This window comes from Streptomyces sp. NPDC054834 (assembly GCF_053611185.1).
In genome coordinates this window covers 1-57,671 of sequence record NZ_JBSGZV010000052.1, presented here as the reverse complement: position 1 = coordinate 57,671, position 57,671 = coordinate 1, and the positions used below count along the sequence as shown (strand labels likewise).

49 protein-coding genes (1 of these 49 running past the window's edge) are annotated in these 57,671 nt (G+C 71.1%); 16 read left to right on the top strand and 33 right to left on the bottom strand.

Annotation, left to right across the window (positions count from 1 at the left end; translation table 11 throughout):
- The 6 genes in view from priA to hisD are tightly spaced (at most 4 nt apart) and all read right to left on the bottom strand, a layout consistent with a single transcriptional unit that may run on beyond the window.
- A protein-coding gene (priA, locus tag ACWGJM_RS41510; protein ID WP_453416932.1) for a bifunctional 1-(5-phosphoribosyl)-5-((5-phosphoribosylamino)methylideneamino)imidazole-4-carboxamide isomerase/phosphoribosylanthranilate isomerase PriA crosses the window boundary here: on the bottom strand, positions 1-602 show its 5' portion. It extends 124 nt beyond the left edge of the window; 602 of the gene's 726 nt are visible here — the first part of the coding sequence; it begins with the start codon at positions 600-602; the stop codon falls past the left edge of the window.
- A gap of 4 nt (positions 603-606) precedes the next feature.
- Entirely contained in the window at positions 607-1,248 is a 642-nt protein-coding gene (gene hisH, locus ACWGJM_RS41505; protein ID WP_453416931.1) for an imidazole glycerol phosphate synthase subunit HisH, read from the bottom strand.
- Positions 1,248-1,412 carry a hypothetical protein gene (locus ACWGJM_RS41500; protein ID WP_165955603.1) on the bottom strand — a complete coding sequence of 55 codons (165 nt, stop codon included), beginning with the start codon at positions 1,410-1,412 and terminating at the stop codon, positions 1,248-1,250. Before ACWGJM_RS41500 ends, hisH begins: the two co-directional genes overlap by 1 nt.
- Before the next feature lie 4 nt (positions 1,413-1,416).
- The gene (hisB, locus tag ACWGJM_RS41495; RefSeq protein ID WP_390734997.1) at positions 1,417-2,019 is read right to left on the bottom strand and encodes an imidazoleglycerol-phosphate dehydratase HisB; all 603 of its coding nucleotides are present in this window, start codon (positions 2,017-2,019) and stop codon (positions 1,417-1,419) included.
- Entirely contained in the window at positions 2,016-3,122 is a 1,107-nt protein-coding gene (locus tag ACWGJM_RS41490) for a histidinol-phosphate transaminase (protein ID WP_453416930.1), read from the bottom strand. Before ACWGJM_RS41490 ends, hisB begins: the two co-directional genes overlap by 4 nt.
- On the bottom strand, positions 3,119-4,444 hold the full coding sequence (gene hisD / locus ACWGJM_RS41485) for a histidinol dehydrogenase (RefSeq protein ID WP_453416929.1): 1,326 nt from the start codon (positions 4,442-4,444) through the stop codon (positions 3,119-3,121). Before hisD ends, ACWGJM_RS41490 begins: the two co-directional genes overlap by 4 nt.
- A gap of 177 nt (positions 4,445-4,621) precedes the next feature.
- On the opposite strand from hisD, the gene ACWGJM_RS41480 reads away from it, so the two are divergent.
- The 4 genes from ACWGJM_RS41480 (at position 4,622) to ybaK (ending at position 8,678) form a co-directional block, all read left to right on the top strand.
- Complete coding sequence (locus ACWGJM_RS41480; protein ID WP_453416928.1) at positions 4,622-6,199, top strand: oxidoreductase; 1,578 nt, start codon at positions 4,622-4,624, stop codon at positions 6,197-6,199.
- Between the two features lie 161 nt (positions 6,200-6,360).
- A complete protein-coding gene (locus tag ACWGJM_RS41475) occupies positions 6,361-7,410 on the top strand; it encodes a hypothetical protein (protein WP_453416927.1) in 1,050 nt (349 codons plus the stop codon).
- A 9-nt stretch (positions 7,411-7,419) separates the two neighbouring features.
- Positions 7,420-8,160: an LON peptidase substrate-binding domain-containing protein gene (locus ACWGJM_RS41470; RefSeq protein ID WP_453416926.1), complete on the top strand. Its 741-nt coding sequence runs from the start codon at positions 7,420-7,422 to the stop codon at positions 8,158-8,160.
- A gap of 14 nt (positions 8,161-8,174) precedes the next feature.
- Positions 8,175-8,678, top strand: coding sequence for a Cys-tRNA(Pro) deacylase (ybaK, locus tag ACWGJM_RS41465; protein ID WP_453416925.1), 504 nt, complete (start codon positions 8,175-8,177; stop codon positions 8,676-8,678).
- A gap of 225 nt (positions 8,679-8,903) precedes the next feature.
- Here ybaK and ACWGJM_RS41460 read toward each other — a convergent pair whose 3' ends face one another.
- The 4 genes from ACWGJM_RS41460 to ACWGJM_RS41445 form a co-directional block, all read right to left on the bottom strand.
- The gene (locus ACWGJM_RS41460; RefSeq protein ID WP_453416924.1) at positions 8,904-9,563 is read right to left on the bottom strand and encodes an AAA family ATPase; all 660 of its coding nucleotides are present in this window, start codon (positions 9,561-9,563) and stop codon (positions 8,904-8,906) included.
- Positions 9,564-9,597: 34 nt separating this feature from the next.
- Positions 9,598-10,419 (bottom strand): ABC transporter permease, encoded by an 822-nt coding sequence (locus ACWGJM_RS41455; RefSeq protein ID WP_453416943.1) that lies wholly within the window; start codon positions 10,417-10,419, stop codon positions 9,598-9,600.
- Between the two features lie 74 nt (positions 10,420-10,493).
- Positions 10,494-11,468, bottom strand: a complete 975-nt coding sequence (locus ACWGJM_RS41450) for an ABC transporter ATP-binding protein (RefSeq protein WP_453416942.1) — start codon at positions 11,466-11,468, stop codon at positions 10,494-10,496.
- A 106-nt stretch (positions 11,469-11,574) separates the two neighbouring features.
- Positions 11,575-12,795: an NYN domain-containing protein gene (locus ACWGJM_RS41445; RefSeq protein WP_453416923.1), complete on the bottom strand. Its 1,221-nt coding sequence runs from the start codon at positions 12,793-12,795 to the stop codon at positions 11,575-11,577.
- A 225-nt stretch (positions 12,796-13,020) separates the two neighbouring features.
- On the opposite strand from ACWGJM_RS41445, the gene ACWGJM_RS41440 reads away from it, so the two are divergent.
- Positions 13,021-13,200 carry a hypothetical protein gene (locus tag ACWGJM_RS41440; RefSeq protein WP_453416922.1) on the top strand — a complete coding sequence of 60 codons (180 nt, stop codon included), beginning with the start codon at positions 13,021-13,023 and terminating at the stop codon, positions 13,198-13,200.
- A gap of 128 nt (positions 13,201-13,328) precedes the next feature.
- Here the strand turns inward: ACWGJM_RS41440 and dnaE are convergent, their stop codons facing one another.
- Positions 13,329-16,868 carry a DNA polymerase III subunit alpha gene (gene dnaE / locus ACWGJM_RS41435; RefSeq protein WP_453416921.1) on the bottom strand — a complete coding sequence of 1,180 codons (3,540 nt, stop codon included), beginning with the start codon at positions 16,866-16,868 and terminating at the stop codon, positions 13,329-13,331.
- 193 nt (positions 16,869-17,061) lie between these two features.
- Here dnaE and ACWGJM_RS41430 point away from each other — a divergent pair, with 193 nt between their 5' ends.
- The 5 genes from ACWGJM_RS41430 to ACWGJM_RS41410 all read left to right on the top strand — a co-directional run bounded on the left by ACWGJM_RS41430 (position 17,062) and on the right by ACWGJM_RS41410 (position 22,302).
- Entirely contained in the window at positions 17,062-18,387 is a 1,326-nt protein-coding gene (locus ACWGJM_RS41430) for a DUF2252 domain-containing protein (protein ID WP_453416920.1), read from the top strand.
- A 67-nt stretch (positions 18,388-18,454) separates the two neighbouring features.
- Entirely contained in the window at positions 18,455-19,198 is a 744-nt protein-coding gene (locus ACWGJM_RS41425) for a hypothetical protein (protein ID WP_453416919.1), read from the top strand.
- 77 nt (positions 19,199-19,275) lie between these two features.
- The gene (locus tag ACWGJM_RS41420; protein WP_453416918.1) at positions 19,276-20,085 is read left to right on the top strand and encodes a thioredoxin domain-containing protein; all 810 of its coding nucleotides are present in this window, start codon (positions 19,276-19,278) and stop codon (positions 20,083-20,085) included.
- A gap of 92 nt (positions 20,086-20,177) precedes the next feature.
- Entirely contained in the window at positions 20,178-21,848 is a 1,671-nt protein-coding gene (locus ACWGJM_RS41415) for an alkaline phosphatase D family protein (protein WP_453416917.1), read from the top strand.
- Between the two features lie 103 nt (positions 21,849-21,951).
- Positions 21,952-22,302: a hypothetical protein gene (locus tag ACWGJM_RS41410; protein ID WP_453416916.1), complete on the top strand. Its 351-nt coding sequence runs from the start codon at positions 21,952-21,954 to the stop codon at positions 22,300-22,302.
- Between the two features lie 19 nt (positions 22,303-22,321).
- Here the strand turns inward: ACWGJM_RS41410 and ACWGJM_RS41405 are convergent, their stop codons facing one another.
- Positions 22,322-22,900 (bottom strand): dienelactone hydrolase family protein, encoded by a 579-nt coding sequence (locus ACWGJM_RS41405; protein WP_453416915.1) that lies wholly within the window; start codon positions 22,898-22,900, stop codon positions 22,322-22,324.
- Between the two features lie 117 nt (positions 22,901-23,017).
- On the opposite strand from ACWGJM_RS41405, the gene ACWGJM_RS41400 reads away from it, so the two are divergent.
- Positions 23,018-24,127, top strand: coding sequence for a mechanosensitive ion channel family protein (locus ACWGJM_RS41400; RefSeq protein WP_453416914.1), 1,110 nt, complete (start codon positions 23,018-23,020; stop codon positions 24,125-24,127).
- 136 nt (positions 24,128-24,263) lie between these two features.
- On the opposite strand, the gene ACWGJM_RS41395 is transcribed toward ACWGJM_RS41400, so the two are convergent.
- From ACWGJM_RS41395 to ACWGJM_RS41375, 5 genes are all read right to left on the bottom strand, one after another.
- Positions 24,264-25,850 (bottom strand): Na+/H+ antiporter, encoded by a 1,587-nt coding sequence (locus ACWGJM_RS41395; protein ID WP_453416913.1) that lies wholly within the window; start codon positions 25,848-25,850, stop codon positions 24,264-24,266.
- 88 nt (positions 25,851-25,938) lie between these two features.
- Complete coding sequence (locus tag ACWGJM_RS41390) at positions 25,939-26,409, bottom strand: GNAT family N-acetyltransferase (protein WP_453416912.1); 471 nt, start codon at positions 26,407-26,409, stop codon at positions 25,939-25,941.
- Positions 26,406-27,350, bottom strand: coding sequence for an RluA family pseudouridine synthase (locus tag ACWGJM_RS41385; RefSeq protein WP_453416911.1), 945 nt, complete (start codon positions 27,348-27,350; stop codon positions 26,406-26,408). Before ACWGJM_RS41385 ends, ACWGJM_RS41390 begins: the two co-directional genes overlap by 4 nt.
- A 112-nt stretch (positions 27,351-27,462) precedes the next feature.
- Positions 27,463-28,065, bottom strand: coding sequence for a signal peptidase II (gene lspA / locus ACWGJM_RS41380; RefSeq protein WP_453416910.1), 603 nt, complete (start codon positions 28,063-28,065; stop codon positions 27,463-27,465).
- Between the two features lie 82 nt (positions 28,066-28,147).
- Positions 28,148-29,302: a TraR/DksA family transcriptional regulator gene (locus ACWGJM_RS41375; RefSeq protein WP_453416909.1), complete on the bottom strand. Its 1,155-nt coding sequence runs from the start codon at positions 29,300-29,302 to the stop codon at positions 28,148-28,150.
- A 613-nt stretch (positions 29,303-29,915) separates the two neighbouring features.
- Between ACWGJM_RS41375 and ileS the strand changes: the two genes are divergently transcribed.
- The gene (ileS, locus tag ACWGJM_RS41370) at positions 29,916-33,068 is read left to right on the top strand and encodes an isoleucine--tRNA ligase (RefSeq protein ID WP_453416908.1); all 3,153 of its coding nucleotides are present in this window, start codon (positions 29,916-29,918) and stop codon (positions 33,066-33,068) included.
- Between the two features lie 183 nt (positions 33,069-33,251).
- On the opposite strand, the gene ACWGJM_RS41365 is transcribed toward ileS, so the two are convergent.
- The 16 genes from ACWGJM_RS41365 to rsmH form a co-directional block, all read right to left on the bottom strand.
- Positions 33,252-34,484, bottom strand: coding sequence for a DivIVA domain-containing protein (locus ACWGJM_RS41365; RefSeq protein ID WP_453416907.1), 1,233 nt, complete (start codon positions 34,482-34,484; stop codon positions 33,252-33,254).
- A gap of 53 nt (positions 34,485-34,537) precedes the next feature.
- Positions 34,538-34,828: a YggT family protein gene (locus ACWGJM_RS41360; RefSeq protein WP_132854348.1), complete on the bottom strand. Its 291-nt coding sequence runs from the start codon at positions 34,826-34,828 to the stop codon at positions 34,538-34,540.
- A 50-nt stretch (positions 34,829-34,878) separates the two neighbouring features.
- Positions 34,879-35,511 carry a cell division protein SepF gene (locus tag ACWGJM_RS41355; RefSeq protein ID WP_453416906.1) on the bottom strand — a complete coding sequence of 211 codons (633 nt, stop codon included), beginning with the start codon at positions 35,509-35,511 and terminating at the stop codon, positions 34,879-34,881.
- Between the two features lie 129 nt (positions 35,512-35,640).
- Positions 35,641-36,360, bottom strand: coding sequence for a YggS family pyridoxal phosphate-dependent enzyme (locus ACWGJM_RS41350; protein WP_453416905.1), 720 nt, complete (start codon positions 36,358-36,360; stop codon positions 35,641-35,643).
- Positions 36,361-36,366: 6 nt separating this feature from the next.
- Positions 36,367-37,185 carry a peptidoglycan editing factor PgeF gene (gene pgeF, locus ACWGJM_RS41345; RefSeq protein ID WP_453416904.1) on the bottom strand — a complete coding sequence of 273 codons (819 nt, stop codon included), beginning with the start codon at positions 37,183-37,185 and terminating at the stop codon, positions 36,367-36,369.
- Positions 37,186-37,195: 10 nt separating this feature from the next.
- Positions 37,196-38,410 (bottom strand): cell division protein FtsZ, encoded by a 1,215-nt coding sequence (ftsZ, locus tag ACWGJM_RS41340; protein ID WP_453416903.1) that lies wholly within the window; start codon positions 38,408-38,410, stop codon positions 37,196-37,198.
- A 278-nt stretch (positions 38,411-38,688) separates the two neighbouring features.
- Positions 38,689-39,492 carry a cell division protein FtsQ/DivIB gene (locus tag ACWGJM_RS41335; RefSeq protein ID WP_453416902.1) on the bottom strand — a complete coding sequence of 268 codons (804 nt, stop codon included), beginning with the start codon at positions 39,490-39,492 and terminating at the stop codon, positions 38,689-38,691.
- Positions 39,493-39,518: 26 nt separating this feature from the next.
- Entirely contained in the window at positions 39,519-40,607 is a 1,089-nt protein-coding gene (gene murG / locus ACWGJM_RS41330; protein ID WP_390735026.1) for an undecaprenyldiphospho-muramoylpentapeptide beta-N-acetylglucosaminyltransferase, read from the bottom strand.
- Positions 40,608-40,613: 6 nt separating this feature from the next.
- The gene (gene ftsW / locus ACWGJM_RS41325; protein WP_390735027.1) at positions 40,614-41,978 is read right to left on the bottom strand and encodes a putative lipid II flippase FtsW; all 1,365 of its coding nucleotides are present in this window, start codon (positions 41,976-41,978) and stop codon (positions 40,614-40,616) included.
- A 263-nt stretch (positions 41,979-42,241) separates the two neighbouring features.
- Complete coding sequence (gene murD / locus ACWGJM_RS41320) at positions 42,242-43,666, bottom strand: UDP-N-acetylmuramoyl-L-alanine--D-glutamate ligase (protein WP_453416901.1); 1,425 nt, start codon at positions 43,664-43,666, stop codon at positions 42,242-42,244.
- On the bottom strand, positions 43,648-44,721 hold the full coding sequence (gene mraY, locus ACWGJM_RS41315) for a phospho-N-acetylmuramoyl-pentapeptide-transferase (protein ID WP_453416900.1): 1,074 nt from the start codon (positions 44,719-44,721) through the stop codon (positions 43,648-43,650). Before mraY ends, murD begins: the two co-directional genes overlap by 19 nt.
- Positions 44,718-46,133 (bottom strand): UDP-N-acetylmuramoyl-tripeptide--D-alanyl-D-alanine ligase, encoded by a 1,416-nt coding sequence (locus ACWGJM_RS41310; protein ID WP_453416899.1) that lies wholly within the window; start codon positions 46,131-46,133, stop codon positions 44,718-44,720. Before ACWGJM_RS41310 ends, mraY begins: the two co-directional genes overlap by 4 nt.
- 4 nt (positions 46,134-46,137) lie before the next feature.
- The gene (locus tag ACWGJM_RS41305) at positions 46,138-47,658 is read right to left on the bottom strand and encodes a UDP-N-acetylmuramoyl-L-alanyl-D-glutamate--2,6-diaminopimelate ligase (protein ID WP_453416898.1); all 1,521 of its coding nucleotides are present in this window, start codon (positions 47,656-47,658) and stop codon (positions 46,138-46,140) included.
- 204 nt (positions 47,659-47,862) lie between these two features.
- The gene (locus tag ACWGJM_RS41300; RefSeq protein ID WP_453416897.1) at positions 47,863-49,848 is read right to left on the bottom strand and encodes a peptidoglycan D,D-transpeptidase FtsI family protein; all 1,986 of its coding nucleotides are present in this window, start codon (positions 49,846-49,848) and stop codon (positions 47,863-47,865) included.
- Positions 49,849-49,853: 5 nt separating this feature from the next.
- Positions 49,854-50,402, bottom strand: coding sequence for a septum formation initiator family protein (locus ACWGJM_RS41295; RefSeq protein WP_453416896.1), 549 nt, complete (start codon positions 50,400-50,402; stop codon positions 49,854-49,856).
- A 42-nt stretch (positions 50,403-50,444) separates the two neighbouring features.
- Positions 50,445-51,401, bottom strand: coding sequence for a 16S rRNA (cytosine(1402)-N(4))-methyltransferase RsmH (gene rsmH / locus ACWGJM_RS41290; protein ID WP_453416895.1), 957 nt, complete (start codon positions 51,399-51,401; stop codon positions 50,445-50,447).
- A 331-nt stretch (positions 51,402-51,732) separates the two neighbouring features.
- On the opposite strand from rsmH, the gene ACWGJM_RS41285 reads away from it, so the two are divergent.
- The 4 genes from ACWGJM_RS41285 to ACWGJM_RS41270 all read left to right on the top strand — a co-directional run bounded on the left by ACWGJM_RS41285 (position 51,733) and on the right by ACWGJM_RS41270 (position 57,387).
- Positions 51,733-52,344: a beta-class carbonic anhydrase gene (locus tag ACWGJM_RS41285; RefSeq protein ID WP_453416894.1), complete on the top strand. Its 612-nt coding sequence runs from the start codon at positions 51,733-51,735 to the stop codon at positions 52,342-52,344.
- Between the two features lie 240 nt (positions 52,345-52,584).
- Positions 52,585-53,622 carry an AAA family ATPase gene (locus tag ACWGJM_RS41280; RefSeq protein ID WP_453416893.1) on the top strand — a complete coding sequence of 346 codons (1,038 nt, stop codon included), beginning with the start codon at positions 52,585-52,587 and terminating at the stop codon, positions 53,620-53,622.
- Positions 53,622-54,980: a DUF58 domain-containing protein gene (locus tag ACWGJM_RS41275; RefSeq protein ID WP_453416892.1), complete on the top strand. Its 1,359-nt coding sequence runs from the start codon at positions 53,622-53,624 to the stop codon at positions 54,978-54,980. The genes ACWGJM_RS41280 and ACWGJM_RS41275 overlap by 1 nt, the downstream gene beginning before the upstream one ends.
- A 22-nt stretch (positions 54,981-55,002) precedes the next feature.
- A complete protein-coding gene (locus ACWGJM_RS41270) occupies positions 55,003-57,387 on the top strand; it encodes a transglutaminase TgpA family protein (RefSeq protein WP_453416891.1) in 2,385 nt (794 codons plus the stop codon).
- The last annotated feature ends 284 nt before the right edge of the window (positions 57,388-57,671 follow it).

Below are 57,671 nucleotides of genomic sequence, written 5' to 3'. Positions count from 1 at the left end.
GACGACACGCCACCGGAGGCCACGACCGGCCGATCGGTCGCGGCGCACACGTTCTTCAGCAGTTCCAGGTTGGGGCCCTGAAGCGTGCCGTCCTTGGCGATGTCGGTGACGACGTACCGCGCGCAGCCCTCCTTGTTCAGCCGCTCCAGCGTCTCGTAGAGGTCACCGCCGTCGCGGGTCCAGCCGCGGCCCCGGAGCGTGGTGCCGCGTACGTCGAGACCGACCGCGATCTTGTCGCCGTGCTCCGCGATGACCTTGGCGACCCACTCGGGGGTCTCCAGCGCGGCGGTGCCGAGGTTCACCCGGGTGCAGCCGGTGGCGAGGGCGGCGGCCAGTGAGGCGTCGTCGCGGATGCCGCCGGAGAGCTCCACATTGATGTCCATGGCCCGGGCGACCTCGGCGATCAGCGCCCGGTTGTCGCCGGTGCCGAACGCGGCGTCGAGGTCGACCAGGTGCAGCCACTCGGCGCCGGACCGCTGCCAGGCCAGGGCGGCCTCCAGGGGGGAGCCGTAGGAGGTCTCCGTGCCGGACTCGCCGTGCACGAGGCGGACGGCCTGGCCGTCGCGGACGTCGACGGCGGGGAGGAGTTCGAGCTTGGCCATGTCTCTAGAGGGTTCCGATCCAGTTGGTGAGGAGCTGGGCTCCGGCGTCGCCGGACTTCTCGGGGTGGAACTGCGTGGCCCACAGAGCGCCGTTCTCGACCGCGGCCACGAAGGGCTTGCCGTGCGTCGCCCAGGTGACCTTGGGCGGGTGCAGCGCCGGGTTGTGGGTCTCCAGGCTCCAGCCGTGGACGGCGTAGGAGTGCACGAAGTAGAAGCGCGCGTCCGCGTCCAGGTCCGCGAACAGCTCGGAGCCGGCCGGGGCCGCCACGGTGTTCCAGCCCATGTGGGGCACGACATCGGCCTGGAGCGGCTCGACCGAGCCCGGCCACTCGTCGAGGCCCTCGGTCTCGACGCCGTGCTCGATGCCGCGCGCGAACAGGATCTGCATGCCGACGCAGATGCCCATCACCGGCCGCCCGCCGGACAGCCGGCGGTCGACGACCCAGTCGCCGCGGGCCTCGCGCAGGCCCTTCATGCAGGCGGCGAAGGCACCGACGCCCGGCACGAGCAGGCCCTCCGCGTTCATCGCCTTGTCGAAGTCGCGTGTTATCTCGACTTCGGCTCCCGCGCGCGCGAGGGCGCGTTCGGCGGAGCGGACGTTGCCGAAGCCGTAGTCGAAGACCACGACCTTCTTCGGCGCGCTCATCAGTTCCACACCTCCAGCCGCATGACGCCCGCGACCAGGCACATCGCCGCGGCGATCGAGAGCAGCACGATCAGGCTCCTCGGCATCTGCTGCTTGACGAACGAGTAGATCCCGCCGACCAGGAAGAGGCCGACGACGATCAGGACGGTGGACAGACCGTTCATGGGTTTACAGCGCACCCTTCGTGGACGGAAGGATGCCCGCCGCGCGCGGGTCCCGCTCGCTGGCGTAGCGCAGCGCCCGGGCCAGCGCCTTGAACTGGCACTCCACGATGTGGTGCGCGTTGCGCCCGTAGGGCACGTGCACGTGCAGCGCGATCTGGGCCTGGGCGACGAAGGACTCCAGGATGTGCCGGGTCATCGTAGTGTCGTACTCGCCGATCATCGGCGCCATGTTCTCGGGCTCGGTGTGCACGAGGTAGGGGCGGCCGGAGAGGTCGACGGTGACCTGGGCGAGGGACTCGTCCAGCGGGACCGTGCAGTTGCCGAAGCGGTAGATGCCCACCTTGTCGCCGAGGGCCTGCTTGAAGGCGGCGCCCAGCGCGAGGGCGGTGTCCTCGATGGTGTGGTGGGAGTCGATGTGCAGGTCGCCGTCGGTCTTCACGGTCAGGTCGAACAGACCGTGCCGGCCGAGCTGGTCGAGCATGTGGTCGTAGAAGCCGACGCCGGTGGCGATGTCGGTCTTCCCGGTGCCGTCGAGGTCTATCTCGACGAGGACCGAGGTCTCCTTCGTCGTGCGCTCGATCCTTCCGACGCGCGCCTCGCGAGTCATGCGCTCTCCTTCATCAAGTCACGGACCGCGTCGAGGAACGCGTCGTTCTCGGCCGGGGTTCCGGCGGTGACCCGCAGCCACCCCGGTACGCCGTTGTCACGGACCAGGACTCCCCGGTCGAGGATCTGCTGCCAGGTCGTGTGGGCGTTCTCGAACCGCCCGAACTGCACGAAGTTCGCGTCGGAGTCGGTGACCTCGTAGCCGATGGACCTGAGCTCGCTCACCAGCCGGTCCCGCTCGGACTTCAGCTGCTCGACGTACTTCAGCAGCGTGCCGGTGTGCTCCAGGGCGGCCAGGGCGGTCGCCTGGGTGACCGCCGACAGGTGGTACGGCAGCCGGACGAGCTGGACGGCGTCCACGACGGCGGGGTGCGCGGCGAGGTAGCCGAGGCGGAGACCGGCGGCCCCGAACGCCTTCGACATGGTCCGGGAGACGACGAGATTCGGCCGACCTTCGAGCAGCGGCAGCAGCGAGGCGCCGTGGCTGAACTCGATGTACGCCTCGTCCACGACGACCATGGACGGCTTGGCCGCCTGCGCGGCCTCGTACAGCGCGAGCACCGTCTCGGGCGGCACCGCGTTGCCCGTGGGGTTGTTGGGGGTGGTGATGAAGACGACGTCGGGCCGGTGTTCGGCGATGGCCCGCTCGGCGGCCGGCAGGTCGACGGTGAAGTCCTCGTTGCGGGGACCGGAGATCCAGCCGGTGCCCGTGCCGCGCGCGATGAGCGCGTGCATCGAGTACGACGGCTCGAAGCCGATCGCCGTGCGGCCGGGCCCGCCGAAGGTCTGGAGCAGCTGCTGGATGACCTCGTTGGAGCCGTTGGCGGCCCAGACGTTGGCCAGGGATACCTCGTGACCGGAGGTGTCGGTCAGGTACTTCGCGAGCTGTGTGCGCAGCTCGACCGCGTCCCGGTCCGGGTAGCGGTTGAGGTTCCGGGCGGCCTCGCGCACCCGCTCGGTGATCCGCTCGACCAGCGGCTCGGGCAGCGGGTAGGGGTTCTCGTTCGTGTTCAGCCGTACGGGGACGTCCAGCTGGGGCGCGCCGTAGGGGGACTTGCCACGCAGCTCTTCCCGTACGGGAAGATCGTCGATTCGGATGTTCACTTGCTCGTCGGTACCTTCCAGCCGAACCTCGCCTTGATCGCCCCGCCGTGCGCGGGCAGGTCCTCCGCCTCCGCCAGCGTCACCACGTGGTGCGCGACCTCGGCCAGCGCCTCGCGCGTGTAGTCGACGATGTGGATGCCGCGCAGGAAGGACTGCACGGACAGGCCGGAGGAGTGGCAGGCGCAGCCGCCGGTGGGCAGGACGTGGTTGGAGCCTGCCGCGTAGTCGCCCAGGGAGACCGGCGCCCAGGGGCCGATGAAGATCGCGCCCGCGTTCTTCACCCGGTCGGCGACGGCGGCGGCGTCGGCCGTCTGGATCTCCAGGTGCTCGGCGCCGTACGCGTCGACCACCCTGAGACCCTCGTCGAGGCCGTCGACCAGCACGATCGCGGACTGCCTGCCCTTGAGGGCCGGGACGATCCGGTCGTCGATGTGCTTGGTCGCGGCGACCTGCGGTTCGAGTTCCTTCTCCACCGCGTCGGCCAGTTCGGTGGAGTCGGTGACCAGCACGGCCGCCGCGAGCGGGTCGTGCTCGGCCTGGCTGATCAGGTCGGCGGCGACGTGCACCGGGTCGGCGGTGGAGTCCGCGAGGACCGCGATCTCGGTGGGACCGGCCTCGGTGTCGATGCCGATCTTGCCGGTGAAGAAGCGCTTGGCGGCGGCGACCCAGATGTTGCCGGGGCCGGTGACCATGTTGGCGGGGGCGCAGGACTCGGTGCCGTACGCGAACATCGCCACGGCGGTGGCGCCGCCCGCCGCGTACACCTCGTCCACGCCGAGCAGCGCGCAGGCGGCGAGGATCGTCGGGTGCGGCAGGCCGCCGAATTCGGCCTGCGGCGGGGACGCCAGGGCGATCGAGCCGACGCCGGCCTCCTGCGCGGGCACCGCGTTCATGATCACGGAGGACGGGTAGACCGACCGGCCGCCGGGCGCGTACAGCCCGACACGCTCGACCGGCACCCACTTTTCGGTCACCGTGCCGCCGGGCACGACCTGGGTCGTGTGGGACGTGCGGCGCTGGGCGCGGTGCACGAGGCGGGCCCGCCGGATGGACTCCTCCAGGGCGGCGCGCACGGCAGGGTCGAGCTGTTCCAGCGCGTCGGCGAGCGCCTGTGCCGGGACCCGTACGGATTCCAGCCGGACCCCGTCGAACCTCTCGGCGAAGTCGATCAGCGCCGCGTCGCCCCGATGATGCACGGCTTCGCAGATCGGACGCACCTTCTCGAGGGCGGCCTGAACGTCGAAGTCGGCTCGGGGCAGCAGGTCACGCAGAGCGGGTCCCTCGGGAAGGGCGTCGCCGCGCAGATCGATTCGCGAGATCACAGGTCCAATTCTCTCAGACCGGCGTCGGCTGTCGTCCGCGCGTATCAATGGCTGATACAGAACGTGGCCGGAACGCGGAAGATCCCCTTCGCCACTAGCGTTCGGGGCCTCACTCAGCGGGCATGAACGGCTGTACGAGCGGGCGACCCACGAGTAGATGAGGAGGAAGGAAGAGCAGTGACCGAGGGGGCCGGCCTGGACGCCGGGGACCTGCCGGACGACCTGACCGCCGCCGAGGCCGGGATGTGGCAGGCCTTCCGCAACGGCAGCGCGTACGACCTGAGCAGCGGGGACGCCGTGGTGGACGACCCGCACGGCGGGCATCCCTGGGGGCCCGAGCGGACCGTACGGGCCCGCATCGTGTGCTGGCTGCTCCTGGACGGTCCGCCCGCACTGGCCGGCCGCGTGTCGTCGCTGAAGCTGTCCGGCGTGCGGATCAGCGGGACCCTGGACCTGGCGGGCGGCACGGTGGTGCCGTACGTGGAACTGAAGGGCTGCCGCTTCGACCGGGAGGTCCTGGTGCCCGAGGCCCGGTTCACGACCCTGCGCCTGGTGGACTGCGCGGTCCCGCGCCTGGAGGCCGCCCGGGTGCACACCGAGGGCGATCTGCATCTGCCGCGCTGCCGCTTCCACAACGGCGTCCGGCTCACCGACGCGCACATCGGCACCGATCTGCTGCTCAACCAGTCGGTCGTGTACCGGGACCGCACCGGCCGCTCGATCGCCGCCGACGGCATGACCGTCGGCCAGGACCTCCAGGCGGAGCTCCTGGAGTCGCACGGCGAGCTGAGCCTGCGCAGCGCCAAGGTCGGCGTGTCGCTGAGCCTGCGCGGCGCCAAGCTGGCCAACCCCTACTCCCGGCTGGCCCTGAACGCGCCCCAGCTGACCGTCGAGCGCACTCTCTACATGACCCCGGCCGGCGTGGGCAGCCCGCTGCTCAGCGGCACCACTCCCGCGCGCGGGACGCGGGTCCAGCGCTTCGAGTGCCAGGGCGGGGTGCGCCTGGACGACGGGCGGTTCGGGGACGCGGTCGACCTCGAGCGGGCCCGGTTCGCCTTCACCGACGACCAGGAACTGTCGCTGCGCCGGGTGCAGACGCCCGAGCTGCGTTTCCTCGGGGAGCGGCCGCAGCGCGGCAAGGTGGTGCTGTCGGGGGTGCGGGTGGTCACCCTCGTGGACCGGGCGGCCAGCTGGCCGGGGCCGGGCAGTCTGCACATGGGCGGCTTCACGTACGAGAGCCTGGTGCCGCAGGGCCCGTTCCCGCTGACCGAACGCCTGGACTGGGTGGCGGCGGCGACCGCCGAGTACAACCCCGAGCCGTACGAGCGCCTGGCCGCCGTGCTGCGCGGGGCCGGGGAGGACGAGGACGCGCGCGAGGTGCTGCTCGCCAAGCAGCGCCGCCGCCGCGAGACCCTGCCGCTGGCCGCCAAGCTCTGGGGGTACGCGCAGGACTGGACGGTCGCCTACGGGTACCGGCCCGGCCGGGCCGCCGTGTGGATGGCGGTGCTGTGGGCGGCGGGCACGCTCGCCTTCGCGCACGCCAGCCATCCGCCGATGAACTCCGGCGGCCACCCGGCCTGGAGCCCGGCGCTGTTCGCCCTGGACCTGCTGCTGCCGGTCATCGACCTGGGCCAGGCGGGCCAGTGGCAGCTGCGCGGCGGCTGGCAGTGGCTGGCGGCGGCGATGGTGCTGCTGGGCTGGGTCCTGGCGACGACGGTGGCGGCGGGAGCGACGCGGCTGCTGCGGCGGAGCTGACCGGATCCGGGGCCCTTCCCGGCCCGGAGCCTCCGGCGGCTTGGCAGGTACCGATCAGTAGTTGAACTCTAATCAACTTTTACCGGTCCTTGACCGGGCGGCGTACAACTTTCCTCGGCCTTGCCGTAGGGGCTGGCGCGTCGTCGACCTGCGGTCTTTCAATGGTCGACACCATGGCTCTGCTGCCCCCGTTCATCCGCCCCACCCGGATGAAAAGGACCCCCTCGCGTCCGGCCGGACCGCCGGTCGATGACGAGGTGCTGCTCGACGCGCCCGACGACCGCCTCGGCCCCGCCCTCGTCGCGGCCGGGAGCGGCGAGTACCGCGCCGCCGCCGAGCTGCTGGCCGCCACGCGAGCGGCCGCCGAGTGGGAGAACCGCGACCGGTACACGCGGCGCCTGGCCGGCTTCGCCCGTTCGCGCTCCGAGTGGTTCGAGGAGTGGCGCAAGGCCGCCCCCGACGACCCCGACGGACTGCTGGTGGCGGCCCAGCTGGCGGTGGACCGGGCCTGGCCCTCGCCGGCCCGCAGCGAGCTGCTGCGCGAGCTGAGCCCGCTGATCACGGCCGCCGCCCGGGGCGACGACCGGGACCCGGTGCCGTGGCGGCTCGCGCTGGACCACGCGCGCGGGTCCCGGGCCGGCCACCGGTACTTCGAGGAGCTGTGGGAGGCGGCGGTCCGGCGCGCCCCGCACCACTACGGCTGCCATGTGGCGGCCCTGCGCTATCTGGCCGCCTCGTGGCACGGCTCGCACCGCGAGTGCTTCGACTTCGCCGACCTGGCCGCGCAGGACGCCCCGGCGGACTCGCTCGTCCAGGCGCTGCCCGCGCGGGCGGCCCTCGGCTACCTGACCGACGGCTGCGGACCCGAGGTGCCGCGGGAGCGGCTGGACGCGGCGGCCGACCGGGCGATCGCGCTCTCCGGCCGGTTCCCGGCGGCCGACCCCTGGCCCGCCGAGATCCGCAACAAGCTCACCTACGTGCTCCTGCGGCTGGGCCGCCGGGAGGACGCCCGTACCCAGCTCCGGCTGATCGGCCCGTACGCCACCTCCTTCCCCTGGGACCGGGCCTCCGACGACCCGCTCGGCCACTTCCTGCGGCTGCGCGAGGAACTCCGGACGGCGGCCCCCCGCACCGGCCGGACCGGGTCGGCCCCGGCCCCGCTGCGACCGCGGAGTGAGCTCCGCGGACACGTCCGTGCCGGTGACCATTAGGGTGGCGCCGTGACCACCGTCCGTCTCCCCCTCTTCCCGCTGAACTCGGTACTGTTCCCGGGCCTGGTGCTCCCCCTCAACGTCTTCGAGGAGCGGTACCGCGCCATGATGCGCGAGCTGCTGAAGACGCCCGAGGAAGAGCCGCGCCGCTTCGCCGTAGTGGCGATCCGCGACGGCCACGAAGTGGCGCCGAGCGCCCCGGGCATGCCGGACCCGACCGCCCTGCCCGAACGCGGACCCGCCGCGGGCTTCGGCGCCGACCCCACCCGGGCGTTCCACGCCGTGGGCTGCGTGGCGGACGCCGCGACCGTCCGGGAGCGGGCCGACGGCACCTTCGAGGTGCTGGCGACCGGTACCACCCGGGTACGGCTGCTGTCCGTGGACGCGTCGGGTCCGTTCCTGACCGCCGAGCTGGAGGAGCTGGCGGAGGACCCGGGCGACGAGGCGGGTGCGCTGGCCGAGGGCGTGCTGCGGGCGTTCCGCCAGTACCAGAAGCGGCTGGCGGGCGCGCGGGAGCGCTCGCTGTCCACGGGTGCGGACCTGCCGGACGAGCCGGCCGTCGTCTCCTACCTGGTCGCGGCGGCGATGATGCTCGACACCCCGACGAAGCAGCGTCTGCTCCAGGCCCCGGACACCGCGTCCCGCCTGCGCGACGAGCTGAAACTCCTTCGCGCGGAGACGGCCATCATCCGTAATCTGCCGTCACTGCCGGCGGCGGACCTGACGCGCGGCCCGACGAGTCTGAACTGAGGCCCGGACCCTCCATGGCTAAGAAGTCGAAGAAACAGCAGCAGCCGGGCGGCACCCCCGCGACGGTGGCCCTGACGGCGGCGGGCGTGGACTACACGGTCCACGCCTACGACCACGACCCGTCCCACCCCTCCTACGGCGAGGAGGCCGCCGAGGCGATGGGCGTCTCCCCGGAGCGTGTCTTCAAGACCCTGATCGCGGACGTCGACGGCACCCTGACGGTCGCCGTGGTCCCGGTGGCGGGCTCCCTCGACCTCAAGGCCCTGGCGGCGGCGGTCGGCGGCAAACGCGCGGCCATGGCGGACCCGGCCCACGCGGAACGCACCACCGGTTACGTCCGCGGCGGCATCTCCCCCCTGGGCCAGCGCAAGAAGCTCCCCACGGTCCTCGACGACTCGGCGACCGCCCACCCCACGATCTGCGTCTCGGCCGGCCGCCGGGGCCTGGAGGTCGAACTCACCCCCACCGACCTGACCACCCTCACGGAGGCCGTCCTGGCCCCCATCGGCCGCGGCTGACCTCCGGTCAGGTAGGCGCGGCCCCCTCCCAGCCCGTCCGGCCTTCGCTGCCGAGGCGGTCAGCCTGAGCTGGGGGCTCGCCCCCACTTCCAGCCCGTCCGGCGTTTGAGGACGAGGCCCTTCAGGCCGATGGGGTCCGGGGCGAAGCCCCGGCGGGGTCGAAGGGGCGGAGCCCCTGGGGACGGGGAAGGGGTGGGGGCGGCGGGGGCGAGAGCAGCCCGGCGGTCAGCCCTGCGCGGGCGGCGCCCCGTACGGGCCCTCCTGGTACGGATCAGGATCCCGCGGACCGAACAGCGCCGTCAGCCCCAGATGAACCAGCACCGCGGCCACCGACCACGCCAGCAACGCCCCCTTGGCGCCCAGCTTCAGCGGCGCCGAGAAGGCCACGCCCTTCCCCACGGACCTGGCATGGGCAAGGACGTCCTTCTCCGGCCCGAGCCACACCCCGAGCCGCCACGCCAGCAGCGACCCCAGCACACCCCCGACGGTCAGCGCGACCACCAGCGGCACACCTCCACGCCGCCGCAGCAGAAAGACGACGACCGCACTGACCGCCCCGAAGGCCAGCGCCAGCAGCGTGAACGTTCCGTCGACCCCGATCGCCTGCTCCCCTTCGGTGTCCTTGAGGTAGACGATCCAGTTCTTCCCGCTCTCGTCACCGACCAGCGGCACGTGCGGCGTGAGCCACAGCCACAGCAGCCCGAGCAGCACCCCACCGAGCGCCATCGCCACCGTGATCACGGCGGCCTCCCGCACTTCGGTCTTCATCCCGGGGCCGTCCTGTTCGTAGGCTGCTCCCGCGGACCCGGCGGGCTGCGCGCCCTGCCGGTCCTGGTGCGGGGACGGTTCGTGCGGCGGCGGAGGCGGAGTCAGTGGTGCGGTCACCCTGACATCGTGCCAGGTCGCCCTGTGCGGCGCGTCACCGGACGGCGGCCCGGCGGTACGCCCAGGTCGCCAGGGCCAGCGACACCACCCCGACCCCGGCGCACACGCCCAGGTCACCGGCGACGAACGCCCAGTGGGGACGCGCCCCGAAGGTCCGCGCGTACGCCTCGACGCCGTACGTGGACGGCAGCAGGTCGCGGGCCAGCCGTACGAGCTCCGGCATCCGGTCCGGCGGCAGCACGCCGAGGAGCAGCGCCGCCGACATGCCGAGCTGCCCCAGCAGCGTGGCCAGTTCGGGCCGCGGCGCGAGCAGCCCGCAGGCCGCGCCGAGCCCGGCGAGCGCGGCGCCCGCGAGCGGGATCACCGCGACGAGGATCCAGAGGTTGCCCAGCGGCAGCCCGAACAGCGCGCAGCCGAACACGGCGGTCACCAGGGTCCCGGGCACGGTGAAGGACGCGTACGCCCCCGCCGCGCCCAGCACCACCGCCGCCGGCGGCACCGGCAGCGTGGCGTAGTGGTCGAGCCCGCCGCCGGCCCGCAGTTGCCCGAAGTACTGGGCCAGCAGGTTCAGCGCGACGTACGCGACGACGACGACCGACGACCCGGCCACCACGGACTGGGCCTCGCCCCGGGTGTCCACCACCCCCCGCATCATGATCATGATGCCGACGGACTGGAAGGTCGCCACGAACAGCAGCGGTATCCGCGCCACCCGGGCCCGGGACAGCTGCGCCCGGTACACGGCGGCCATCGACGGCCACAGTCGCGCGCGCGGCCCCAGCCCGGCCGCGCCCGTCGCCGGCTCCGGCACGGACACGGCCCTCCCCGCGGGAGACTGCGCGGATACGGCACTCACGTCGAGCTGCTCCTCTTCCCTGCGGCGGCCGAGCCGTCCTTCGGGGGACCGTACGGATGCGGCGCCTCGCGTGCTCACGCCTTCACCAAACCCTGCCGCGCGGCACCGCCCAGTGCCAGGTACACGTCCTCCAGGCTCGGCGTGGCGAGGGTGAAGTCGTCCAGTGCGGCGAAGGCGGCCCCGCCGGTGACCGTGGCGACGGCCGCGCGGGCCTCCTCGGGCGCGAGCCGCAAAGTCCAGCGGCGCCCGGCCTCCACGGCCCGCTCGCGCAGCACGGCGACCTCCGGCACCTCCAGAGGCGCCTGTTCCCGCCACACCAGTTCCACCCGCACCTCGCCCGCCACGCGTTCCTTGAGCCCGGCGGGGGTGTCGCAGGCGATGACCCGGCCCTGGTCCAGGACGGCGACCCGGTCCAGGACGGTCTCGGCCTCGATGACGTTGTGGGTGACGAGCAGCACGGTCGTGCCGCGCTCGGCCCGCCGCCGGTCGACGGCGTCCCAGACCGCGCGCCGCGCCACCGGGTCCATGCCGGTGGTCGGCTCGTCGAGCACCAGCAGCGGGCGCTCCCCGACCAGGGTGGCGGCGAAGCAGGCGAGCCGCCGCTGGCCGCCGGACAGCTTCTTCAGCGCCCGCCCGGCGATCGGGGCCAGCCCCAGCTCCTCCAGCACGGCGTCCCGCTCGGCCCGGGCCCGCGCCGCGTCCAGGCCGCGCAGGCGTCCGGTGGTCTCCACGGCGAGGGAGACGGTCAGCTCGTCGAGGGCGGTCGACTCCTGGCCGAGGTAGGCGAGGATGCGCGAGGCCCGCTCCGGGTGCCGCACGATGTCGTGGCCGAGCAGTTCGACGCTGCCGGCGTCCGGCCGCAGCAGTCCGGTGAGCTGCCGTACGAGGGTGGACTTGCCGGCGCCGTTCGGCCCGAGCAGCCCGAAGATCTCGCCGCGGCGGACGTCGAGCGCCACGTCATCGGTGGCGCGGACCTCCGGGGTCCCGGGCGCGCCGCGCCGACCGCGCACGGCCGGATAGGTCTTGGTCAGTCCGCGCACGGCGCACACCACGTCATCCGGATGCCGAAGTGCCTGTGCCACGCGCGTACTCACAAGGGACGAGAGTACGCCGTCCGGGCCCTTTACTCGCCTTTGGGGCCTGGCGAGCGGGGGCTCACTCCCCGGCCGGCGCCTGCTCCGTGGCCGCGGGTACGTCGATCTCCCGCCAGAACCCCGCCCGAATGGCGTACCGGTCGTGCTCGTCGATCTGGTCGTCCTTGTGGGCGAGGAGGCCGAAGCGGGCCGCGTAGCGCAGCAGCTCGCCGTCGATGCGGTGCGGGATGCGCGGGTACATCGCGGAGAGTTTCGGCAGGTGGATCTGGTCGCCCAGGCGGGAGATCCACCGCCGGGCGAAGACCTGCCCGACCTCGTACGGGTCCCCGCCGACCGTGGTGATGTCCTCCTCGCGGTCGGCCCACCGCTGCTCGGCGGTGGTCAGCTGGGCCAGCGTCGGCATGGACGCGACCTCCGGCGGCTCGGCCACCACGCCCGGCCGGTCCACCCAGCCCTTGTCGGAGGACCAGCGCAGGGTGGCCGTGGCCGGATGCTGCGTGGTCTGCGCGCCGGGCGCGCGCAGCGCGGCGAGGTCCTTGGGAGTGGGTACGCCCTTGGCCGCGGGCACCCGCTCCTGCGCGCCGTTCTGCGCGGCGGGGGCGGCCGACGTGCGCTCGCCCTCCTCGGCGGGCCGCTCGGGCCCGGCGGCCAGCGCGGACTCGGGCAGCGGCGCGGAGAGGATGGCGGCGATCTCCGGGCGGGGCGCGGGCGGCGGTGCGCAGATGCCGGTGAGCTCCTTGGCCCGTACAGCCTGCGTGATCCAGGCCCGGTCCAGCACGCGCCGCTCGTCGGCCTCGGCGACCAGGTCCTCGGACTGGTTGTAGTCGCCGTCGGCGGCCTGTACGGCCCACAGGTGGACGGCGACGCCGTGCTCCTTGGCGGCCATCATGCCCGGCAGCAGGTCGCCGTCGCCGGTGACCAGGACGACGTCGGAGCAGGCGCCGTTGCGGGCGAGCTCGGTGAGCTCGGCGTGCATGGCGGCGTCCACGCCCTTCTGCGCCCAGCGTCCGTCGCTGCGGGTCAGCGCGCCGAGCCGGACGGTGACCCGGGGCATCACGCGCAGCCGGCGGTGCTCCGGCTGGGGGACGCGGTCGGGGGCGCCGTCGAACCAGTAGATACGCAGCAGGGGGCGTTCGGTGTCGGCCTCCGCTCGCTCGCGCAGCGCCTGGATGAGGGCGGTGTGGTCGACGGTGATCCGGGACCGTGAGGGCTCTCCGGCGAGGAGGCTGGCTGCGGCCCCCAGCAAGTACCCGGCGTCCACCAGGACGATGCAGCGGTCCACGCGACTCACCTTCTTCCCGGGAGGTTTCTGCTTGCGGCTTCATTCGAGTCTGCCCGACCGTACGGGGGTTAACGGCCCGAACTCGATCTTCGGCGTGGCGTTTCGGGGTCGTGCGCTCCGACAAGCCTGTCACAGACGGTAATTATCCGGAATGCGTTCATTGTCAGCCTATGTGAATCTGATGGCGGCCCTGGCCCCTAGATCCCCTTCAGGAGGCAGATCACCATGGCCAAGAACAAGAACAACCGCAAGCAGGCCGGCCCGAAGAACCGCTCCTCGCAGGCCGAGCAGCCGCAGGAGCACGCGCAGCGTGCCCCGGAGGCGCACGATCCCGAGATGGCGCACGTACCGGGCAGCCCGGCGAATGTCGCACGTAAGCAGCACAAGCGCTTCGGCCACAACTGAGACCGGCGCACGGGCCTTTGAGCCCAGGCACGGACGAGGGGCGTATCCGATCGCGGACACGCCCCTCGTTCACGTCGCACGCCCGGCCGCGCACCCGGGGCCTGTCCGGGCCGCTCGACCCGCGAGACTCAACCCGCGAGACACGACGGCCCGAGCAGCACCTTGAGGTCGCCGAAGAGCGCCGGGTCCGGCTTCACGCGGTGCCGGTCCAGGCGCAGGACCGTCGTCTTGCGCGGGCCCTGGAGCTTGATGCGGACCTCGCTCTCGCCCTTGTGGTGGCTGAGGATCTCGCCGAGGCGGCTGACCATCGGCGGGGTGACCCTCGTGGCCGGGATGGTGAGGATCACCGGCGCGTTGGTGCCGGCGTTCGACAGGTCCGGGACCTGAAGTTCCATGGCGACCAGCCGGGGCACGTCCTCGCGTTTGTCGAGGCGGCCCTTGACGAAGACGACCGCGTCCTCGACGAGTTGGGTCGACACGAGCTGGTAGGTCGCCGGGAAGAACATGCACTCGATGGAACCGGCGAGGTCCTCCACGGTGGCGATCGCCCAGGCGTTGCCCTGCTTGGTCATCTTTCGCTGAAGGCCCGAGATGATGCCGCCGATGGTGACCACCGCGCCGTCCGCGTGCTCGCCGCCGGTGAGCTGGGCGATGCCCGCGTCGGCCTTGTCGGACAGCACGTGCTCCAGGCCGAAGAGCGGGTGGTCGGAGACGTACAGACCGAGCATCTCCCGCTCCTGGGCGAGCAGATAGGTCTTGTCCCACTCCTCGGTGGTGAACTCCACGTCGAGTCCGAAGCCGGGCTCGCTGCTCTCCTCCTCGCCCATGCCGCCGAAGAGGTCGAACTGGCCCTCGGCCTCCTTGCGCTTGACCGCGACCACGTTGTCGATCATCGGCTCGTACTGCGCGGTGAGGCCCTTGCGGGTGTGTCCCAGGGTGTCGAAAGCGCCCGCCTTGATCAGCGACTCCGTGGTGCGCTTGTTGCAGGCGACCGCCTCGACCTTGTCGAGGTAGTCGGGGAAGGAGGCGTACTTGCCCTTGGCCTTGCGGCTCCTGATGATCGACTCCACCACGTTGGTGCCGACGTTGCGCACGGCTTCGAGGCCGAAGAGGATCACGTCGTCGCCCTGCGCGGCGAAGTTGTGCACCGACTCGTTGACGTTCGGCGGGAGCACCTTGATGCCCATGCGCCGGCACTCGTTGAGGTAGACGGCCGACTTGTCCTTGTCGTCCTTGACCGAGGTGAGCAGTCCGGCCATGTACTCGGCGGGGTGGTTCGCCTTCAGGTAGGCGGTCCAGTACGAGACCAGTCCGTACGCGGCGGAGTGCGCCTTGTTGAAGGCGTAGCCGGCGAAGGGGACCAGCACGTCCCACAGTGCCTGGATCGCCTCGTCGCTGTAGCCGTTCTTCTTCGCTCCGGCCTGGAAGATGGTGAAGTTCTTCGCCAGCTCGTCGGGCTTCTTCTTGCCCATCACGCGGCGGAGGATGTCGGCCTCGCCGAGCGAGTACCCGGCGATGATCTGGGCGGCCTTCTGCACCTGCTCCTGGTAGACGATCAGGCCGTAGGTGACGGCCAGGACCTCTTCGAGGGGCTCCTCCAGCTCCTTGTGGATCGGAGTGATCTCCTGGAGCTTGTTCTTGCGCAGCGCGTAGTTGGTGTGCGAGTCCATGCCCATGGGGCCCGGACGGTAGAGCGCGGAGACGGCGGAGATGTCTTCGAAGTTGTCGGGCTTCATCAGGCGCAGCAGCGAGCGCATGGGGCCGCCGTCGAACTGGAAGACGCCGAGGGTGTCACCGCGCTGGAGGAGTTCGAAGGTCTTCGGATCGTCGAGCGGCAGTGCCAGCAGGTCGAGGTCGATGCCCTTGTTGGACTTCACCATCTTGACGGCGTCGTCCATGATCGTCAGGTTGCGCAGCCCGAGGAAGTCCATCTTCAGCAGGCCGAGCGACTCGCACTGCGGGTAGTCCCACTGCGTGATGGTCACGCCGTCCGTGTGCCGCACCCAGATGGGGGCGTGGTCGACGATGGGCTCGCTGGACATGATCACGCCGGCCGCGTGCACACCCATCTGCCGGACCAGGCCCTCGACGCCCTTGGCGGTGTCGATGACCTTCTTCACGTCCGGCTCGTTCTCGTACATCCCGCGGATCTCGCCGGCCTCGTTGTACCGCGGGTGCGAGGGGTTGGTGATGCCGTCGAGGTCGATGCCCTTACCGAGGACGTCGGCGGGCATCGCCTTGGTGAGGCGGTCACCCATCGCGTACGGGTAACCCAGCACACGTGCGGAGTCCTTGATGGCGTTCTTGGCCTTGATCTTGCCGTAGGTGCCGATCATGGCGACCTTGTCGGCGCCGTACTTCTCCGTCACGTACCTGATCACCTCGACGCGCCGGCGCTCGTCGAAGTCGATGTCGACGTCGGGCATGGAGACGCGCTCGGGGTTGAGGAACCGCTCGAAGATCAGACCGTGCGGGATCGGGTCGAGGTCGGTGATGCCCATGGCGTACGCGACGATCGAACCGGCCGCGGAGCCACGGCCGGGGCCGACCGCGATGCCGTTGTTCTTGGCCCACATGATGAAGTCGGCGACCACGAGGAAGTAGCCCGGGAACCCCATCTGGATGATGACGTCCATCTCGTACTCGACCTGCTTCTGGCGGTCCTCGGGGATGCCGCCGGGGAAGCGGCGCTCCATGCCGCGGCGGACCTCCTCCTTGAACCAGGTGACCTCGGTGTAGCCCTCGGGGATGTCGAACTTGGGCATGAGGTCGCGCTTCTCGAACATGCCGGTCGTGTCGACCATCTCGGCGACGAGCAGCGTGTTGGCGCAGCCCTCCTGCCAGGCGTCCGAGGAGTCGATGGCGTACATCTCGTCCGTGGACTTCAGGTAGTAGCCGGTGCCGTCGAACTTGAAGCGGTCCGGGTCGGAGAGGTTCTTGCCGGTCTGGATGCACAGCAGCGCGTCGTGGGCGCCGGCCTCGTGCGCGTACGTGTAGTGCGAGTCGTTGGTGACCAGCGGGGGGATGCCGAGCTTCTTGCCGATCTCCAGCAGGCCCTTGCGCACCCGGTGCTCGATCTCGATCCCGTGGTCCATCAGCTCCAGGAAGTAGCGGTCCTTGCCGAAGATGTCCTGGTAGTCCGCCGCCGCCTTGAGTGCCTCCTCCTCCTGGCCCAGGCGCAGCCGGGTCTGGACCTCGCCGGAGGGGCAGCCGGTGGAGGCGACGATCCCCTCGGACCACTGGGCGATGGTCTCCTTGTCCATGCGGGGCCACTTCTGCAGCCAGCCCTCGGCGTACGCGTCCGAGGACAGCCGGAAGAGGTTGTGCAGGCCGGTCTTGTTGACCGCCCACATCGTCTTGTGGGTGTAACCACCGGAACCGGAGACGTCGTCCCGCTTCTGGTGCGGCTGGCCCCACTGGATCTTGCGCTTGTTGCGCCGGGACTCGGGGGCGACATACGCCTCGATGCCGATGATCGGGGTGATTCCGGCCTTCTGCGCGGAGTGGAAGAAGTCGTACGCCCCGTGGAGGTTGCCGTGGTCGGACATGGCGATGTGCGTCATGCCCATCTCGTTGCAGGCGTTGAACATGTCCTTGAGCCGCGCGGCACCGTCCAGCAGCGAGTACTGGGTGTGGACGTGCAGGTGCGTGAAGGGCGGCTTTGACACGGTTTCGGCCTCCAAGGAGAACAGGCGCCGACGATCTTCCGACCGGCTGCGGACCGACTGCGGACAGTCTGGGGGACAGCGTCGAAGTCTATGCCCCGGGACTGACACTCGCCGGGCACTCCCGCGTACCTTCGTGCGTTGGAGACGGCAGCAACGCCGTCGCACCCATTGACGCACCAGGAGGCACCCAGCGATGTCGGTATCCCAGCTCAACGACGAGCAGCGCGGCGAGGAGATCCTCGCCGTCTTCGACACCGCCTTCGGCCAGCTCCTGGCCGCCGACCCGGCCGCGTTCCGCGTGAAGTTCCGGAAGATGGCGGCCTCGGCCTTCGCGTTCTACCGGGGCACGGCGTGCCTCTTCTACCACGACCTCGACGCCGAGAAGCGTGGCGGTCCGTACCTCGACGAGCGCACCTCCAGGGTCTGGATCCACGGCGACCTGCACGCCGAGAACTTCGGCACGTACATGGACGCCAACGGCCGGCTCATCTTCAACGTCAACGACTTCGACGAGGCGTACGTCGGACCCTTCACCTGGGACCTGAAGCGCTTCTCCGCCTCCATCGCCCTCGTCGGGTACGCGAAGGCGCTCGGCGACGACCAGATCACCGAGCTGGTCAGGGTCTACGCGGCCGCCTACCGCGAGCGCGTCCACGCCCTGGCGACCGGTGCCAAGAGCGACGAGGTGCCGCCCTTCACGCTGGACACGGCGCAGGGTGCCCTGCTGGACGCGCTGCGTGACGCGCGCTCCCTCACCCGTTTCGGGCTGCTGGACTCGATGACCGAGATCCGGGACTTCGAGCGCCGCTTCGCCCCGGGCGGCGGCTCCATCGAGCTGGACGCGGCGACCCGCTACAAGGTGCTGGCGGCCTTCGACGGCTACCTGGAGACGCTGCCGGAGACCTCGCTGGCCCGCCCGGACTCGTACCGGGTCAAGGACGTCGTCGGGCGGCGCGGCATCGGCATCGGGTCGGCCGGGCTGCCGTCGTACAACATCCTGCTGGAGGGTCACAGCGACGCCCTGGAGAACGACGTCGTGATCTACATCAAGCAGGCCCAGACCCCGGCCGTCTCCAGGCACGTCACGGACCCGGCGATCCGGGACTACTTCCAGCACGAGGGCCACCGCACGGTGATCTCCCAGCGCGCCCTCCAGGCGCACGCCGACCCGTGGCTGGGCTGGACGGAGCTCGACGGGACGGGCCAGCTGGTCGCCGAGGTGTCGCCGTACGCCGTCGACCTGGACTGGAGCGACATCGACGACCCGGAGGAGATCGCGGCCGTCGTCGCCGACCTGGGCCGGGCCACCGCCACCATGCACGCGGCGGCGGACGACACCTCCGGCGAGTCCCTGGTGCCGTTCTCCACCGAGCGGGCCATCGACGCGGCGATCGCGGCCGACGAGGAGGGCTTCGCGGACCTGCTGACCGACTTCGCGCACGGCTACGGCGCACGCGCGCGTGCCGACCACCAGATCTTCGTCGACCTCTTCCGCAACGGCCGCATTCCGGGTCTGTGACCGACGGGCCGCTCACAGGTACCTTTTAGGGGTCTCTTACAGCGGCACATGACACACTCTCCCCGCTATGGACATATCCGGGATCCAGCTCAGAGCCGTACGCGCGGCGCTGTTCACGGCACTGGTCGTGACGCTCAGCAGCGCGTCGCACGTGCTGCTGTCCCGGGTCCCGCTGCCGGTGAACACGGTGGCCGCGGTCGCGGTCGCCGTGTTCCTCCTCGCGTACGCCCTCGCGGGCCGCGAGCGCGGCTTCGGCCGGATCGCCGCCGTGCTGATCCCGCTGGAACTGACCGCCGACACCGTCTTCACCACCGGCCAGCACGTCTGCTACGGCCGCGCCGGCGGCCCCGTCGCGGGTCCGCTGCGTTCGGTCGGCTGGGACGTGCTGTGCGGCAACGGCGCCGGCGTGGGCGCTCCGCTGGCCCAATGGAACAGGAGCGGCGCGGAGCGCCTCCATGAGGGGTGGTGGTCGGGTGACGGGTGGGCCGGCACCGACCGGCTCGCCGCCCTGCTCGCCCACGCCGATCCGGCGACCGCCTGGTTGCTGCTGGCCGCGCATGTCGGCGTCGGCCTGCTGGCCGCCGCCTGGCTGCGCCGGGGCGAGCGGGCGCTGGCCCAGCTGGTGCGCGCGGTGACCGCGACCACGTTCCGGCCGCTGCTGCTTGCGGTGGCCGCGGTGGCCGTCCGGCCGGATCCGGCGGCGGTGCGGCGGGTACGGACCCCGCACGCCCGTACGGCCATCGCCCGGGACCGGCTCCTCGTGTTCTCCCTGGGACGGCGTGGACCGCCGTGCTCGGTCGCCTTCCCCTGAGCGACACCTGAGCACGAACAGTCCCCCACACGTATCCCGCGTACGACCTGTGCGCGTCCCCTTTGGAGAACACCGACATGAGCAAGCGGAACAGTGCGGCGGCCAAGACGGCGGCCCGGGAGCGGCTGCGCCAGGAGCGCGAGCGCCAGGCGAAGCGCGCCAAGGCCAAGCGGCAGGCCATCGTGGCCGGCTCGGTCGTGGCCGTCCTGGCGGCGGCCGGCGGCATAGGCTACGCCGTCGTCCAGGCCAACAAGCCCACCTACTGGGCGGGGCTGAAGGACGCCAAGGTCGTCGCCCCGGCCAACACCACGGGCACCAAGGGCACGACGGTCGTCATCGGCAAGGACACCGCCAAGAAGACCCTCAAGATCTACGAGGACCCGCGCTGCCCCGTGTGCGCCGCGTTCGAGCAGGCCGTCGGTTCGACGGTGAAGAAGGACATCGACGACGGCAAGTTCAAGTTCCAGTACGTCGGCGCCACGTTCATCGACAACAAGGACAACGGCGTCGGGTCGAAGAACGCGCTGAGCGCCCTGGGCGCCGCGCTGAACATCAGCCCCGAGGCGTTCCTCGAGTACAAGTCCGCGCTGTACTCCGCGAAGTGGCACCCGGACGAGAAGGCCGACAAGTTCAAGGACGACAGCTACCTCATCAAGGTCGCCAACACGGTTCCCGCGCTGAAGAACAACGCGAAGTTCCAGGACGCGGTCAAGAAGGGCACCTACGACGCCTGGGCGATGGCTATGTCGAAGACCTTCGACGACAACAAGGACGGCGTGACCGGCACTCCGGGCTTCGTCATGGACGGCAAGCAGCTCAACGGGGGCAGTCCGCTTCTGACGGTGGCCGACTTCAACAAGGTGGTGGACGCGGCCCTCAAGGGCTGACGGCTCCTCGAAGACCGGCCTCCACATGAAGAGCGGGCGAACTTCCGGAGTTCGCCCGCTCTCGCACGTACCGATCAGTAACCTAATCGGTCGTGACCAGTCGCTACAGATCATCCGACGCTGCCGAGGGTCTCAAGTCCCTCTCTCCCCGCCGCCGTACGGTCGTCAAGGCCGCGGCGGCGACCGCTGTCCTGGCCGGCCCGCTCGCCGCCGCCCTTCCGGCGCGCGCCGCCGACCAGGCTCCCGCCTTCCTGCACGGTGTCGCCTCCGGTGACCCGCTGCCCGACGGCATCCTGCTGTGGACCCGGGTGACCCCGGTCCCGGAGGCGATACCCGGCTCCGGAACCGGCCCGGACACCGAGGTGAACTGGGTCGTCGCCAAGGACAAGGCGTTCACCAGCATCGTCACCAAGGGCTCCATCACCGCGACGGCGGCCTCCGACCACACCGTGAAGGCCGACATCCGCGGCCTGGAACCGGCGACCGACTACTGGTTCCGGTTCTCGGCCGGCGGCGCCGACTCCCCGGTGGCGCGCACCCGCACCGCCCCGGCGGCGGACGCGGCCGTCTCCGGCCTGCGTTTCGGCGTGGCCACCTGCGCCAACTGGGAAGCGGGTTACTTCTCCGCCTACCGGCACCTCGCGGCCCGTAACGACCTGGACGCCTGGCTGCACCTGGGCGACTACATCTACGAGTACAAGTCGGGCGAGTACGCGGCCCGGGGCACGGTCGTGCGCCAGCACGCACCCACGAACGAGATCATCACACTCGCCGACTACCGCGTCCGGCACGCGAAGTACAAGACCGACCCCGACCTACAGGCACTGCACCTGAAGGCGCCGGTCATCGCCATCTGGGACGACCACGAGTTCGCCGACAACGCCTGGTCCGGCGGCGCGGTCAACCACACCGAGGGCGCCGAGGGCACCTGGAGTGCCCGTCAGGCCGCCGCGCGGCAGGCGTACTTCGAGTGGATGCCGGTCCGCCCGGCGATCGCGGGCACCACCTACCGGCGGCTGCGCTTCGGCAAGCTCGCCGACCTGTCGCTGCTGGACCTGCGCTCCTTCCGCTCCCAGCAGGCGTCCACGGGCAGCGGCTCGGTGGACGACCCGAACCGCACGATCACCGGCCGCGCCCAGCTCGACTGGCTCAAGGCGGGTCTCAAGGCCTCCGACACGAAGTGGCGGCTCGTCGGCAACTCGGTGATGATCGCGCCGTTCGTCATCGGCTCGCTCACCGCCGACCTGCTCAAGCCGCTGGCCAAGTTGCTCGGGCTGCCGCAGGACGGCATCGGCGTCAACACCGACCAGTGGGACGGCTACACCGACGACCGCCGCGAGCTTCTCGACCACCTGCGGTCGAACGCCATCGGCAACACCGTCTTCCTGACCGGTGACATCCACATGTCCTGGGCCAACGACGTGCCGGTGGACGCGGGCACCTACCCGCTGTCGCCGTCGGCGGCCACCGAGTTCGTGATCACCTCGGTCACCTCGGACAACCTCGACGACATCATGAAGGTCCCCGAGGGCACCGTCTCCACCATCGCCGCGCCGGTCATCGAGGCCGCCAACCGGCACGTCCACTGGGTCGACACCGACCGCCACGGCTACGGCGTGCTGGACATCACCGCCGACCGCGCGCAGATGGACTACTACGTCCTGTCCGACCGCACGAGCCCGAACGCGACCGCTTCCTGGGCCCGTTCGTACCGCACCCGTAGCGGCACGCAGAAGGTCGAGCGCACCTACGACCCTGTGTAGGGAACCAACGCCCGGAGCAACCGAGGAGATCTTTCCGGCATCGAACACGTTGGCGGGTCGCTCTACCTGGCGGCCCGTCAGGTCTGTTCATGATTGGAGTCACATGGCCACCCCCCAAGGTGTCTTGAAGAAGACCGCGACGATTGCCGCTGCCATGACGCTCGCCGGGCTCGCCTCCGTCGCTCAGGCGACGGAGGTCTCGGCAGCACCGGCCTTCGTCAATCTGACCGTGCTGGACAGGAACGGTGCCCCCATCTACGCGGAGCCCACCTCCTCGTCGCACAGGTTCCGCACGGAGCCGTTCAAGACGACCCTGCGCATCCAGTGCTCGACCCGCCACACCCCCTCGGGGGCCCTGTGGTTCCGGCTCTACAACTCGAAGCCGACGGCCTGGGTGTACTCCGGGCACTTCGAGTCGCTGGTGCACAACCCCAAGGAGTGCTTCCCGGGCTAGCCCCGGTGGCCTGGCCCACTCACACGTGGCCCAGGCCGTCGAGGAAGCCGAGCGCCACCCGCCAGGTGGCCTCGGCGGCCTCCTCGTCGTAGTCCGGCAGGCCGGGGTCGGTGTAGAGGTGACCGGCCCCGGCGTACCGGTACACCTCGACGTCGGCGCCGGCTCTGCCCATCTGGAGGTACCAGGCGCTCAGCCAGTCGTCCGTCTCGAACGGGTCCGGCTCGGCGACGTGCAGCTGCACCGGCAGCTCGTCCACGGAGGCGTTCGGCGCGAGGTCCGACGTGCCGTGCAGGAGCAGCAGCCCGCGCGCCTTCCCGTCGCCCAGTGCGAGGGTCTGCGCGATGGAGGCGCCGAGCGAGAACCCCGCGTACACGAGCCCCCGGTCGGAGTACGGCGCGGCGGCCAGGACGGCCCGCTTCAGCAGCTCGTCCTTCCCGACCTCGTCGTTGAAGGCCATGCCCTCCTCGACCGTGTCGAACGTACGTCCTTCGAAGAGGTCCGGCGTCCACACCTCGTGCCCCGCGCCGCGCAGCCGGTCCGCGGCCTGGCGCACCGCGGGCCTGAGGCCGTAGGTCGAGTGAAAGAGCATGATGTTCATGAGGCCATGGTGCCAGCCGGGTACGACAGTGACCGACGGTGACCGCGCCGGACGTTACCCAGGAACGTGCCGAAGTCACATGTTCAAGGTCGCCGGTGGCCGGTTACGTTCGGAGGCATGGAGAACGTACTCCGCCCTCTCATCGTGATCGGCAGCTCGGTCGCCCTGACCCTGTTCGTCGGCTGGGCCACCGACCGGCTGCTGCGCAAGGCAGACGAACGGGACCACGACACGCTCTTGTGGGGGCTGCTGCGCCGCGGGCGCATCCCGTACCAGCTCGTGCTGTGCGCCGCCATGCTGAGAGGGTCGTACGACCAGGCGCGACTGCTGGAGCAGCACCAGGCCGGCATCGGCCGGACGCTGACCCTGGTGCTGATCGGGTCGGCCGCCTGGCTGGTCATCCGGATCGCGGGGGCCATCGTCGAGACGTCGTACAGCCGGTACGCGCGGGCCCACCGGGATCCGGCCCGGGTGCGCCGGGTGCGCACGCAGGTCGAGCTGATCATGCGGGTGGTGTCGGCGATCGTCATCGTCGTGGCCGCCGCCTCGATGCTGCTGACGTTCCCGGCGATGCGCGCGGCCGGTGCCTCGCTGCTGGCCTCGGCCGGCATCCTCGGCATCGTCGCCGGTGTCGCCGCGCAGTCCACGCTGAGCAACATGTTCGCCGGGCTCCAGATCGCCTTCGGCGACATGGTGCGGATCGGGGACACCGTGGTGGTGGACGGCGAGTGGGGCACCGTCGAGGAGATCACGCTGACCTTCCTGACGGTGCGGACCTGGGACGAGCGTCGCATCACCATGCCTGTGTCGTATTTCACATCCAAGTCGTTCGAGAACTGGTCGCGCGGCACCCCGCAGATGACCGGCATCGTCTACTGGCACCTCGACCACACGGCGCCCGTCGAGGCGATGCGCGAGAAGCTGCGGGACATCCTGCGCGAGTGCCCGGCCTGGGACGGCCGCGCCCACGGCCTCCAGGTCACCGACTCGACGCCCAACACGATCCAGGTCCGCGCCCTGATGACCGCGAAGGACGCCGACGACATCTGGACGGTGCGGGTCATGGTCCGCGAGCAGATGATCACCTGGCTGTGCGCGGAACACCCGTACGCCCTGCCCCGCGTCAACACGGCCGACGCGGCCCTGCCCCCGAACAGCCCCCGCATCCCGTCCCAGGACGGCGCCCACCGCCGCGCCTACGAGACCCCGAGAACGGGCAGGGCCTGACGCTCACGAACGGCCGGCCGCCGACGGCGCACCACCCCCACGGGAGAGCTGGAGCTCTCAACCGACTGGAAACGGGTGGTGCGCGGGTGGACAACCCCCGGCAAGCGCCCCGCACCCCACACCCGGCAACGAACCGTCACCGCAGACTACGCACGTCCAAATGCCGCAGCACCCGGTCCACGATCTCCGGATCCGCCCCGGGTTCGCTCCGCGCGGCCATCACCTCATGCCGCGCGGCGCTCAGCATCTCCCCCTGGATCCGCCGCACCCGCTTGAGCCGGCGCACCCGCCTCTCGTGCGCGTCGCGCCGCTCGTCCTCCCCCACGTCCGGACTGATCCGCAGCCCGATGTCGAACGCCCGCCGCGCCATCTGCTCGGACAGCTCCTCCGGCAGGTCCTCGACCGACTCGATCTCCTTCAGCCGCCGTTTGGCCGCCTTGGCCGCCCGCACGGCCAGCTGCTTCTCGAACTCCTTCTCCCGCTCCGTGTCCGCCCGCACTCCCAGCCGCTTGACCAGCCACGGCAGGGTCAGCCCCTGCAACACCAGCGTCGCCATGATCACGCCGAAGGCGATGAACACGATCTCGTCCCGGTCGGGAAACGGCGACCCGTCGTCGGTCTTGAGCGGGACGGCCAGTGCCAGCGCCACCGACGCCACGCCCCGCATCCCGGACCACCACATCACGACGGTCTCCCGCCAGCTCATCGGGATGTCCTCGTCGTAGTCCCGCTTGGCGTGCAGCCGTTTGGTCAGCCAGGTCGCCGGCATCAGCCACAGCAGGCGTACGAGGACCACCACGCCCACGACCGTGGCCGCCCAGCCGAGCAGCTCCCCCCACCGCCCGGACGCCGTCCGGATCGCGTTGTGCAGTTCCAGGCCGATCAGCCCGAACGCCACCCCGGTGACGAGCGTGTCGACGATGTCCCAGAAGGTGTGCCCGGCGAGCCGCGTCATCACGTCGTCCGGATGGGAGGCGTACTCGGCGAGGAAGAGCGCGGTGGTCAGCACGGCGAGCACCCCGGACCCGTGCAGCTCCTCCGCGAGCACGTACGAGGCGTACGGCACCAGCAGCGTCAGCCCGATCTGAAGGGTGGCGTCGTCCAGCACGTCCATCAGCCAGTTCGCGCCCCAGCCGAGTGCCAGTCCCACGACGACGGCGACCACCGCGGACAGCACCAGGTCCAGTCCGGCCCGCCAGGGCGAGAAGCTCCCGCTGACCACGGCGGCGATGGCCACGTGGTACAGCACGATGGCCGTGACGTCGTTGAACAGCCCCTCGCCCTCCAGGATCGACACCAGCCGGCGCGGCAGCCCGAGCTGTCCGGCGACGGCGGTCGCGGCGACCGGGTCGGGCGGCGCGACCAGCGCGCCCAGCGCGACGGCGGCGGCGACCGGCAGTCCGGGCACGATCGCGGAGGCGACGGCGGCCACGCACACCGTGGTGACGAACACCAGCGCGACGGCGAGCAGGAAGATCGGCCGCTTGTTGGCGGTGAACTGCCGCCAAGACGTCCGCCGCACCGCCGCGTACAGCAGCGGCGGCAGCAGCCCGGGCAGGATCAGCTCCGGCGGGATGTTCACGTTCGGGACGAAGTCGGCCACCGCGAGCACGATGCCGAGCAGCGTCATCAGCACCGGCGCCGGCACTCCGAACCGGTCCCCCACCGGCACACTCACCAGGGCCCCGAGCAGCAGCACGAACAGCAGGGCCAACTGATCCACGGCCAGCGCTCCGGGAGTCGACGTCACACAGCAGGTCTCAAGCCTGCCACGTCCCCGGGCGCACCGGCCGTCAGGCACCCCCCGGCGGCTACAGCGTGCGCCGCATCGCCCGGTGCGGGATGCCCGCCTCCGGGTACTCAGGCCCGTAGGCCTCGTATCCGAGCCGCTCGTAGAAGCCCAGCGCGTGGGTCTGCGCGTGCAGGTCGACGGCCGTCAGCCCGCGCGCGCGTGCCGCTTCCTCGATGGCCCGCACCAGGGCCACGCCGACGCCCAGACCGCGTGCCTCCCTGGTGACGGCGAGCCGTCCCAGGGAACCCACCGCGGCGTCGCCGCCGGTCTTCGTCGCCGCCGCAGCGCCGTGCAGCAGCCGTCCGGTGCCCAGCGGTACGCCGTCCTCCCGGACCGCCAGGACGTGCACGGCGGCGGCGTCGTGGGCGTCGTACTCGATGTCCTCGGGGACGCCCTGTTCGCCGACGAAGACCTCCTTGCGCACCGCGAAGCAGGCCTCCCGGTCGGCCGGGTCCTCGGCGATCCGCACGGTGTACGGCGTGCCACTCATGCGTAGGTCTCCTCGCGGACCTGGTCGAGCGCCGTCTGGAGGTCCTCCGGGTAGCCGCACTCGAACTCGACCCACCGGCCGTCCCCGGGATGCTCGAAACCGAGCCGTACGGCGTGCAGCCACTGGCGGGTCAGGCGCAGCCGCTTGGCGAGCGTGGGGTCGGCGCCATAGGTCAGGTCGCCGACGCACGGGTGGCGGTGGGCGGACATGTGGACGCGGATCTGGTGGGTGCGGCCGGTCTCCAGCTTCACGTCCAGCAGGGAGGCGGCGCGGAACGCCTCGATGAGGTCGTAGTGGGTCACGGAGGGCTTGCCCTCCGCGGTGACGGCCCACTTGTAGTCGTGGTTGGGGTGGCGGCCGATGGGGGCGTCGATGGTGCCGCTGGTCGGGTCCGGGTGGCCCTGGACGAGCGTGTGGTACCGCTTGTCGACCGTGCGCTCCTTGAACTGGCGCTTGAGCGACGTGTACGCGTACTCGGACTTGGCGACCACCATCAGGCCGGACGTGCCCACGTCCAGGCGGTGCACGATGCCCTGGCGCTCGGCGGCCCCGGAGGTGGAGATCCGGTACCCGGCGGCGGCGAGGCCGCCGATGACGGTCGGCCCGGTCCAGCCCGGCGACGGGTGCGCGGCCACGCCCACGGGCTTCACGATCACGACCACGTCATCGTCGTCGTGCACGATCTCCATGCCCTCGACGGGCTCGGCGACCACCTGCACCGGCGCGGGCGCCTGCGGCATCTCGACCTCGAGCCAGGCACCGCCGCGCACCCGCTCGGACTTGCCGACCACCGCGCCGTCGACCTGGACCTTGCCCGCGGCGGCCAGCTCCGCCGCCTTGGTACGGGAGAAGCCGAACATGCGTGAGATGGCGGCGTCGACGCGCTCGCCCTCCAGGCCGTCGGGCACGGGCAGGGTACGGATCTCAGGAAGCGTGCTCACCTGACGAGTATGCCGGACGGGTCCGACGGCCCCGAACGAGCCTGTGGACAACGCACCCTGTGGTCAAGCCGGCCAAGCCGGACAAGCCGGACAGGCGGACGGGCCGCGGAGCTCAGTCCTTGTGGACCGTGCCGTCGGGGTCCAGGCCACGGAAGGAGAGCAGCACGATCAGGACGCCGCCGCAGACGATCGCCGAGTCGGCCAGGTTGAACACCGCGAAGCCCTTGGGCGCGATGAAGTCGATGACCTCGCCCTGGAAGATCCCCGGCGAGCGGAAGATCCGGTCGGTCAGGTTGCCCAGCGCGCCGCCGAGCAGCAGGCCCAGCGCGATCGCCCAGGGCAGGCTGTAGAGCTTGCGGGCGAGGCGGACGATCACCACGATCACGGCGGCCGCGATGACCGTGAAGATGACCGTGTAGGCCTGCCCGAAGCTGAAGGCCGCGCCCGCGTTGCGGATGGCGGTGAACTCCAGCCACTCCCCGAGGACCTTGACCGGCGCGTGGTGCTCCAGCTTCGCCACCACGATCAGCTTGCTGACCAGGTCGAGGGCGTAGGCGAAAGCGGCCACCGAGAACAGCACGGCGATCCGGCGCCGCCCCCGGGGCCGCTCGGCCGGGGTCGTCGCGGTCACCGCACTCGCCGCGGCCTCATCGTGTCCCGCTCCCGCAGCATCCGGGGTCTCCGGCGTACCGATGATGTGTTCCGCCTCTGCCACGTGAGTCCCTCAACCCTAGGTACCTGACTGCACACGAGACTACGGCACGCCCCGGCGGGCCCCCGTGCCGGTCGACACCGGCTCAGTACCTACGTTCCTGCTTCTGCTTGCACTCCACGCACAGGGTGGCCCTCGGGAAGGCCTGCATGCGGGCCTTGCCGATGGCGTTGCCGCAGTTCTCGCACAGACCGTACGTACCCGCGTCCAGCCGTTTCAGGGCACGCTCGGTCTGGATCAGCATCTCGCGCGCGTTGGCGGCCAGCGCCATCTCGTGCTCGCGCGTGATGTTCTTGGTGCCGGTGTCAGCCTGGTCGTCGCCGGCACCGTCCCCGGAGTCCCGCATGAGCCCCACGAGGGACTGCTCCGAGGCGGTGATCTCGGCGCTGAGCCGCGCCTCCTCGGACTGCAACTCGGCGCGTGCCTCCTCGACCTCCTCGGACGTCCAGGGGTCCTCGCCGGGGCGCACCGCGAGGTCGCCGGGGTCCACCGCGGCGAGGCGTGTCTTGGGGACCGCGGTCTTCGCCGCCGTGGCTGTGCCAGGAGTCTTCTTCGCAACCACCGTCGTGGCTCCCGTCTGCTTCGCGGCCTGCGCCGCGCCCGCCTTCTTGGCCGAACCCTTCCCGACCACCGCCTCCTCGGTGCCCGCCTGCTGCCCTGCCGCCTGCGCGGCGACCACCTCCGTGGCGCCGCCCGCTCCCGCACCGGCGGTGTCGGCCCCGGGTTTCCTGCCGCCCGGTTCCTTGCGGCCGGTCTTCTTGCCGCCCCGCTCCTTGAGGCCGGGTTCCTTGCCGCCCGGCGCCTTGACCTGGGGTGTCTCGCCGCCCGGCCCCTCGGCGCGGGGCTCCTTGCCGCGTGCCCTGGTGTCGGGCTCCTTCGCCACGGCTTCCTCGGCGCCCGTCTTCCTGGTCGTGGCTCCGGCGGCGCCCGTCCTCCTGGCCGCGGCCTTCCGCGGGCCGGTCTCCTCGGCCGGGACCGCAGCCTTCCGGGAACCGCCCTTGGCAGCTGGCGCCGCCTTCTTGGCGGCGCTCTTCCCCGTCCTGGCCCTCGCCTCCTCGTCACCGGCCGTCGCTTTCTTGGCGGAGGTCTTCCCGGCGACCGGCTTCTTCCCCGCCCCACCCGCACTCTTTTCGGCGGCCCCCTCGGCGGAGGACTTCGTCCCGCCGGAGGCACCCGCAACCGTTCCCCTGGCCCTGCCGGGCGCCGCCGACTGCTGTACGGCGGTCTTCTTCGCCACCATGGCCGCGGCCCCTTCACATATTGTGAACTTGTTCGTGAATCGTGCTGGGACGATAAATCGACTTGAGTCCCGCGGCAACGGGGCACGCCGCCCGATTCGCCCGCCTCGCGACCCCCGCGCGACAAGCCTGCATGCGTTGTGCCCAGCTCCCCGCCGGGTAATCCGCCAAGCCGGGCATCCCAGGATCCGAACACGCGTACCTCGCCATTCAGGTCACATTCTGGACATATCAACCCTTCCCCGTCGGTCACCTCCCCGCACCGGAAATCGGTCTGCCGCTGTCGCCGGGGCGCCGTACACTGGGCGGAGCGAAAAGCGTGGATGGGGACGAGTAGCGGCGTACGCAGCCCAGAGCGACCCGGGGACGGTGGAAGCCCGGGGGTGAGCGCGACGTGAAGATCACCCCGGAGCCGCCGGAAGAAAGCCCCAGCGCAGGCCCAGGGGCCGGTAGAACCGGCATCGCGACCCCAATGAGGGGGCTCACCGGCGCATACGGCGCACGGGGAGCCAAGGAGGGTGGTACCGCGGGAGCGCGCCGCACCCGGCGCACGTAGCACATACGGCTCTCGTCCCTCCGACGGAAGGCAGCAAGTCCGTTGGAGGAAGCTCGCTGATGACAGCGCCGACGTACCGCCAGGTACCCGCCCAGGTCGACCTGCCCGCGCTCGAGCACGCGGTGCTCGACTTCTGGCGCGAGCAGAAGATCTTCGCCAAGAGTCTGGAGCAGTCCGAGGGCCGCCCGGAGTGGGTGTTCTACGAGGGCCCGCCCACCGCCAACGGCATGCCCGGCGCCCACCACATCGAGGCCCGCGTCTTCAAGGACGTCTTCCCCCGCTTCCGCACCATGCGCGGCCACCACGTGGCCCGCAAGGCCGGCTGGGACTGCCACGGCCTCCCGGTGGAGCTGGCGGTCGAGAAGGAACTGGGCTTCTCCGGCAAGCAGGACATCGAGGCATACGGCATCGCCGAGTTCAACGCCAAGTGCCGCGAGTCGGTGACCCGGCACACGGACGCCTTCGAAGAGCTCACGACCCGCATGGGGTACTGGACGGACATCGACGGCGCCTACCGCACCATGGACCCGGCGTACATCGAGTCCGTCTGGTGGTCGCTGAAGGAGATCTTCAACAAGGGCCTGCTGGTCCAGGACCACCGCGTCGCCCCCTGGTGCCCCCGCTGCGGCACCGGCCTGTCGGACCACGAGCTGGCACAGGGCTACGAGACGGTCGTCGACCCCTCCGTGTACGTCCGTTTCCCGCTCACCTCCGGTCCGCTCGCCGGCGAAGCCGCGCTCCTGGTGTGGACCACCACCCCGTGGACCCTGGTGTCCAACACCGCCGTCGCCGCCCACCCCGAGGTCACCTACGTCGTCGCCACCGACGGCGAGGAGAAGCTCGTCGTCGCCGAGCCGCTCGTCGCCAAGGCGCTCGGCGAGGGCTGGGAGACCACGGGGCAGACCTTCACCGGCGCCGAAATGGAGCGCTGGACGTATCAACGTCCGTTCGAGCTCGTCGAGTTCCCGGAACCGGCCCACTACGTCGTGAACGCCGAGTACGTCACCACCGAGGACGGCACGGGCCTGGTCCACCAGTCCCCCGCCTTCGGTGAGGACGACCTCAAGGTATGCCGCGCCTACGGCCTGCCGGTCGTGAACCCCGTCCGCCCGGACGGCACCTTCGAGGAGGACGTCCCGCTGGTCGGCGGTGTCTTCTTCAAGAAGGCCGACGAAAAGCTCACCGAGGACCTCCAGCAGCGCGGCCTGCTCTTCAAGCACCTGCCGTACGAGCACAGCTACCCGCACTGCTGGCGCTGCCACACCGCGCTGCTCTACTACGCGCAGCCGTCCTGGTACATCCGCACGACGGCCATCAAGGACCGGCTGCTGGAGGAGAACGAGCGGACCAACTGGTTCCCGGAGACCGTCAAGCACGGCCGGTACGGCGACTGGCTGAACAACAACATCGACTGGGCGCTGTCCCGCAACCGCTACTGGGGCACCCCGCTGCCGATCTGGCGCTGCGAGGACGACCACCTCACCTGCGTCGGCTCCCGCGCGGAGCTGACCGAGCTGACCGGCACCGACCAGTCCGGGCTGGACCCGCACCGCCCGTTCATCGACGAGGTCACCTTCGCCTGCCCGCAGTGCGAGAAGACGGCCACGCGCGTGCCGGAGGTCATCGACGCCTGGTACGACTCGGGCTCGATGCCGTTCGCGCAGTGGGGCTACCCGTACCAGAACAAGGAGCTGTTCGAGAGCCGGTACCCGGCGCAGTTCATCTCCGAGGCCATCGACCAGACGCGCGGGTGGTTCTACACCCTCATGGCCGTCGGCACCCTGGTCTTCGACAAGTCGTCGTACGAGAACGTCGTCTGCCTGGGCCACATCCTCGCCGAGGACGGCCGCAAGATGTCCAAGCACCTGGGCAACACCCTGGAACCGATCCCGCTCATGGACCGGCACGGCGCGGACGCGGTGCGCTGGTTCATGGCGGCCGGTGGCTCCCCCTGGGCGGCCCGCCGGGTGGGTCACGGCACGATCCAGGAGGTCGTCCGCAAGACCCTCCTCACGTACTGGAACACGGTCGCCTTCCAGGCGCTGTACGCCCGCACCTCCGGCTGGGCGCCCAGCGAGGCCGACCCGGCCCCGGCCGACCGTCCGCTGCTGGACCGCTGGCTGCTGTCCGAGCTGCACGCGCTGACCGACCAGGTCACCCAGTCCCTGGAGGCCTACGACACCCAGCGCGCCGGCAAGCTGCTGTCGGCGTTCGTCGACGACCTGTCCAACTGGTACGTCCGCCGCTCGCGCCGTCGCTTCTGGCAGGGCGACAAGGCGGCGCTGCGCACCCTGCACGAGGTCGTCGAGACGGTCACCAAGCTGATGGCCCCGCTGACGCCGTTCATCACCGAGCGGGTCTGGCAGGACCTGGTGGTGCCGGTCAGCCCCGGCGCCCCCGAGTCCGTGCACCTGGCCTCCTGGCCCGAGGCGGACCTGTCGGCGATCGACCCGGAGCTGTCGAAGCAGATGGTCCTGGTCCGCCGCCTGGTGGAGCTGGGCCGCGCCACGCGCGCGGAGTCGGGCGTGAAGACGCGCCAGCCGCTGAGGCGCGCTCTCATCGCTGCGACCGGCTTCGACGCCCTCGACACCGAACTGCACGCGCAGATCACCGAGGAGCTCAACGTCGAGGCGCTCGCCTCGCTGAGCGAGGTCGGCGGCTCGCTGGTCGACACGACGGCGAAGGCGAACTTCCGCGCGCTGGGCAAGCGGTTCGGCAAGCGCGTCCAGGACGTGGCGAAGGCGGTCGCCGCGGCCGACGCCGCCGCGCTGTCCCTGGCGCTGCGCGAGGGCACGGCGTCGGTGGAGGTCGACGGAGAGACGATCACCCTCGCCCCCGACGAGGTGATCATCACCGAGACCCCGCGCGAGGGCTGGTCGGTGGCGTCCGACTCCGGTGCCACGGTCGCGCTGGACCTGGAGATCACCGAGGAGCTGCGGCAGGCGGGCCTGGCCCGTGACGCGATCCGGCTGATCCAGGAGGCCCGCAAGAACAGCGGCCTCGACGTGGCCGACCGCATCGCGCTGCGCTGGACCTCCACGGACCCGGCGGTCGTCGCGGCCCTGACCGAGCACGCGGCCCTGATCGCCGACGAGGTCCTGGCCACGGCCTTCGTGAATGAGCACGGCTCCCAGGGCGACGCGGACGGCTCCTACGGCGACCCGTTCACCGACGAGGGCCTGTCCCTCACCTTCCGCCTGCGCAAGGCGTAGGCAGCGGTATGCCGAAGGCCCGGTCCCCCGAGGGGGCCGGGCCTTCGGCGTCGCGGGTCTCGGAAGGCGACGTACTTCCACCGGCGTCAACACGCGTAAAAAGGGCGGGGCCCCGGACCGAAGTCCGGGGCCCCGCCCTGAACGCTGCCGACGCCTAAGGCGTACTACTGACCGTGCCGGCCGTCAGTTGTCGTCCTCGTCGATCAGGAACCCGCGCATCGGCGAGGGAGCCTGGCCCATCGGCGACGGGCCCTGGGGACGGACCGGAGCCATCGGCTGGGTCATCGCCGGGGTCATCTGCTGCTGGCCGCCGTAGGACGGGCCAGCGGGGCTCGGCGCACCGCCCATGGTCTGGTTGCCGCCGTAGGACGGGGCGCTCGCGCCGGCCGGAGCCATGGAGGGCGCCGGGGACGGCGGCAGGGAGGCCGTGGCCGGGGTGCGCGGCGGGGCCAGGGAGTCGTCGGACTGGGTCTCCAGCTGGCGCAGCTGGGACTCGAGGTACGACTTCAGACGCGTGCGGTACTCGCGCTCGAAGCCACGCAGGTCCTCGACCTTGCGCTCCAGCGTGGCGCGCGCGGACTCCAGGGAGCCCATGGCGACGCGGTGCTTCTCCTGGGCGTCCCGCTCGAGCGCGTCGGCCTTGGCGCGCGCGTCACGCTCGAGACCCTCGGCGCGGCTGCGGGCCTCGCCGACGATCTTGTTGGCCTCGGAGCGGGCCTCGGCGATCGCCTGGTCGGCGGTCTGCTGAGCCAGCGAGAGGACTCGGGCGGCGCTGTCGCCACCGGGGCCCTGACCGGGGCCGCCCATCGGACCGCCCATGGGGCCGCCCATCGGACCGCCCATCTGCTGCTGCATGGGGGGCTGACCACCCATCGGGCCCTGGCCCATCGGACCCTGACCCATCGGGCCGGGACCCTGCTGACCCGGACCCTGACCGCCGGGACCGGCGGGCAGCTGCGGGGCACCGCTCGGCAGCTGGGGCGGGCCACCCATGGGGCCACCCATCTGCTGCTGCGGCGGGCCCGATATTCCGGCGGGTACCGGAGCGCCGGGACCTCGCATGCCCTGCTGCGGCATGCCGCCTTGCTGCATACCGCCCTGCTGCATACCGCCCTGCTGCATACCGCCCTGCTGCATACCGCCCTGCTGCATACCGCCCTGCTGCATGCCACCCTGCTGCATGCCGCCCTGCTGCTGGTCCTGCTCCGGGGGCTTGCGCATGTTCTGCTGGTTCTGCGCAGCCGCGCGCGTAGCCGCGGCCAGCTTGGCGCGCAGGTCCTCGTTCTCGCGGAGCAGACGGGTCAGTTCGGCTTCGACCTCGTCGAGGAAGGCATCGACCTCGTCCTCGTCATAGCCTTCTCGGAGGCGGACGGTCGTGAACTGCTTGTTCCGCACGTCCTCGGGGGTCAACGGCATCTCTTCACCTCAACGTAGTCATCGGCAGTCGGCAAGACCGTATCGTCCACAGCTCACCCCACCAGGTTTCCCACGATGGAGATCAGGATGTAGACGATGATCATCAGTACGAAGAAGGACAGGTCGAGCGCCACGCCCCCGAGACGCAGCGGCGGAATGAACCGCCGCAGAAGCTTCAGCGGTGGATCGGTGACAGTGTAGGTGGCCTCCAGTACGACCACCATGGCCTTGCCGGGTTGCCACGAGCGGGCGAACTGGAAGACATAGTCCATGACCAGCCGGAAGATGAGCACGATGAGGAACACCATCAGCGCGATGTAGATCACCTGCGCGAACACGCTCATGGATTGTGCTTCCCTCTCCCCTGCTTCGTGCTTCGTTCCGGTCGTACTTCTCAGCTCTGGTTGAAGAACCCGCCCTCTGCGATGCGGGCCTTGTCCTCCGCCGTGACATCGACGTTAGCAGGAGACAACAGGAACACCTTCTGCGTCACCCGCTCGATGCTGCCATGGAGACCAAACACCAAACCGGCCGCAAAGTCGACAAGTCGCTTCGCGTCTGTGTCATCCATCTCAGTCAGATTCATGATCACCGGGGTGCCCTCACGGAAGTGTTCCCCGATGGTACGGGCCTCGTTGTAGGTCCGGGGGTGGAGCGTGGTGATCCGGTAAGGCTCTCGTTCCGACACGACCTTGGGCATGATCACCGGTGCGTTCTTCTCCAGGGACTGACGTTCTTGTGTGATGGACGACACGGGCGCGATCCGCGCCGGGCGTCCCGATTCCGCGGGGAGCGAAGCGGCATGAGGAATCGGGTCGCGCGGCGCGGGAGGCTGCACGACTCGTACCGATTCGTCCCTTTGGGACTGATGCGACTGGTGTGACGGCTCGTGCCGTCGATGGTCCCGCTCGGGCTCCGGGTCCAGTTCGGGCTCGAAATCGTCGTCGGGGTCAAAACCGCGGCCGTCGTATCCATCGTCCTCCACGAGGCCGAGGTAGACCGCCATCTTGCGCATCGCGCCGGCCATGCTCTGAGTCCTCCGCTCTGTGGTGGATCCGCTGACGACCGCCAAGTGCCCGCGATCCACGAGGTCGTTGTGCACGCCTTTCGGCGACATTGACCATATTTTCTGCTGTGGTCCGACTTCTTGGCGACGTTACCCGAGCCTGGGGCGGACTCCGAGTACCGCAGTGCCGATGCGTACATGTGTCGCTCCGGCGGCCACTGCGTCCTCGAGGTCCGCACTCATCCCTGCGGACACCATGTTCGCAGCCGGATGGGCCCGGCGCAGGTCAGTCGACAAATCCATCATCCGCTCGAACGCGGCCCGTTGGCGCCCCGCGTACTCCCCGGTGAGCGGTGCGACGGTCATCAACCCGTCGAGCCGCAGCCCCGGAGCGCCGGCGACGAGGTCGGCCAACTCTTCGATTCCGCCGGGCGCCACGCCGCCGCGCTCGCCCCTCGCACTCTCCCCCGCGTCGAGCGCGACCTGGAGGAGGCACCCCAGCTCGCGCCCGGCCCGCACGGCCTCCTTCGACAGTGCCGTGACGAGCTTGGCGCGGTCGACGGACTGCACGACATCGGCGTAAGCGACCACGGATCGGACCTTGTTGGTCTGCAACTGACCTACAAAGTGCCAGGAAAGAGGCAGATCCGAGCAGGCGGCGGCCTTGGGGGCCGCGTCCTGGTCGCGGTTCTCCGCGACGTGGCGCACACCGAGTCCCGCCAGGATCCGCACATCGCTCGCCGGGTAGGTCTTGGTGACCACGATCAGGGTCACCTCCTCCCGCTTGCGCCCGGCGGCCACACAGGCCGCGGTGATGCGCTCCTCAACCTTCGCCAGGTTTGCGGCGAGTTCACCCTTACGGTCCGTCATGTCCGATCAGTCCAGCCACACATAGCCCGCGAGCCGCCCCGTGGTGCGGTCCCGGCGGTACGAGAAGTGATCGCCCGATTCGAGCGTGCACACCGGCGACTGCTCCCGGTCGCACACCCCGAGGCGTTCGAGCTGCGCGTGCACTCCGGCGCTCACGTCGACCGCCGGAGTGCCCCAACTCGTCTCGGCGTACGCCGCCGGCTCGACGGCGGCCACCTCCGCGCGCATCGACTCCGGCACCTCGTAGCACCGGCCGCAGACGGCCGGTCCGGTGCGGGCGACGATCCGGCCCGGCTCGGCGCCGAGCTCGACCATGGCCCGCACGGCGGCCGGGACGACCCCGGCGACCATGCCGGGCCGGCCCGCGTGGGCCGCGGCGGCGATCCCGGCGACCGGGTCGGCGAGCAGCACCGGAGTGCAGTCGGCGGTGAGCACCGCGAGGGCGAGCCCCCGCCGGGCCGTGACGATCGCGTCGACCTCGGGCACCGGGCTCCCCCGCTCTCGGCTCCTCCCCCACTCTCGGCTTCGCTCGAGCGGGGGGACCCCCATGCGCGGGGGGACCCCCATGCGCGGGGGGACCCCCATGCCCCAGGGCCCTTCGACCACGGCCACGTCCGCCCCGTGCACCTGGTTCATCCAGACCACGTGCGCCGGATCCAGGCCCAGGGACTTCGCCGCCAGTTCGCGGTTGGTCCGCACGGCGTCGGGGTCGTCGCCGACCGCGCCGCCGAGGTTGAGCTCCTCGTACGGAACGGCGCTCACCCCGCCCCACCGGTCGGTGAAGGCGAAGTGCGCGCCGTTCACGATGTCGTGCCGTCCTATCACGTCAGGAGGATCACTTGAGGAAGTCCGGTACGTCCAGCTCCTCCGCGGCGCTGTCCGAGTAGGTCCGCGGGGCCGGCGGAATCGGCGGAGTGACCGGGATCTCGGCCACCGGCTCCGGAGCGGCGGGCTCCGGCTCCTCCTTGGGCGTGACGCTGCCGAGCGAGCCGAAGGACGGGCGGCTCTCTGGCTGCCGCACCGGGGTCGGCTCGTCGCGCCGTGCCGAGGACGAGGAGGACGACGAGGACGACCCGAGAACGGTGTCCCGGCGGGCGGGCGGCTGGCCCCCGTCGAAGCCGGCCGCGATCACCGTGACCCGGACCTCGTCGCCGAGGGCGTCGTCGATCACCGCGCCGAAGATGATGTTGGCCTCGGGGTGGGCGGCCTCGCTGACCAGCTGGGCGGCCTCGTTGATCTCGAACAGGCCGAGGTCGGAGCCGCCGGAGATGGAGAGCAGGACACCCCGGGCGCCGTCGATGGAGGCCTCGAGGAGCGGCGAGGAGATCGCCATCTCGGCGGCGGCCACCGCGCGGTCGTCGCCGCGGGCCGAGCCGATGCCCATGAGTGCGGAACCGGCCTCGGACATGACCGACTTCACGTCGGCGAAGTCGAGGTTGATGAGACCGGGGGTGGTGATGAGGTCGGTGATGCCCTGGACACCGGACAGCAGCACCTGGTCCGCGGACTTGAACGCGTCCAGCACGCTGACCTGGCGGTCCGAGATGGACAGCAGCCGGTCGTTGGGGATGACGATGAGGGTGTCGACCTCTTCACGGAGTTCGGCGATGCCGTCCTCGGCCTGGTTGGCCCGGCGCCGTCCCTCGAAGGTGAACGGGCGGGTGACCACGCCGATGGTGAGGGCGCCCAGGGAGCGGGCGATGTTGGCCACGACGGGCGCGCCGCCGGTGCCGGTGCCGCCGCCTTCACCGGCCGTCACGAAGACCATGTCGGCCCCCTTGAGGACCTCCTCGATCTCCTCGCGGTGATCCTCGGCGGCCTTGCGGCCGACGGCCGGGTTGGCTCCGGCGCCGAGTCCGCGGGTGAGTTCGCGGCCGACGTCGAGCTTGACGTCGGCGTCGCTCATCAACAGCGCCTGTGCGTCGGTGTTGATGGCGATGAACTCGACGCCCTTGAGACCGACCTCGATCATCCGGTTGATGGCATTGACACCACCGCCGCCGACACCGATGACTTTGATGACTGCGAGGTAGTTCTGCGGTGCTGCCACGTCGAAGGCCTCTCGCCTCGAGTTACGTGTCGCCGCCTCGCGGCCTTGCCGCGATCCGACGACTGATGCCGAATGGGACGGTCCGAGTGCCGACCCGAACCCTAACGCTGAAGTTTAGGGTTACCAGTGTGCCTGTTCCTTGAAGTCTTCTGAACAGGACACTAAGTCGACAAGTGGCGCACGTTCAACGAACACGCCGAACCTCCCGTTTTTCTTTTCACCCTATGTGATCAGGCATAGCGGTGCCCAACCAGGGTGCTGGCCTGCGCGGATGTGCGTCAACTCCCTGATGACGCAGGCGCGGTGGGAACACTGACATCGAAGTGCCGTGTGCCTGGGGCGGCTTTCATGAGAGCGTTGAGGGTACGGGCCTTCGCGCGGCCGTTCTCGTCGCTGCCCCACTGCACCGTGCGCCCGCCGCTCAACTCCAGCGAGATGTCGTCGTAGGAACGGACCTTGACGACCCGCGTCTCGCGCGCGACGGTGGCCGGAACGTCACCCGCCACCCCCACAGCCGCCCGCACCAGACGGTCCTGGTCGAAGCGGCGCAGGCTCGCGGCGGCGGAAGCGGAGCGGGCCGGGGCCAATTCCAGGGTCGGAATGCCGTTCGGGGCCTGCGAAACCGTGGCGAAGCGGACACCGTCGTCGTCCACTTCGATGAAGTTTCCGCCCTTTTCCATGAGGAGCACCGGGACACGCTCGGTCACTTTCAGCCCGATTCCGTGAGGCCAGGAACGGACGACCTGAACCGAGTCGATTCGGGGCAGTTTCCGGCGCAGTCTCGCCTCGATGACATCCGTGTCGATGGAAATCAGCGGCTTGCCGACCGGCACATGGGCGGCCTGGCGGACCTGTGCGGGCGTCAGGACCACGGTCCCGGAGACCGAGACGCGCTCCACCCGCAGCCATTTGGAGCCGTACAGCAGCCAGACCACTCCGGAGACGAGGAGCACGAGGGCGGCGGCCAGGACGACGACTCCGCGGAGGCGGGGAAGGCGGAGTCTGCCCAACCGCCTTCCCGGCGACGGGCCGGACGACTCCTGCTGGCGATCACCGCGCTCGGCGGTCGTCGGTCCGGCCACACTCACTGCCCTCCGCGCATATCGTCCTATCGGCGTGAGGCGATCGCCTCGTACACCATGCCGACGAGCAGGTCGTCGGCGTCCCGGCGGCCGAACTCACCGGCGGCACGGGACATCTCGTACAGCCGGTGCGGGTCGGCGAGCACGGGCAGGACGTTCTGCTGCACCCACTCGGGCGTGAGTTCCGCGTCGTCGACCAGGAGGCCGCCGCCGGCCTTGACCACCGGCTGGGCGTTCAGCCGCTGCTCGCCGTTGCCGATGGGCAGCGGAACGTAGGCGGCCGGGAGCCCGACGGCGGAGAGTTCGGCGACGGTCATCGCGCCCGCGCGGCAGAGCATCATGTCGGCCGCGGCGTACGCGAGGTCCATCCGGTCCAGGTAACTTACCGGGATGTAGGGAGGCATTCCCGGCATCTGGTGCACCTGCGGCAGTTCGTTCTTCGGGCCGACCGCGTGCAGGATCTGGATCCCGGCCTGCTGGAGCCAGGGAGCGACCTGCTGGACCACCTCGTTGAGGCGGCGGGCGCCCTGCGAGCCGCCGGAGACGAGCAGCGTGGGCAGGTTCGGGTCGAGCCCGAAACGCGCGCGGGCCTCCGGGCGGACCGCGGCGCGGTCCAGGGTGGCGATGGAGCGGCGCAGCGGGATGCCGATGTAGCGGGCGTCGCGCAGCTTGCTGTCGGGCGTGGAGACGGCGACCCGGGCGGCGTACCGCGAGCCGATCTTGTTGGCCAGGCCGGGGCGGGCGTTCGCCTCGTGGATCACGATGGGCACGCCGAGGCGCTTGGCGGCCAGATAGCCGGGCAGGGCGACGTAACCGCCGAAGCCGACGACACAGTCCGCCTTGGTGCGCTCCAGGATCTGCTCGGCGGCCTTGATCGTGCCGCGCAGCCGGCCCGGGACGGTGATCAGCTCGGGGGTGGGCTTGCGGGGCAGCGGCACCGCCGGGATCAGCGCGAGTTCGTAGCCGCGCTCCGGAACGAGCCGGGTCTCGAGTCCCCGTTCCGTGCCCAGGGCCGTGATCCCCACGGTCGGGTCCTGCCTGCGCAGGGCGTCCGCGAGGGCGAGCGCGGGCTCGATGTGGCCGGCGGTCCCCCCACCGGCGAGTACGACATGCACCGAAATTCACCGCTCTCCGGACGAGCGCGCCGCCGAGGCGCGCCGTCTCATCGTGTTCCATCTCCGGGGCCCCCGATTAAACACAGAACCCCCAGCACCCCGTTTTCTACCAAAGCGAGGTTGCCGCATCGCAAGCGCCGCCCGCGCAGCGGGCTCGTCGCGCGCGAAGGCGATCAGCAGCCCGATGGCGAACATGGTCGGCAGCAGGGCGGACCCTCCGTAGGAGAACAGCGGGAGAGGGACCCCGGCGATCGGCAGCAGACCGAGCACCGCACCGATGTTGATCACCGCTTGGGCGGTGATCCAGGTGGTCACGCCTCCCGCGGCGTACCTCACGAAGGGATCCTCCGTGCGTCCGGCCACGCGGATACCCGCATAGCCTAGAGCCGCGAAGAGGGCGAGCACCGACAGTGTCCCCGCCAGGCCCAGTTCCTCACCGGTGACGGCGAAGATGAAGTCGGTGTGGGCTTCGGGGAGTTGGCCCCATTTTTCCACACTCGCGCCGAGCCCGGAACCGAAGAGCCCGCCGGAGGCCAGCGCGTAGATCCCGTGCACGGCCTGCCAGCAGTCGGCGACCCCGGAGCGGGGCTCGGTGGCGCCGATGCAGGCGAGGCGGGCCATGCGGTTGGGGCTGGTCTTGATCAGGACCACACCGATCAGGCCGGCGATCGACAGCACGCCGACGAACAGCCGGGTCGGCGCCCCCGCCAGCCACAGCAGCCCGAAGAGGATCGCGGTGAGGATGATCGCGGTACCCATGTCGCCGCCGAGCATGATCAGCCCGAGCAGCAGGAAGGCGACCGGTACGAGCGGCACCAGCATGTGCTTCCACTGGGTCAGCAGCTTCCTGTCGTGCTTGCGCGCGATCAGGTCCGCGCCCCACAGCACCAGCGCGAGCTTGCCGAACTCGCTGGGCTGGATCTGGAAGGAGCCGCCGAGCGAGATCCAGTTCTGGTTGCCGTTGACCGCCATCCCTATCCCCGGCACCTGCACCAGGACCATCAGGAAGACGGCTCCCGCGAGGATCGGATAGGCCAGCGCCCGGTGCAGCTTCACCGGCATCCGGGAGGCGACGAACATCAGCCCGCCGCCGATGGCCGCGGCCAGGAACTGCTTGCGGAAGAAGTACGACCCCGGCAGCGACAGCTGGAGCGCGGTGATCTGGGAGGCCGAGTAGACCATCACCAGCCCGAGCACGGTGATCAGCACGCTGCCGCCGAGGATCAGGTAGTAGGCGGTCAGCGGCCGGTCCCAGGCCTTCCGCGCGCGCGTGAAGAGCCGCCGTACGGGGTTGTCGCGCGGCGGCCGGGGGGACGGGGGCCGTCTGACGGCCCGCTGAACCGGAGGACGGCCTGTACGGCTACCGGACATCACCGGCACCTCCCGACCTTCAGCCACATCCGAGTCACGCGTCCCTCCTAGGGCCTGTTCTGGGCTCCCCGTCGTCCGCGCGGAGCGCGGGCGCAGCGGCGTTCGGTGCGTGCGATCGGCGTGCGGTGTCGCAGGTCATGTGGCGGAGCCACCTGTCCTGCGGCGCCGTGCGCCGAGCGTGCGTGCCGGGCGTCGGGGCGCAGACGGGGAACCCAGAACGGGCCCTAGGGCCCCGAAGCACCCGCTGGAGACGGGACCCGTCGTCAGGCGCCCGCGCCGAGTTCGCGAACCGCCTCCGCGAACGCGTCACCGCGCTGGTTGTAGTTGGTGAACATGTCCATGGAGGCACAGGCCGGCGCAAGCAACACCGTGTCGCCGGCGACCGCCAGCCGCTTGGCTTCCGTCACCGCCTGGAGCATCGCCCCAGTGTCGGTCCGGTCGAGGTCGACGACGGGTACTTCCGGCGCGTGTCGCGCGAGGGCCTCGCGGATCAGGGCGCGGTCGGCGCCGATGAGGACGGCGGCTCGAAGTCGCTTTACCGACTTGGCGACCAGCTCGTCGAAGGTGGCGCCCTTCGCCAGACCGCCCGCAATCCATACGATCGACTCATATGACGCCAAGGAGGCCTCTGCCGCATGGGTGTTGGTGGCCTTCGAGTCGTCGACGTAGGTCACGCCCTCCGACTCCGCCACCTTCGCGATGCGGTGGGCGTCCGGGGTGAACGCCCTCAGGCCGTCCCGTACGGCCTGCGGAGGCACGCCGAAGGCGCGCGCGAGGGCCGCCGCGGCAAGGGCGTTGGCGATGTTGTGCGGGGCGGGCGGGTTGACGTCGGAGACCTCGGCGAGCTCCTGGGCGTTCTTCTGCCGGTTCTCGACGAAGGCGCGGTCGACCAGGATGCCGTCCACCACGCCGAGTTGGGAGGGCGCGGGGGTGCCGAGGGTGAAGCCGATGGCCCGGCAGCCCTCCTCGACGTCCGCCTCGCGCACCAGTTCCTCGGTGAGCTTGTCGGCGACGTTGTAGACGCAGGCGACCCGATTGCCCTCGTAGATACGGCCCTTGTCGGCGGCGTAGGCCTCCATGGAGCCGTGCCAGTCGAGGTGGTCGGGGGCCAGGTTCAGCACCGCGGCGGAGTGCGCGCGCAGGGAGGGCGCCCAGTGCAGCTGGTAACTGGACAGCTCCACGGCGAGGACGTCGTACTCCTCGTCGCCGAGCACGGCGTCGAGCAGCGAGACGCCGATGTTGCCGACGGCCGCCGTGCGCAGGCCCGCCGCCTTGAGGATGGAGGCGAGCATCTGGACGGTGGTGGTCTTGCCGTTGGTGCCGGTGACGGCCAGCCACGGCGCGGCGTCGGGGCCGCGCAGCCGCCAGGCGAGTTCGACGTCTCCCCAGACGGGGACGCCGGCCCGCTCGGCGGCGGCGAACAGCGGCTTGCCGGGTTTCCAGCCGGGTGCGGTGACGATCAGGTCGGTGCCCTCGGGCAGGGTGTCGCCGTCACCGAGGCGCACGGTGACCCCGAGCGCCTCCAGCCCGGCCGCCTGGGCCCGTGCCCGCTCGTCGTCGCCGTCATTGACGACGGTGACCTTCGCGCCGAGTCCGTGCAGCACCTTGGCCGCCGGGACGCCGGAGACGCCGAGCCCGGCGACGGTGACGTGCTTGCCCTGCCAGTCGGTCACTTTTCCGCTGCCCATCCCGCATAGAAGAGGCCTAGTCCGACAATCACACAGATGCCCTGGATGATCCAGAACCGGACCACCACAAGGACCTCGGACCAGCCCTTGAGTTCGAAGTGGTGCTGGAGTGGCGCCATCCGGAAGACGCGCTTGCCGGTGAGCCGGAAGGAGCCGACCTGGATGACCACCGACATGGTGATGAGGACGAACAGACCGCCCATGAGGGCCACCAGCAGCTCCGTGCGGGAGAGGATGGCCAGGCCGGTGAGGACACCGCCGAGGGCGAGCGAACCGGTGTCGCCCATGAAGATCTTGGCCGGCGAGGTGTTCCACCACAGGAAGCCGATGCAGGAACCCATCAGCGCCGAGGCGATGACCGCGAGGTCCAGCGGGTCGCGCACCTCGAAGCAGGCGTTCGGGTTGGTCAGCGTCTGCGCGTTGGCGCAGGACTCCTGGAACTGCCAGACGCCGATGAACGTGTAGGCGCCGAAGACGAGGACGGAGGCGCCGGTGGCGAGACCGTCCAGGCCGTCCGTCAGGTTCACGCCGTTCGACATCGCGAGGATCATGAACAGCGCCCAGACCACGAACAGCACCGGGCCGATCGACCAGCCGAAGTCCGTGATGAACGACAACTTCGTGGACGCCGGAGTGTTGCCGCGTGCGTCGGAGAACATCAGCGACAGCACGGCGAAGGCGATGCCGACGATCAACTGGCCGGCCATCTTCGCCTTGGCCCGCAGACCCAGCGAACGCCGCTTGACGATCTTGATGTAGTCGTCGAGGAAGCCGACCAGGCCCATGCCCGCCATCAGGCCGAGGACCAGCAGCCCGGAGTAGGTCGGCGGCTTGCCGGTGATCACCTTGCTGAGGAAGTAGGCGGCGATCGTGGCCAGGATGAACGCGATACCGCCCATGGTCGGCGTACCGCGCTTGCTGGCGTGCTCACGCGGGCCGTCGTCACGGATGTACTGGCCATAGCCCTTGCGCGCGAGCAGCTTGATCAGCAGCGGGGTGCCGACCAGCGTCAGGAAGAGGCCAATGACTCCCGAGAACAGGATCTGGTTCATCATCGGGCGGCGACCTCACCCTCGGCACCGCTCTCGACGAGCGCCTGAGCGACGCTCTCCAGCCCCACCGAACGGGACGCCTTCACGAGCACGACGTCCCCCGGGCGCAACTCGCTGCGCAACAGGTCGACCGCCGCCTGTGCGTCGGACACGTGCACCGACTCCTCACCCCACGAACCCTCGTTATATGCGCCCAGTTGCAACCAGGAGGCTTCGATCCCCCCGACCGCGACGAGCTTGCTGACGTTGAGCCGGACGGCGAGCCGCCCGACCGCGTCGTGCTCGGCGAGCGCCTCGTCCCCGAGCTCGGCCATCTTGCCGAGCACCGCCCAGGTCCGCCGCCCCTGGCCCATGGCCGCGAGCGCACGAAGAGCGGCCCGCATGGACTCGGGGTTGGCGTTGTAGGCGTCGTTGACGATGGTCACGCCGTCCGGGCGCTCGGTGACCTCCATGCGCCAGCGGGAGAGGGAGCCCGCCTCGGAGAGCGCGGTGGCGATCTCTTCCGCGGACATGCCCAGCTCATGGGCGACGGCGGCCGCGGCGAGCGCGTTCGACACGTGATGCTCACCGTACAGGCGCATGGTCACATCGCTTGCACCGGAGGGTGTGTGAAGCCTGAATACGGGCTGTCCGCTGTCCGTGAGTCGCACGTTCTCGGCCCGTACGTCCGCTTCGGCCGACTCTCCGAAAAGGATCACCTTCGCCTGGGTACGGGAGGCCATGGCCCGGACCAACGGATCGTCGGCGTTGAGGATCGCGGCTCCGCCGTCCTGGGCGGCGGGCAGGGCCTCCACGAGCTCGCCCTTCGCCTGCGCGATCTGCTCACGGCCGCCGAACTCGCCGATGTGTGCGGTGCCGACGTTGAGTACGAGGCCGATCCTCGGCGGGGTCAGCTCGGCGAGGTAGCGGATGTGGCCGATGCCCCGGGCCCCCATCTCCAGCACCAGGAAACGCGTCTCCTCGGTGGCGGACAGGGCGGTCAGCGGCAGCCCGATCTCGTTGTTGAGCGAGCCGGGGGTGAACACGGTCGGCGCCTTGCGCCGGAGTACCTGGGCGATGAGGTCCTTGGTGCTGGTCTTGCCCGCGGAGCCGGTGAGGGCGACGAGGGTCGTGCCGAGGCGCCGTACGACGTGCCGGGCGAGGGCGCCGAGGGCGCTCTGCACGTCCTCGACGACGATCGCGGGCACCCCTACGGGGCGCGACGCCAGGACGGCGACCGAGCCCGCCGCCACGACCTGCGCGGCGAAGTCGTGGCCGTCGACGCGCTCGCCGACGAAGGCGACGAACAGGCTGCCCGGAACCGCCTCCCTGGAGTCCCGGACCACCGGCCCGGTGACTTGGACGGATGGATCCGGTATGTCGTTCGTCTGCCCGCCGACGACTGCTGCGATCTCGGCGAGGGAGAGGGCGATCACAAGTTCATCCCTGGGTCTTCTGGATAGCTTCGCGAAGCACCTGGCGGTCGTCGAAGGGACGGATCACGCCGGCGATGTCCTGGCCCTGCTCGTGGCCCTTGCCGGCGACCAGCACGGTGTCCCCGGCGTGCGCCCGGCCGACGGCTGCGGCGATCGCGGCGGCCCGCTCCTCGAAGAGCAGCACCTCGCCGCGCTCGTGCGCGGGCACGGCGGCCGCGCCCTGGAGCATGGTGGCCAGGATCGCGAGCGGGTCCTCGGAGCGGGGGTTGTCGGAGGTCAGTACGGCGGTGTCGGCGAACCGGGCGACGGCGGCGCCCATCGGGGCGCGCTTGGTGGTGTCGCGGTCGCCGCCGCAGCCGAGGACGACGTGCAGACGGCCCTTGGTGACCTTGCGCAGGGCCTTGAGCACGGACTCGACCGCGTCGGTCTTGTGGGCGTAGTCGACGACCGCCAGGTACGGCTGCCCGGCGTCCACCCGCTCCAGGCGGCCCGGCACGCCCGGTACGGCGGCGATGCCGTCGGCGGCGGCCTGCGGGTCGAGACCGGCGGCGGCGAGGGCGACGACGGCGGCGAGGGTGTTCGCCACGTTGAAGGGGCCCGGCAGCGGCGCCTTGGCGGTGATCCGCTCGCCGTTCGGGCCGAGCACGGTGAACACCGAGTCCATCGGGCCGACCTGGACGTCCTCGGCACGCCAGTCGGCGTCGGGGTGGCCCTCGGCGGAGAAGGTGACCACCGGGACGGTCGCCTCGCGGGCGAGCCGGCGGCCGTACTCGTCGTCGGTGTTGACCACGCCGAGTTTGCTGCGTTCCGGGGTGAAGAGCTGCGCCTTGGCCTGGAAGTAGTCCTCCATGCCGGAGTGGAACTCCATGTGCTCCGGGCTGAGGTTGGTGAAGACGGCGATGTCGAAGACGCAGCCGTCGACCCGGCCGAGGACCAGGGCGTGGCTGGAGACCTCCATGGCGACCGCCTCGACGCCCCGCTCGCGCATGACGGCGAACAGCGCCTGGAGGTCGGTGGCCTCGGGGGTGGTGCGCTCGGACTTGATGCGTTCGTCGCCGATGCGCATCTCGACCGTGCCGATCAGCCCGGTGGACTTCACCGTCTTCAGACCGCCCTCGACGAGGTAGGCCGTGGTGGTCTTCCCGGAGGTACCGGTGATGCCGATCTGGAGCAGGTCCCGGCCAGGCCGGCCGTAGATCGTGGCCGCCAGTTCGCCCATGCACGCCCGCGGGTCGTCCACGACCAGGACCGGCAGTCCGGTCGCGGCGGCGCGTTCGGCGCCGGTCGGGTCGGTCAGGACCGCGACCGCCCCCAGGCCGGCGGCCTGGGTGACGAAGTCGGCGCCGTGCACGCGCTCGCCGGGGCGGGCGGCGTACAGGTCGCCGGGGCGGACGGCGCGCGAGTCGTGGGTGATGCCCGTGACCCGCGCGGCGCTCTCCGGTCGTTCGACACCCAGCTGATCGGCGAGCTCCGCGAGGGGTGTGGCGGAGACCTGAACCGGCCGCGGCGGCCCCGGATATGTCACGGAAGCGCCCTTCTGGGTGGTTTGGGACTGATCAGCGTGTGGCACGGCGGTGAGCGTACCGGGCGTACCCGCTCCGGAGCGAAAAGGGAGCCCGCGCGAAGCGCGGTCCGGCAAGGGTGGTGGTGGGAGACGGGTGAGCGAGGGCCGGGGGGCACCGGGGCTCCCGGGATCGGGAGTGATCGTTGTCACGGGAATCGTTCCTGGTCAGGGCTTGAATTCGACGGGCAGGTTCGCGGGCTTGGCACCGGTCGGCGGGACCTGGAGGGTCTTGAGCGCGAACTCCATCACCTGCTTGTAGATCGGGCCGCAGATCTGGCCACCGAAGTAGCTGCCCTTCGTGGCGTTCTGGATCGCGCAGTAGACGGTGATGCGCGGGTTGTCCGCGGGTGCGAATCCGGCGAACGACGAGGTGTAGCCGCGGTACCTTCCAGTGGCCGGATCCACGCGGTTTGCCGTGCCGGTCTTGCCGGCCACCCGGTACCCCGGGATACGGGCCTTGATGCCGGTGCCCTGCTCGTCGTCCACCACCGACTCCAGCATCCGGGCGAGGGCCGTGGCGGTCTTCTCGCTGATCACCCGGGTCTTCTTGGGCTTCGGCGCGGGGGTGAAGCGGCCGTCGGCGCCCTCCTCGCCGCGTACCAGGGTCGGCTGGACGCGGAGGCCGCCGTTGGCGATGGTCGAGTAGACGGAGGCGGCCTGCATGGCGCTGAGGGAGAAACCCTGGCCGAAAGGAATCGTGTACTGCTGCGACGTCGACCACTTGTCGGCCGGGGCCAGGATGCCCTTGGTCTCGCCGGGGAAGCCGAGTCCGGTGGCGCTGCCGATGCCGAACTTGCGCAGATACGAGTAGAGGACCTTGTTGGCCTGCGGCTGGGTCTTGCCGAGCTGGCCGGTGGCCAGGATGGTGCCGATGTTGCTGGACTTGGCCAGCACGCCGTTGAGCGTGAGGTACCAGGTCGCGTGGTCGATGTCGTCCTGGAAGAGCCGGTCTCCGCGGTGCAGCCGGTTGGGCACGACGACGTGTGTCAGCGGGGTGGCGGCGTTCTGCTCCAGGACGGCCGCCATCGACATGATCTTGGCGGTGGAGCCGGGCTCGTAGACGTCCTGGACGGCCGCGTTGCCCATCGCCGCGCCGTCGGCCTTCGCCAGGTCGTTGGGGTCGAAGCCGGGCGCGTTGGCCATGGCCAGGATCTCGCCGGTGCGGGTGTCCTGGACGATCACGTAGCCGCGGTCCGCCCCGGACTTCTTCACCTGCTCGGTGATGGCGTTCTGGGCGGCCCACTGGATGTCGCGGTCGATGGTGAGCTCGACGTCGGCGCCGGGCACGGCGGGGGTCTCGGTGGAGCCCGCGGTGGGGACCTGGCGGCCGCCGGACTGGGCGTAGCGGACCTTGCCGTCCTTGCCGGTGAGCTGCTTGTTCAGCTGCTGCTCGACGCCTCCGCCGCCCTTGCCGTCGGCGTTGACCCAGCCCAGTATCCCGGCGGCCAGGTCGCGGTTGGGGTACACGCGCTTGCTGCTGGGGTCGGAGAAGACGCCGGCGAGGACGTTGACGGTGGAGTGGTCCTTGGCCGCCTTCTCGGTGAGCGCGGACCTGATGTCCTTGATCTGGTTCCAGACCTCCGGGGTCTGGCGGCTCGCCAGCTTCACATAGCGCAGGCTCTTGTTCGCGGGCCGCAGCTTGCGCAGCAGGGCGGCCTGGTCCTGGCCGAGGATCGGGGCGAGCAGGGCGGCCGCCTGTTCGGGGCCGTCGTCGATCTTCAGCTGCTTGCGGTTGAACATCGTGGGGTCGGCCGTGATGTCGTAGGCGTCCTCGCTGATCGCCAGGGCCACACCGTTGCGGTCGGTGATCCCGCCGCGCTCGGCGGCCAGCGTGTGGACGACGTAGCGGTTCTGCTCGGCCTTGGCGGTGTACGCGCTCGCGTCGACGGCCTGGACCTGGAGCAGGCGTACGACGAAGGCGACCAGCACCAGCGTGAGCGCGAGGCTCACCATGCGCAGGCGCGGGCGCGGGCTGCCGAGCCGGATGCTGCGCGCCGCCGCCGGCCGCGGCCGGCCGGGCCGGGACGGACGGCGGGCCGGACGGGCACCGGGCCCCGGACGCCCGGCCCCGCCCCCGCCACCGGCCTTGCGGGGACTGGGCGGCTTTGCGGGACCGGGCACGCGGCGGCGCGGGGGTTCCCTGTCGGACACTTCCGTCACCTGCCGGGGGTCGTGGTCGTGGCGGGCTGGAGGGCGGGTGGCACCGAGGTGGTGGGCTGGGGGGTGGCCTGGGCCTGGGTCGAGGGCGGGGCCGGGGTCGTCGCGGGGGTCCGGGAGCCGGAAGCGGGCGGGGCGCTGCCGGGTGCCGACAGCGGGACGGCGGGGCCGGCGGACTCGTCCGCGGCGGCCGGGCTGGGGACGCCCCTGACGGTGCCGTCGGGGTCGAGGAAGGCAGGGTCTCCGCCGGGCACCATGCCGAGTTCGCGGGCCCGGCGCTGGAGGGCGTCGGGGGCGGAGTAGGCGTCGATGTCCCGCTGGAGGGCCTGTTGCTGGTCGGTGAGGTTCTTGGTCTGCTTCTGAAGGTCGTCGAGCTTGAACGACCCCTCGCTGAGCGCCGAGTTCAGCACGAGCAGACCGATGAGACCGCCGCCGAGGAGCAGGACGACGAGGAGCACGAACGGGGTGCGCGCCGCCTGTCCCGGGCCGGCCGGGAAGAGCCGCGCGAGCCGGGCCGCCCGCCCCCTCAGTTCGGGTTTCCTACTCACTTGCCCTCCGGTGAGTTCGGGGAGCCGAACGGCCCGGCTCGCTCACTCGACGTCCTCCCTGATGCGCTCGGCCCCGCGCAGCCGTGCCGGAGCGGCGCGGCGGTTCTCGGCGACCTCTTCCTCGGTGGGAAGTTCGGCACCGCGAGTGAGCAGCTTGAGCCGGGGCTGGTAACGCTCGGGGACGACCGGCAGTCCGGGCGGCGCGGTGGTGGCGGCGCCGGCCGCGAACACCTGCTTGACCAGGCGGTCCTCGAGCGAGTGGTACGACAGGACGCCGATCCGGCCGCCCACCGCGAGGGCCTTCACCGCGGCCGGGACCGCCCTTTCCAGGACGGCGAGTTCGCCGTTGACCTCGATACGCAGGGCCTGGAAGGTGCGCTTGGCCGGGTTGCCCCCGGTGCGCTTGGCGGCCTGCGGCAGCGCGTCCCGGATCAGCTCGACGAGCCGCGCGCTGTTGCTGAACGGCTCCCTCTCGCGCTCCCGGACGATGGCGGAGACGATCCGCTTGGCCTGCTTCTCCTCGCCGTACGCGCGCAGGATCCGCACGAGCTCGCCGGCCGGATAGGTGTTGAGGACCTCGGCGGCGCTCATGCCGGTCGACTGGTCCATACGCATGTCCAGGGGGGCGTCCTGGGCGTAGGCGAAGCCGCGGTCGGCCTCGTCGAGCTGCATGGAGGAGACACCGAGGTCGAACAGCACGCCCTCCACGCGCGGGAGGCCGAGCCGGTCGAGCACGGCGGGCAGCTCGTCGTACACGGCGTGGACCAGCGTCGCCCGGTCCCCGTACGGCGCCAGCCGCTCACCGGACAGGCGCAGGGCCTCCTTGTCGCGGTCGAGGGCGACGAGCCGGGCCTCGGGGAACCTGGTCAGCAGCGCCTCGCTGTGGCCACCGAGCCCGAGGGTGCAGTCGACGACCACCGCTCCCGGCCGCTCCAGGGCGGGCGCCAGCAGGTCCAGGCACCGCTGGAGCATCACAGGGACGTGTCGGCTCTGGCTCAAGGGGGCCTCTCATGTGCGGCGCGGGTTGTACGCACCGCCGGGTCCCCGCCCGCTCGTGAAGGGGAGGCCTGCCGGCGCCGGAGGCGTCAGCCGGCCGGGAGCGGGAGGAGGCCGGGCCGTGCGTACGCGCCGCGCGGGTAAATCGATGCTGCTCAGTCCAGCAGGGAGAGCGTCGCCTCCCGCTCCGCGTCACTTTAGTCCACCGTGTCTCGCGGTCAATCAACCGGCCTGCGCGTCGCGTACCGCATCCCGGGCGGAGGCACAATCCGAAGGGAATCACCCGTCCGGCACGGTTTCGCCCTCCGTGTGGGTTAGCTCACAACAAGCCACGATGACGTTCTTTGTCCCCTCTCACAGCAGGCCGGGATCGCGGGTGACCAGTAACGTCATGACTATGACGACTTCCGCAGCAGCACTCACTGGATCCGAAGGCGCCATAACGGAAGGCGGCAGGGTCACCGACCGCCTCGTCGAGGCCAACAAGCGGTACGCCTCGGCGTTCACCGACCCCGGTATGGACGCCCGCCCGGTCCTGCACGTCGCCGTGGTGGCCTGCATGGACGCCCGGCTCGACCTGCACGCCGCGCTCGGCCTCGAGCTCGGTGACTGTCACACCATCCGCAACGCGGGCGGCGTGGTCACCGACGACGTGATCCGGTCCCTCACCATCAGCCAGCGCAAGCTGGGCACGCGCAGTATCGTCCTCATCCACCACACCGGCTGCGGCATGGAGTCCCTCACCGAGGAGTTCCGCAGCGAGCTGGAGGTGGAGGTCGGCCAGCGCCCGGCGTGGGCGGTGGAGTCCTTCCGGGACGCCGACCAGGACGTACGGCAGTCGATGCAGCGGGTGCGCACCTCACCGTTCCTGCTGCACACCGAGGATGTGCGCGGCTTCGTCTTCGACGTCAAGACCGGCCTGCTGCGCGAGGTCGACGCGGCCTGACCGGACCGCCCGCCCCGGAATCACCCCGCGCCCGACATCGAAAGTCCGGTCGAAAAGGTTGTAAGACCGACATAGTGCGGGCAGTTGTCCACAGTCGGATGACACGAAACGGTAACGGCAGCAAGAATGCGGGGTGTGACGTCACGCGGAACCTTTCCCGCGTGGTGTCCGTGTTTCGGGGTGGGCCGGTCGCGCAACACAGTGCGTCGGCCCGAGTAAGAACGGGCCGAGGAGGGCCGGGTGACGACCTATGACGATCGAGCGAGCCTTACAGATCTGACTGCCACTGTGGAGCGGGTCCGCAGTTCGGTGGAAGGAGTGATCGAGGGCAAGCCCGAGGTCGTACGGCTTTCGCTGACCGTACTGCTCGCCGAGGGGCATCTTCTGATCGAGGACGTTCCCGGGGTGGGCAAGACGATGCTCGCCAAGGCGCTGGCGCGGTCCATCGACTGTTCGGTGCGGCGCATCCAGTTCACGCCCGACCTGCTGCCCTCCGACATCACCGGCGTGTCCATCTGGGACCAGCAGCGCCGGGACTTCGAGTTCAAGCCGGGTGCCATCTTCGCGCAGATCGTGATCGGCGACGAGATCAACCGCGCCTCGCCCAAGACCCAGTCCGCGCTGCTGGAGTCGATGGAGGAGCGCCAGGTCACGATGGACGGGCAGACCTACGAACTGCCCAGCCCCTTCATGGTGGTGGCCACGCAGAACCCGGTCGAGATGGAGGGCACCTACCCGCTGCCCGAAGCCCAGCGCGACCGCTTCATGGCCCGGGTCTCCGTCGGCTACCCCAGCGTCGAGGCCGAGTTGCAGATGCTGGACGTGCACGGCGGGGTCTCGCCGCTGGAGGACCTCCAGCCGGTCGCGCACGCGCACGAGATCCTCAAGCTGATAGAGGCCGTGCGCGGCGTCCACGTCGCCGAACCGGTCCGGCGGTACGCGGTCGACCTGGTCGCCGCCACCCGCACCCACCCCGACCTCAGACTCGGGGCCTCCCCGCGCGCGACGCTGCACCTGCTGCGCGCGGCGAAGGCGTCCGCCGCCCTGGGCGGGCGGGAGTACGCGCTCCCGGACGACGTGCAGGCCCTCGCCGTGGCCGTGCTGGCCCACCGGCTGCTGCCCACCGCGCAGGCCCAGCTCAACCGGCGCACCTCGGAACAGGTCGTGCGGGAGATCCTTCACCACACGCCGGTACCCGCGGCGGCGCCGCAGCAGGGCGGCCTCGGCCTCGGCCGGGGTGTGCCGGACTACCCCTCGCAGCCCCCGCGGAGGCTGTGATGACCGCCGGGGGGACGGGGCCGGCGGAGGCCGACCGCGGGGAGCGGGGCGGCATCCGTACGGCCCTGGCCGGGCTGACCACCCGCGGCCGGTCCTTCCTGGCCGCCGGTGTCGCCGCCGTGATCTGCGCGTTCGTCCTGGGCCAGAGCGACCTGCTCCGGGTCGGGGTGCTGCTGGCCGTCCTCCCGCTGCTCTGCGCGGCCGTGCTCTACCGCACGCGCTACCGGGTGGCCGGCAGCCGCCGGCTCTCCCCCTCGCGGGTGCCCGCCGCGAGCGAGGCCCGGGTGCACCTGCGGGTGGACAACGTCTCACGGCTGCCCACCGGCCTGCTGATGCTCCAGGACCGGGTGCCCTACGTCCTCGGGCCGCGGCCCCGCTTCGTCCTGGACCGGGTGGAGCCCGGCGGCCGGCGTGAGGTGTCCTACCGGGTCCGGTCGGACCTGCGTGGCCGCTATCCGCTGGGCCCGCTGCAACTGCGCCTGACGGACCCCTTCGGACTGTGCGAACTCACCCGCTCCTTCTCCTCGTACGACACCCTGACGGTGATCCCGCGCGTGGAGCCGCTGTCGCCGGTGCGGCTGAGCGGCGAGGCCAAGGGGTACGGCGACGGACGGCAGCGCTCGGTGGCGCTGGCGGGCGAGGACGACGTGATCCCGCGCGGATACCGCCACGGCGACGACCTGCGCCGGGTGCACTGGCGCTCCACCGCGCGCTACGGCGAGCTGATGGTGCGCCGTGAGGAGCAGCCGCAACGCTCCCGCTGCACGGTCCTCCTGGACACCCGGGGCATCGCCTACGCGGGCGCCGGCCCGGACTCGGCCTTCGAGTGGGCGGTGTCCGGCGCGGCGTCCGTGCTGGTGCACATGCTCGAACGAGGCTTCTCGGTACGGCTGCTGACGGACACCGGCAGCTCGGTGCCCGGCGAGGGGGCCGGCGGGTTCGCCGGCGCCAGCCAGGAGACGGCGGACTCGGCCGGGATGATGATGGACACGCTCGCGGTGATCGACCACTCGGACGGCGCGGGCCTGTCCCGCGCGTACGACGTGCTGCGCGGCGGCAACGAAGGGCTGCTGGTGGCGTTCCTGGGCGACCTCGACGAGGAACAGGCCGCGGTGGTCGCCAAGATGCGCCGGCGCAGCGGCGGCGCGATCGCCTTCCTGCTGGACGGCGCGTGGCTGCGTGAGGCGGCCGATGACCCCGGCCCGGCGGATCCGCACAGTGAGGGGCTGCGGATGCTGCGCGAGGCGGGCTGGACCGCCGTGAGCGTCCCGCGCGGCGCCTCCCTGAACGACCTGTGGCGCCAGGCGGACCACGACCGCCGGGACATGGCCGCGGTGAGCGGCGGGGAGGCACTGTGAGGACCGGCTGGGAGGAACTGTCATGAGCGGGCGGGCTCGGCTGGCCCTGTTCGCCGCGGCGGCCACGCTGATGGTGTCGTCTGCGCTGCTGCCCCTGGTGGACCGGCCGACGTGGCTGCTCCAGGCGGCCTTGCTGGTGGCGGTGCAGACGGGCGTGGGCGCGGCGACCCGGCGGGTGCCGCTGGCCCGGCCGCTGACCGTGGCGGCGCAGGCCCTGGTGACTGTGCTGATGCTGACGCTGCTCTTCGCCCACCAGCAGGCGGTCGCCGGGCTGATACCCGGCCCCGAGGCCTTCCGGCATCTGGCCGATCTGCTCCAGGAGGGGTCGGACGACGTCAGCCGGTACGCGATACCGGCGCCGCTGACCGACGGGATCCGGCTGATGCTCGTCGGCGGCGTCCTGGTCATCGGCCTGCTGGTGGACACCCTCGCGGTGACCTTCCGCAGCGCGGCCCCGGCCGGTCTGCCGCTGCTCGCCCTGTACTCCGTCGCCGCGGGCCTGTCCGACGGCGCCTCCGACGGGCTGTGGTTCCTGATCGCGGCCGCGGGCTATCTGCTGCTGCTGCTCGCCGAGGGCCGCGACCGGCTCTCGCAGTGGGGCAGGTTCTTCGGCGGCACGGCACGCCCGCCCGGCGAGACACGGGACGGGGCGGTGGCACCGGTCCGTACGGGGCACCGCATCGGCGTGGTCGCGCTGGGCGTGGCCCTGCTGGTGCCGTGGACGCTGCCCGCGATGAGCGGCGGCCTGCTGGACACGGCCGGGACGGGCATCGGGGCGGGCAACGGCTCCGGCGGCACGATCTCCGCGGTGAACCCGCTGGTGTCGCTGCGCGACAGCCTGAACGTGGACCAGGACCGCCAGGTGCTGTCCGTGAAGACGAGCACGAACGACATCTCGGACCTGTACCTGCGGATCGTCTCCCTGGACGACTTCGACGGCACCACCTGGAAGCCGTCCCAGCGGCACATCGTCGGTGTGCCGGACCAGTTCCCCACCCCGATCGGCCTGGGCCCCGAGATCAAGCGCAGCAGCGTCCGGACCACGGTCACGGCGGCGGACTGGTACGCCCAGGACTGGCTGCCGATGCCGTACCCGCCGAGCAGCGTGCGGATCGGCGGCAACTGGCGGTACGAGCCGGTCGGCATGACGCTGGTCGGCGACCACGGCCAGACCACGCGCGGCGCGACGTACACGGTGACCAGTGTGGACGTGCAGCCGACGGCCGAGCAGCTGACGGCGGCCAAGCAACCGCCGGCGGCCCTGGTGCGGGAGTACACCAAGGTGCCGTCCTCGCTGCCCAGGGTGGTGGCGAAGACCGCCGAGGAGGTCACCGCGGGCGCGACGAGCCACTACGAGGAGGCGGTCAAGCTCCAGGACTACTTCGCCGTGACCGGCGGCTTCCAGTACGACACCCAGGTGGAGGTCGGACGGGGCCCGAACGCCATAGCGAACTTCCTGAAGCGGAAGCAGGGCTTCTGCGTGCATTTCTCCTTCGCGATGGCGGCGATGGCCCGCACGCTGGGCATCCCGGCCCGGGTGGCGGTGGGCTTCGCGCCCGGGTCCCCGCAGGCGGACGGCTCGGTGTCGGTCGGCCTGAAGGACGCGCACGCCTGGCCGGAGCTGTACTTCGAGGGCGTGGGCTGGACCCGCTTCGAGCCGACCCCGACCCGGGGCACGGCACCGTCGTACACCCTGTCGGACACGCCCGGCAGCAGCCTTCCGGACCAGGTGCGGCCCTCGCAGACGGCGAGTGCGGCGCCCGCCGTGCCGGTCTCCCCGAGCGAGAGCTGCACGGTCCAGGAGCGCAAGCTCCAGGGGTGCGGCAGCCCGTCCGCGCAGGCCGCGCTGCACGAGCAACCGCATCCCCGGCAGTGGTGGGTGTACGCGCTGTGGGTGCTCGGCGGACTCGCCGTCGCGCTGGTCCCGTTCACGCCGATGCTCTGGCGGGCCCGCCTGCGCGCGGTACGGCTGGGCGCGCACGCCCGTACCGAGGAGGGCGCGGCGGCACACGCGCTGGCGGCCTGGCGTGAACTGACCGACACCGCATGGGACTTCGGCATCCTGCCGGACGAGTCGCAGACCCCGCGCAGAGCGGCCGCCCGGATCGTCCGGCTCGGGCATCTCGACCCGGTGGCCGGGGCGGCGGCGCACCGGCTGGCGGACGCGGTGGAGCAGGTCCTCTACGCGCCCCGGCCGCGCCCCGCGGCGGGGCTGGCGGAGGACGTGCGCCGGGTGACCGCCGCGCTGGAGTGCACGGTGAGCCTCCGTACGCGGCTGCGGGCGTTGTTCCTGCCGCGTTCGATCGTGCAGGTGCTGTGGGCGGCGTCGGCGTCGTGGACGTCCGTCACGGCGCGCGCGACAGCGGCCCGCCCGACGCTGCGCAGGGCGCCGGGCCAGCAGGGCTGAGCCCCTGAGGCAGGAAACCTGCCAGGGGCTTCACGGCATGCATGAGGGGGCGACCACCAGAAGGTGGCCGCCCCCTCACACGTACCCAGCTGAACCGCCGGACGCCAGTGGCCCGGCTCGACCGTACAGGTGCTGTGGGCGGCATCGGCGTCGTGGACGTCCGTCACGGCGCGCGCGACAGCGGCCCGCCGGACGCTGCGCAGGGCGCCGGGCGAGCAGAGCTCAGTCCGGTACCCGCCAAGGGCTTCACGGCATGCGTGAGGGGCGGCCACCGGGAGGTGGCT

Excerpts from the sequence above, each read along its gene's own strand:
- hisH (WP_453416931.1), bottom strand. The coding sequence starts at position 1,248 with ATGAGCGCGCCGAAGAAGGTCGTGGTCTTCGACTACGGCTTCGGCAAC.
- ACWGJM_RS41500 (WP_165955603.1), bottom strand. The coding sequence starts at position 1,412 with ATGAACGGTCTGTCCACCGTCCTGATCGTCGTCGGCCTCTTCCTGGTC.
- hisB (WP_390734997.1), bottom strand. The coding sequence starts at position 2,019 with ATGACTCGCGAGGCGCGCGTCGGAAGGATCGAGCGCACGACGAAGGAG.
- ACWGJM_RS41475 (WP_453416927.1), top strand. The coding sequence starts at position 6,361 with ATGGTCGACACCATGGCTCTGCTGCCCCCGTTCATCCGCCCCACCCGG.
- ybaK (WP_453416925.1), top strand. The coding sequence starts at position 8,175 with ATGGCTAAGAAGTCGAAGAAACAGCAGCAGCCGGGCGGCACCCCCGCG.
- ACWGJM_RS41440 (WP_453416922.1), top strand. The coding sequence starts at position 13,021 with ATGGCCAAGAACAAGAACAACCGCAAGCAGGCCGGCCCGAAGAACCGC.
- ACWGJM_RS41430 (WP_453416920.1), top strand. The coding sequence starts at position 17,062 with ATGTCGGTATCCCAGCTCAACGACGAGCAGCGCGGCGAGGAGATCCTC.
- ACWGJM_RS41425 (WP_453416919.1), top strand. The coding sequence starts at position 18,455 with ATGGACATATCCGGGATCCAGCTCAGAGCCGTACGCGCGGCGCTGTTC.
- ACWGJM_RS41420 (WP_453416918.1), top strand. The coding sequence starts at position 19,276 with ATGAGCAAGCGGAACAGTGCGGCGGCCAAGACGGCGGCCCGGGAGCGG.
- ACWGJM_RS41410 (WP_453416916.1), top strand. The coding sequence starts at position 21,952 with ATGGCCACCCCCCAAGGTGTCTTGAAGAAGACCGCGACGATTGCCGCT.
- ACWGJM_RS41405 (WP_453416915.1), bottom strand. The coding sequence starts at position 22,900 with ATGAACATCATGCTCTTTCACTCGACCTACGGCCTCAGGCCCGCGGTG.
- ACWGJM_RS41400 (WP_453416914.1), top strand. The coding sequence starts at position 23,018 with ATGGAGAACGTACTCCGCCCTCTCATCGTGATCGGCAGCTCGGTCGCC.
- ACWGJM_RS41390 (WP_453416912.1), bottom strand. The coding sequence starts at position 26,409 with ATGAGTGGCACGCCGTACACCGTGCGGATCGCCGAGGACCCGGCCGAC.
- ACWGJM_RS41375 (WP_453416909.1), bottom strand. The coding sequence starts at position 29,302 with ATGGTGGCGAAGAAGACCGCCGTACAGCAGTCGGCGGCGCCCGGCAGG.
- ileS (WP_453416908.1), top strand. The coding sequence starts at position 29,916 with ATGACAGCGCCGACGTACCGCCAGGTACCCGCCCAGGTCGACCTGCCC.
- ACWGJM_RS41365 (WP_453416907.1), bottom strand. The coding sequence starts at position 34,484 with ATGCCGTTGACCCCCGAGGACGTGCGGAACAAGCAGTTCACGACCGTC.
- ACWGJM_RS41360 (WP_132854348.1), bottom strand. The coding sequence starts at position 34,828 with ATGAGCGTGTTCGCGCAGGTGATCTACATCGCGCTGATGGTGTTCCTC.
- ACWGJM_RS41355 (WP_453416906.1), bottom strand. The coding sequence starts at position 35,511 with ATGGCCGGCGCGATGCGCAAGATGGCGGTCTACCTCGGCCTCGTGGAG.
- ACWGJM_RS41350 (WP_453416905.1), bottom strand. The coding sequence starts at position 36,360 with ATGACGGACCGTAAGGGTGAACTCGCCGCAAACCTGGCGAAGGTTGAG.
- ftsW (WP_390735027.1), bottom strand. The coding sequence starts at position 41,978 with ATGTCCGGTAGCCGTACAGGCCGTCCTCCGGTTCAGCGGGCCGTCAGA.
- murD (WP_453416901.1), bottom strand. The coding sequence starts at position 43,666 with ATGGGCAGCGGAAAAGTGACCGACTGGCAGGGCAAGCACGTCACCGTC.
- mraY (WP_453416900.1), bottom strand. The coding sequence starts at position 44,721 with ATGATGAACCAGATCCTGTTCTCGGGAGTCATTGGCCTCTTCCTGACG.
- ACWGJM_RS41285 (WP_453416894.1), top strand. The coding sequence starts at position 51,733 with ATGACGTTCTTTGTCCCCTCTCACAGCAGGCCGGGATCGCGGGTGACC.
- ACWGJM_RS41275 (WP_453416892.1), top strand. The coding sequence starts at position 53,622 with ATGACCGCCGGGGGGACGGGGCCGGCGGAGGCCGACCGCGGGGAGCGG.
- ACWGJM_RS41270 (WP_453416891.1), top strand. The coding sequence starts at position 55,003 with ATGAGCGGGCGGGCTCGGCTGGCCCTGTTCGCCGCGGCGGCCACGCTG.